This window comes from Shewanella profunda, from assembly GCF_023283765.1.
GTDB classification, from domain to species: Bacteria; Pseudomonadota; Gammaproteobacteria; order Enterobacterales; family Shewanellaceae; genus Shewanella; species Shewanella profunda.
The window spans coordinates 1-57,671 of record NZ_JAKILG010000012.1 but is presented as its reverse complement, the minus strand read 5'-3'; the positions used below and the strand labels follow the sequence as shown (position 1 = coordinate 57,671).

Sequence of the window (57,671 nt, the reverse complement as noted above, 5' to 3'; positions counted from 1 at the left end):
TCAGCCAACAGTAACAACTCTAATTTCAGGCTACGCACTTCACCGGGTGTCCCTAAGGTCTTTTGACGTGGGGCACGGTTAGTACTGCTCTTAAAACGGGTGTTACCTAAACCATGGAAACCACCTTTGGCAACCAATAGCTTTTGACCGTGGGTCGTTAAATCCCCAAGGACTTCTTCAGTATCATGATCGACCGCGCGAGTACCGACAGGAACTTTTAAGATCAGATCTTTACCGCTATGACCGGTACAATCACGGCCACGGCCATTTTCACCGCGCTCGGCCATGTGAAAACGTTCGAAGCGAAATTCAATCAAAGTGTTGAAGTTTTCATCGGCCTGCAGATACACACTGCCGCCGTCGCCACCATCACCACCATCAGGACCACCATCAGGTACATATTTTTCGCGTCTAAAACTGACACAACCGCTACCGCCGTCGCCCGCTTCGACCCTAATTACTGCCTCATCGACAAACTTCATACTTACTCCTGGCATCACTGAATGAAGCAATTATACCGTCTAACTTCATCGGTCGCCAAAAAACTCGAGATACTTTGCTCCCAATCTTACCTGCCAACGCCCTCAATTTGGTAAAAATTTACCAAACTCATCATTGATACAGCGTAAATAGAAGCATAAAAAACAGAAAGCCCCACCAAAGGCGGGGCTTTAACAGTATAAGCTAGGTTCGAAAATTAAGCTTCGATGCTAATAAACTTGCGGTTATTAGGACCTTTAACTTCGAATTTAACTTTACCATCGGTCAGAGCAAACAGAGTGTGGTCACGACCAATACCCACGTTTACACCAGCGTGGAATTTAGTACCACGTTGACGAACAATAATGTTACCAGCTAGAACTGATTCACCGCCAAAGCGCTTAACACCTAGACGTTTACTTTCTGAATCGCGGCCGTTACGAGTAGAACCGCCAGCTTTTTTATGTGCCATGAGTTAGACTCCTATTATGCGTTGATAGCAGTAATTTTAACTTCAGTGAACCACTGACGGTGGCCCATTTTCTTGTCGTGGTGCTTACGACGACGGAACTTAACGATAGTTACTTTCTCGCCACGACCATGACTAACTACTTCAGCAACGACTTTACCGCCAGCTACTAAAGGAGCACCAACGTGCACTGTTTCACCGTCAGCGATCAGTAAAACTTGATCAAACTCAACAGTAGAACCAGTAGCAACTTCTAATTTTTCTAAACGAACTGTGTGGCCTTCGGCTACACGGTGTTGTTTACCACCACTTTGAAAAACAGCGTACATAGCTATTTTACTCCGATATTCCTAACACGCTGGCTCGCACTTTGGGGAGGCAGGGCGCTACAAAAACTTTATTGACAATGGGCGCGGAGTTTACGCGAAGAATCCATTTCTGACAAGCCCTAATTAGGAAAGAATAAAAAAAGGCCGGAATAACTCGCACATTAGTAGTGCTAGTGCTGTCATATGTCAGAATTTTAGGTAAAATTCATTCTATATAACACGTGAGCCTAAAATAGAGGCCGGGTACGCAATGGCCCCACAACCAGAGTCTATTATGGATTTAAACGCTATTCGTCAACTGGCTGACACTGATATGCAAGCAGTCAATCAGCTGATATATAAACAGCTTGAGTCAGATGTCGCCCTGATCAACCAGTTAGGTTTCTACATTATCAATGGTGGTGGTAAGCGTCTTCGTCCTTTACTGTCAGTGCTTGCTGCACGTACGGTGAGCTACGAAGGTGATGCACACCTCAAACTCGCGGCTATTATTGAGTTCATCCATACCGCCTCATTACTCCATGATGATGTTGTTGATGAGTCAACACTGCGCCGTGGACGTGAGACTGCAAACGCCCTGTTTGGTAACAGTGCGAGTGTGCTTGTAGGTGACTTCCTTTACACCCGCTCATTTCAGATGATGACCGAGCTCGATAATATGAGAGTTCTGCGTGTATTAGCGGATACGACCAACGTCTTGGCTGAAGGTGAAGTATTGCAATTAATGAATTGCAACGATCCTGACACGACAGAAGAAAGCTACATGCGTGTCATATACTGTAAAACGGCTAAATTATTTGAAGCTGCAACCTTACTCGCGGCCGTGTTAGCTGGAGCAACACCTGAGCATGAAACCGCTCTTGGGAATTATGGAAAATACCTCGGAACCGCTTTCCAATTAACCGATGATTTGCTCGATTACACCGCAGATACTGAAGAGTTAGGTAAAAATATCGGTGATGATCTCGCAGAAGGTAAACCCACTTTACCTTTAATCTACGCCATCGCCCATGGCACAGAAGAAGAGCGACAGCTTATTCGTCAAGCCATTGAACAAGGTGATGGCACGCAGGCAATTGATAAAATTGTTGCGGCATTACATCACTGTGGTGCATTGGCCTATACTCAGCAAAAAGCGATTGAAGAATCGGAAAAAGCCATTGCAGCACTCGATGTATTACCAGACAGCGATTTTAAAGAGGCTCTAGTAGCACTCGCTAAAATATCAGTTGACCGTAATCACTAATTGATATGCTCAGCTTAGGAAATAAAAAAGGTCTTACACTGTAAGACCTTTTTTATTTAGTGATTAAACTTGCCATTGTATGGGGATTTCACCCCGAGCTGCGAGCAATTGATTCACCCTTGAAAAATGCCCACAACCAAAGAATCCACGGTAAGCGGATAAGGGTGATGGATGCGGCCCTGACAACACTTGATGCTGGGGCGCGGTGATGACTTTACCTTTCTTTATTGCATGGCTCCCCCACAGCACAAAAATAATCGGCCTAGGTTGGTCGTTTAACAATTTTAATGCCTCAGAGGTAAATTCCTCCCAGCCCGCATTGGCATGTGAGTGAGCTTGGCCTTGCTCAACCGTTAATACCGTATTGAGCATTAAAATCCCCTGCTCAGCCCAGAAGGTTAAATCGCCGTGGTTGGGAATGTGGAAACCAGGAATATCATTAACAAGTTCTTTATACATATTGGCCAATGATGGCGGAGGCTTAATGCCATGCCTAACCGAAAAACACAGCCCGTGCGCCTGATTTGGGCCATGGTAAGGATCTTGCCCAATCAGTACGACTCGAACATTTTCAAGGGGAGTCATCTTAAAAGCATTGAACACATCCTCCTTAGGAGGATAAATTACTTTACCCGATTGCCGTTCTTTATTCACAAATGCAATTAACTGTTGGTAATAGGGCTGAGCACGTTGATTATCAATAAAGGCCTGCCAAGTCGTAAAAGTCACAATATACTTCCTCAAATTACAATCTGACTAGCTTAAAAGTCATGCCATAGAATGACAAGCCAACGATACGTTTTATTGAACTTGTCGTGATTACCTTAGTTATGGCTATCTTAGCCGTAGCAGTATCAATTAACTTTTTGAATCTTCGATAGGATGAAAAAATTGCCAGATGAAAGCAACTGGGACGACTTTAAAGCAAATTAAATCTTGCTGATCCAACATAAGCAAAGCCAGCCATAATAATCCAAGTCAATGCAGCTATTTTTACACGAAAAACGCTAAACTATCGCTTTACTGTGACTCCAGCCTAGGGATAGTTACCATCGACCTAGATCCCAATAGTTGATGTTTAACGATTCCTTCTGACGCTAATTAGGATAGAATCGGCCATCGATTTGTTACTTTCCAGAGTGAGCACCATGACCGAAACGAGCAACACCACCATTTTTGAACTTGCCGATCAATTTATTGCTTTAGCCAATCAGCTAAGCCAGCAAGAAGGGGATGTAGGTAAAGTGGGCACAGCCCTGCGTTTTGCAGCTGCACGTTTTAATGCCTTTGAAGCTGCGATAAAGTCTGCTGATTTAGGTGCAGAAAAAGACAGCGCCCTAGAATGGTTTAGTTCTGAATATCGTGAAATGCTTAGTGATAATTTAGAAGACCATATCGCTAATCCCCCTATTACTCAGGAAGGATCTGCGCCAGCACAAGCTGATGATTCGGTACAAATCTTTAAGGGATGATAATACCTTTACCTCAAAGCCATCACAAAAACGCCATCGATTGATGGCGTTTTTGTTAATTTACGTCAAGTGAAAATTAGAGCGTATAAATCACTCGAATAGCTAACAGTATTAAGACTACACCGGACAATTTATCAATCAATCCCGCTTTTTCCCTGAGCTTAGGCAACACACTAGAGTGAGATAATAGTAAAGCAATCAAGGTATACCAGAGTCCGTCGACAATTAAAGGGGTGAGTACTATCAAGGCTTGTCCCGTAATACTGTCTGCCACCATGACAAACTGACTGAATAGCGCAAGAAAAAATAGCATGATTTTCGGGTTAAAAAGGGAAATCGCAAGACCATCTCTAGCCGCTGTTAACGTATCGGTAGGTTCACCCGCGGCAAGTTTAGCTTGCACACCACAGTTTGATCGCAATGCTTGAACTCCCATCCACGCCAGATATAAGGCACCAAGTATTGCAATTCCGTTGAATATTAAGGGAGCTTTTTTAAGTACCACGGCTAAACCAAGTAAAGTGACTAAGGCATAAATGCCAATCCCGATAGAATGTGCCCAAGCACAAACAATCCCCTTACCACGCCCGCCCCCTAACGTATGACGCACCACCATGGCTAAACTCGGCCCCGGAGACATAGCTCCCAAACAACAAATCGCCAATAAACCAAACCAAGTACTCAAACTCATGTATATGTCCTAAAAGGAATAAATAAACCCAACGGGTTTTAACATAGCGACATTCTAACATCGTCCTACTAAGGCGTTAATGTTAATACACGGCTGTGGAACATGGATCAGCTAACATAAATCTAAGTGGATTAAATTTCATAAATTCACGTAGTTTTAAGCCGCTAACTACTAAGATAAATGCCAATTTATCTTAAATACCCTCAAGCGGAAGAGTTCATGGGCACAATCACCCTGATCAGTTTTATTATTCTCAGTTTATTAATCGGTGTCATTCTGCTTCTGCTATGGCAAAGGAAAAAGGGCAAGACCATTCCATTATCGGTGATTTTTATCTTGGGATTTTTTGCCTTAGGATTGGGCAGTATTATCGGATTTGTACATAAAGGTGAAGATTATCAAGCTTACCAAAAACTCCAATGGCATACCTTAGCGCCGGAAAAAATTGCTCCTCTGGTCGCACAGGGTTATACGGTTTTTGTCGATATCACTTCAGATTGGTGCACTATTTGCCAAACCAATAAAGCCGATGTGACTCACAGAGAGCAAATTGTAAATGCGCTAATGGCCGAGAATATTATCTTAATGCAAGGCAATTGGAGTGAATCAAACAGTACGATTGAATCTTATATGCGCCATGAGGGAATACCAGGCACGCCCTACAATAAAATCTATGGGCCAAGTTCACCCAAAGGCATTGTATTACCAGCAAAATTAAGTATCAATGATGTGCTTAATGGCCTTGCCACGGCCCAAGGTCGTCCTAAATACTGATCACCTGAATACTGATCACCTGAATACTAATCACCTAAATACTAATCAAAACATCTTTAAGGCTTTTGATTAGTTCACTTTACATCGACGGCTACAAGAAAGACGACTACAGGAAAATACCTTAGCCCGCCTCCCCCTAAAGACCACATTCAATGCGATATATCGAATAACGCTGTAAAGCAAACACTAAAGTCACGATATATCGCCAAGATATAAAGTGTATAATCAAACCATCTGCTCGCTACCTAGGTAATCGGCTTATGGCTAAGCTTTCGTCCCCCAAAGAACCATTGGATAACCATTTTCTGCCAGAGAATCAGTTGCTCCTAAATGCCGTAGGTGAAGGTATTTATGGTTTTGATTTAACTGGAAATGCCGTTTTTATAAATCCAGCGGCCGAACGGATGACTGGTTGGAAAAATGCGGAGTTACTTGGCAAAAATATCCATAATTGTCATCATCACAGCCATGCGGATGGTAGCCATTATCCCCAAGAAGATTGCCCAATTTACAACACCTTAAAGGATGGCATCACCCGCGAGATCACCCACGATGTTTTTTGGCGTAAAGACGGTAGTAGCTTTCCCGTGCATTACAGCTCAACCCCCGTATATCGAGATAATCAGCTTATCGGCGTAGTCGCGATATTTCGTGATATTAGTATTCAAAAACAAACTGAGCAGTCATTACGTCAAGCCTTAATCCAAGTGCAAGCCTTATCCGAGCGTCTGGCTTCGGAAAACCATTACCTGCAAGCCGAGTTAGCAGATAAAACGGGCGATGTGGATATTTCCGGTAATAGCAATGTTATCCGCCACATGATCCAACAATTACATATGGTAGCCAACACCGACAGTACAGTGTTGATTTGTGGTGAAAATGGAACAGGCAAAGAATTAGTAGCCCGCAACTTACATCAGCTCAGTCACCGTAAAGATAAGCCCATGATCAGTGTTAACTGCGCTGCTTTCTCGGCCTCTTTATTGGAAAGTGAACTCTTTGGTCATGAGAAAGGTGCATTTACTGGCGCAACTAGCCGTCGTAAAGGCCGCTTCGAGCTTGCCCATCAGGGCACACTGTTTCTCGATGAAGTAGCAGAGCTCAGCTTAGAAGCTCAATCAAAACTGCTGCGAGTCATCCAAGAGCAATCCTTTGAACGCCTCGGCGGCAGCGAAACCATCCAAGTGGATATTCGCTTAGTCGCTGCCAGTCACCACGATTTACTCAAGCGAGTCGAACAGGGATTATTTCGAATGGATCTCTATTACCGTTTGAATGTATTCCCAATTCAGGTACCACCACTGCGAGCGAGGCTGGATGATATTCCTGAACTGGTCAACCATATACTCCATAACTTGAATCGAAAACTCGGTAAAAAAATCCGCGGAGTCAGCCAAAAGGGACTACAAAAACTGATGGCATACACTTGGCCGGGAAATGTGCGCGAGCTGCAAAACATCCTTGAGCGTGAAGCAATTCTCACCCAAGGAGATATTTTACAAATCCATGCAATGCCAACCGATAATTTAAGCACGCTGCATCTATCGTTTCAGCCTCAAACCCTAGCAGAAGCTGAAGCATGGCATATAGAACAAACGCTTAGACGCTTAAATTGGCGTATATCAGGGCCTTCTGGTGCCGCAAATATCTTAGGAGTGCCGCCCAGTACGCTAAGATCGCGGATGAAAAAGCTGGGGATCCAACGACAACCCAATGAAGCGGATTAATGATCTAATAAACCAAATACACGATATATCACCAATACGCGATATATCGTGACACAAGTAAAAGAGTGATTTAACTTTAACCATAAATATCAATAGATTAAATCAATAAAATCTTGGCCTGACGCTTGCTATAGGGGGTAAATCTTATTAAAGCAGTTAGGACCCTCTTATGCCAAAGAGCGATATAAACCAGAGTACAAGCGCAAAACGTTCCTCAGCCGAGCAATTTATCCCTATTAAAGATATTTCAACAGCCCCTAAAGTGACCACCAAGGCTATCTCATCCGCGGAAAATGTCGCAGCCTCGGGCAGAATTCATTTTCGTGAACAAAAGGGCTATTTTCAACGCTTAAGAACCATGATGAATAGCCTGTTAATTGTGCTATTTTTCGCCCTACCGTTTATATCCATTGATGGTCGCCAAGCAATACTTTTGGATGTGAGTCAGCAGCAATTTTTCTTTTTTGGATTAACCCTCTGGCCGCAGGATTTTACGCTATTAGCATGGATTTTTATCGCTGCGGCTTTTGGTTTGTTTTTTATCACCGTCTTCTGGGGTCGCGTATGGTGCGGCTATCTTTGCCCACAAACCGCGTGGACCTTTATCTATGTATGGATAGAAACCCGCATCGAAGGCAATAACAACAAACGCAAATTACTCGATAGAGCCCCTTGGACGGCGAATAAAATCCGTAAAAGAACTGCAAAACACAGCCTATGGGGACTCGCAGCCCTGCTCACTGGTTGTGGTTTTATTGGCTATTTTATTCCAGCCCGCGAACTCTATTTAGATATATTCACAGGTAATGCCAGCTTCTGGGTTACTTGCTGGGTCTGGTTCTTCGCCATTTGTACCTATCTCAATGCTGGTTGGATGCGCGAGCAAATGTGTCTGCATTGCTGCCCTTATTCGCGCTTCCAAGCGGTGATGTTCGACGCCAATACTAAGACTGTAACCTACGATGCACAACGGGGTGAATCCCGCGGCCCACGTAAGCGTAAGCAAGAAACCAATCTCGGTGACCCTACTTTAGGAGACTGCGTTGACTGTAATTTGTGTGTTGAAGTGTGCCCGACCGGAATTGATATTCGTAACGGCTTGCAATATGAGTGCATCAACTGCGGAGCCTGTGTCGATGCTTGCAATGAAACCATGTTGAAATTCGATTACAAACAAAATCTTATCGGTTATATGAGTGAAAATGATCTAAAAGGAGCAGCCCATTCCTATTGGCGCTCACCCCGTTTCTTAGGCTACGGTGCTGCGGTAATCATCATGCTGATTGTTATTGGGTTGGATTTAAATAGCCGCAGCGAAATTCAGCTTAACGTGATACGCGATCGCCAAAGTCTGTACCGTGAAACCTCGAACAATAAGATTGAAAATACCTATCAACTGAAGATCCGCAACAAGACACAGAACACTAAGCAATATCAGCTTGCCGTCGACAGTGAAATGCCTTTTAGCTTGATTGCTGATCCTATTATTACCTTGGCCGCGGGCGAACAGATTGACTATCCCGTTACCGTCCTCGCCGATAAAGATAATGTCCCTTCGGGGCGTAAAGTGATCCGATTCTCGGTCACAGATCTTAAAGAACCAAAGCAGCAAGTTAGCCAAGAAACTGGGTTTTTTAGTCCCTAAATAATTTTCCCTATGTGCAGTGCTTGGAGGTGCATCCAAGCACTGTGAATAATGTCGCCACGCAGCATACACTTCATTAATTTGCATACTTTACAATAACTTATAAATTAACATGTACATTCAACAAACCAGTATAAATGTTGATTAAAACCAATCCCTTATTCAGTAGCTTTTACACCTCCACACTACTTTTCTGACTTAAGCCCACATTTTAGCTATTGACTTAACCCACTACAATTAGAATACAATACATATACGTTTCATATATTAAATGATAGTTATGGGTATAGTAAAAATTTCAGAAGAACTTCATGAGGAACTCAGAAAAGCCAGTTCCGTTATGTCGCGTTCTATTAATTCACAAGCCGAATTCTGGATAAAGATCGGCATGTTAGCAGAGCTTCACCCACAGCTCTCATTCAACCAAATAGTCTCAGATCTGATGAAGTCGGCGGATGTTAATGTTGCAAATGCCACATTAACTAGGGCAATGGCTGATGAATAACAGCGTGAACATCAAATCTGCCGCAGAAATCGAATTGATGCGCAACGCTGGGGCGCTACTTGCACAGGTGTTTCATATGTTGGACTCGTACGTAAGGCCGGGTTTAACGACTATGGACATTAACAACAAAGTTGAAGACTTTATTGTTAATGAGCTCAATGCTCGACCCGCTAGCAAGGGGCAATATGGCTATCAATATGTGCTAAATTCATCCATCAATGAAGTCGTCTGTCATGGTGTTCCTTCTGTGAACCAACACCTTAAAAATCGAGATATTATCAATTTAGATATTACGTTAGAGAAAAATGGTTTTATTGCTGACTCTAGTAAAATGTATGTGATGCCAGAAGCAATGCCTTTAGCCACTAAGCTAGTGGAGGTTACTTACTCTGCTATGTGGGAAGGTATTAAGCAAGTTAAGCCAGGTGCCAGACTTGGGGATATTGGCTATGCCATCCAACGATATGTCGAGGATCACGGCTACAGCGTTGTAAGAGAATATTGTGGGCATGGAATTGGTCGAGAAATGCATGAAGAACCACAAATACTTCACTATGGACATAAAAATCATGGTCTTATACTGAAAGAGGGCATGATTTTTACAATAGAGCCTATGGTGAACCAAGGTTCAGAAAAAGTGAAAACAAAAAAAGATGGATGGACTGTCATTACTCGTGACAAAAAGCTATCAGCACAATCAGAGCACACGATTTTAGTAACGAGTTCCGGTTATGAAGTGCTCACTCTACGTAAAGATGAAAAACTGCCAGCCGGATCAGCATAAAAATACACATTAAATTATGCCACCCCAAAAGAAATAAGCAGGTAACTAATAACTACAAGACACCTCATTTTTCCATACTTGATGTAAACAAAATTAATTCAGTATTAACTCAAATCCTGCGACCATAAATAAAACTCAAACTAGAGGTAAGTCGTTAGCTTTTAGAGTAAAAAGATTATTTGTTACATAAAGATAGCGCTCTCAACCTAGAGATGTTTTTCTCGATAAACATTGACCTAAGAGGTAAAAAACCTCTAATCTAGACATATTTTGATTTCAAAATAATAACAACGAATAAACACATAATTGAGGCAGTTAAGTATGGCATATGATCAAGACTCCCAACTCAAACTAGGCTACTCATCACTCGTCGATCTGATCGAAAAAACCAGCCTACGCTATGGTGACAAACCCGCCTATGCCTGCTTGGGTAAAACCAGCAGTTTTAATGAGATAGAGCGCGATTCCCGTTACTTTGCCGCCTATTTGCAAAATAAGACCCAACTCAAACCTGGCGATCGTATTGCCATCCAATTACCTAATATCACTCAATTTGTTATTGCAGCCTACGGTGCTATCAGGGCTGGGCTCATTCTTGTAAACACCAATCCTCTCTATACCGAGCGTGAACTTATTCATCAGTTTAATGATTCAGGAGCCAAAGCCTTAGTCGTACTATCGGATTTACTGCCAACCTTAGCAAAAGTGGTCGCAACAACCGGGATAGAGTTAGTTATCTCAACCCACGCTTTGGATTTAATAGAGCCTCAAATTCAACCTAAGACAGGCCTCAAAAACATCACGTTCTGTCAGATTTTAAAGCAAGGAGCCGAACTGACCTTTACCCGCGTTGTACCTACACTCGATGATCTTTCTGCACTGCAATACACGGGCGGTACAACCGGATTATCTAAGGGAGCCATGTTAACCCACGGTAATATGCTCGCCAACGCAGCGCAGGTAAAATCCCGCATTGGTAGCGTGATATCTGAAGGCGAAGATATCTTCGTTGCGCCATTACCGATTTACCATATTTATGCTTTTATGGTGAACCTAGTGCTGTATTTTGAGTGCGGAGGTTGCTCAGTTCTGATCCCTAATCCGCGGGATATCAGCGGCTTGATAAAAACCTTAGCTAAATACCCTTTTACTGGCTTTGCCGGACTGAACACGCTATTTGTCGCCCTGTGCCATCAACCCGAATTTAAAGCACTCGACTTTAGCCACTTAAAAATTACTATCTCTGGCGGTACAGCACTCACCGCCGCGGCAGCCAATATTTGGCAGCAAACCACGGGCAATATGATCAGTGAAGGTTATGGCCTTTCCGAAACATCACCTGTCATCTCACTTAATTCACCAGGTTATCAAAAGCTTGGCACTATAGGTAAACCCGTGATTGGTACAGAAGTTAAGCTCTTGGATGAAAATAACAACGAAGTACCGTTAGGTATCGCAGGAGAGCTTGCCGCCCGCGGCCCGCAGGTAATGCTTGGGTATTGGAATAATCCACAGGAAACCGCCAATGCGATGACTGAAGATGGTTTTTTCAAAACAGGGGACATTGCCATCGCCACCGAGGAAGGTTTTCACCAAATTGTCGATCGCAAAAAAGATATGATCATAGTTTCTGGCTTTAACGTCTATCCCAATGAGGTAGAGAATGTATTAGCCAGTCACCCCGATATCATTGAGTGCGCCGTTGTTGGCGTAAAAGATGAGCACTCGGGGGAGGCGGTAAAAGCCTTTATCGTCCTCAAGGACAATGCTCTCGATCATGAACAGGCTAAAAGTGCGATTTTACGTTATTGCCGCGAGCAATTAACAGGCTACAAATTGCCCAAAATAATTGAATTTATGGCGCAATTGCCAAAGAGTACCGTAGGTAAAATTCTGCGTCGCGAACTCAAAGACCAAGCTTAAAAAAAATAGGCGTCCGATCTCCCCAGTGGTTAACTACAACCGTGTGTTGTAGTTAACCACTGGGGTTTATTTTAGCTTAGACAATATCACTCAAGGCGCTGGCATTGGCCTCTTCGGTTAACAATTGAAGACTGGCAAATTCGCGATATAACGCATTCGATTGCATCAACTCTTGATGGCGGCCGCTGGCGATAATCTCACCCTTATCAAAGACAAAAATCCTATCCGCATTGATAACCGTCGATAAACGATGGGCAATAATCAAGGTGGTTTTACCCACCATCAATACGTCCAGAGCTTGCTTTACTTTCTGCTCGCTGACTGCATCTAAAGCACTGGTCGCCTCATCGAGTAACAATATTGGTCTGTCTGCCAAAATCGCTCGTGCTATCGCTATGCGTTGTTTTTGCCCGCCAGAAAGTCGCACACCACGCTCGCCTAAATAGGTTTGATAACCGTCACTGAACTCGCTAATAAACTCATGGGCCCTGGCTGCAATACAAGCATCAATCACTTCCTGCTCGGTTGCATCGACTCGGCCATAACGCACGTTTTCAAGTACGCTGGTTGCAAAGATCACTGAATCCTGTGGCACTAAAGCAAACTGTGCTCGTAATTCCTGTGGTGTTAACTTCGCAATATCAATCCCTTCGAGCCGAATACTGCCAGCACTGGGGACGTAAAAGCGCTGTAATAACTGGAATAAGGTGCTTTTACCCGCGCCGCTTGGCCCCACTAAGGCGACCCGCTCACCGGCGGTAATCGTCATATTGAGTTCTTTAAGCACTAAGGTGTCCTGCTCAGGATAAGCAAAACTGAGTCCCTCAATAACTAGCTCACCACTAACATCGGCGGGTAAACTCACAGGATGAGTTGCAACGGGAATATCCACTTGCGTTTCAGCCAGTTCGATTAAACGTTCGGCGGCGCCAGACGCCCGCTGGATCTCGCCTATCACCTCACTAATGGTTGCCACTGCGCCGGCCACCATAACGGCATAAAACATAAAGGCTGATAATTCACCACCCGTCATTGTTCCCGCCATCACATCGTGGGCACCAACCCAAGTCACCATAGCAATGGCGGCGATACTTAAAAACATCACGGATGAAATAAGCAGAGCACGATAACGAATTCTACCGCTTGCCGCCGACATCACATCTTCAACGCGGGTATTAAATAAACTGCGATCTTTATCCTCATGCCCATAGGCTTGTACCGTGTGGATCTCATGGAGTGTTTCATCCACGTAGGCACCAAGATCGGCAACCCTATCTTGGCTTTCACGCGCAAGTATGCGTACTTTTCGACCGAAAAAGATCACAGGCCCCAGCACTAAAGGCACGGCCAATAGTACTAATAAGGTCATTTTTACGCTGGTAATACCCATCATGACTAAACCGCCAAGCACAGTTACGCCAGAGCGCAATGCCATAGAAAGGCTCGACCCCACCACAGTTTGTAGCAAGGTTGAGTCGGCGGTAAAACGGGAAATCACTTCACCAGTTCGCACCTTAGCGTAAAAGGCAGGAGAAAGTTTAAGCAGTTGATTATAAACAGTAAGACGAATATCAGCGCTGACACGCTCGCCAAGCCAAGTCATTAAATAAAAACGACAGAACACCGCTGCACCACTCACCGCAGTAATAACAAGCACTAACAGTATGATTTCATTTAAGCGCTGCGCATTATCCCGCACAAAGCCCTCGTCCACCATCAAGCGTACTCCTTGACCGAGTGACAACCAAGCGAGTGAACCTATCATCAAAAAGATAATCGCGGCGACCACTTTAAACTTATATGGCTTAAGAAAACCCGCAATCCAAGGTAATACCGGTCGTTGGCGTATCTTTGAGGTTGGATTTTTAGCTGCGTCAGAGACGAATGGAGATTGTGTTTGTTGCTGGCGATTAACAGACTCAGAGTCAGTTTTAGTGGATTCAGATGATTTAGCGGTAGGCTCATGCACTCTTGGCATCCTTCGGGTAGAGAACTGTCATTCAGGCATAGGAGAGATGCTGCCTATTAAAGGAGAATTCAAGGGCGAATGTGTACTATTGCCATATTAACTTAAAAACGCAAATGCCAAACTCACATGGATTGAGAATTTGGCACTGTTGAATGGGCCTAACTTAGGTAGACAAATAACCGGATAAAAACCTAAGCGACTTGCATATTTTCTGGCGTTTTAGGTGTGCCATGGTGACCATCACGTTTCCAATCCACATCTAATAGTTCTGCGCCGCTCAGGCTAAAGGCTTGGCCGAAACCTTTCACATATAAACCTTGATGGGGCGCGAGTTTATATAAATTAAAATCCGTCAACGCAGCAAGATTATCGGACATTTCACCAAAGCGGGCGGATAACGCCGCAACACCTTTGCTAAAAGCGGGAGTATCACGGGGAACCGCTTCGGCAATCGCATCGAAGGTCAAACGTTTGCGGGCAAATACAGATTTGGCTGCTGTTTCATCTTCCACCAACATCACTGACACTTTGGCTGAATGTTTTAGGTTATGACCATGTCTAGCGAGATCACTCACTAGAATATAGAATCCATCATCGGCCAGCGCAAAGGGCGCATAACTAGCATTGGGTTGACCATTAATATCAACGGTTGCTAATTGCAGGGTTTCTTTTTGCTGCTTAAAAGCTTCAATTTCGGGTAACAATTTGTCCCTTAAACGCTGTTCTTGCTCGGTCATTTCAGGCTTCATTGGCGTTGTTCCTCTCATTCAAATTAAGTTGATTCTTTAGCGCAGATCAGCTTAGATCTGTGACGATGCAAAAGTGGCAGCTAACGCTTTAAATTGGCGTACTTGCTCAGGAAATAACGCCCTTTGTTTATCACGACCTAAATACACTTTAAAAACCACCTCACCTTCATTCCCAAAAAAGTTGATCGAATGGCTCTCACTGCCCCTAAATGGGCGGCTGATTAACGCGATACCGCGCATTGCATCTAGTTTGAGGTGTCCATGTAAACCATCACCTTTACTATAAAGGTTGTAATAGCCGTGGACATATTTGCCCTGGGGGAAATCACCTTTAAATTCAAATACACTGCCAGAAAGCATCACAATAGTGGTTAAGTTTCCCCACTCTGGTAGTGCTTGCAGCAAAGTATCAAGCTGAGTTAACGGTATAAAAACCACTTGCTCCGGCGGTAATGCTGCAACTACTTCTATCTCGGCGATGCCTAATTCACTGGCAAGCTGTGCTGGCATTAAATCGGCTTGTTGCTCAAATCGTTGTCTAAGCATGATATGGCGCGCGGCGTGTTCTGTATCAGGGGCGATACTTGCCACGATATTAGTATCAAGAGTCATCTTTATCTTGCTCCTCAAACTGAAGTTTAGAACATATAGCGCGCCGATAATTTCATATTTCGACCCGGCTGATACAAGGTTTGCCATGCCTGTTGATACTGCTCATCACCGATATTTTCAATGGCAAAATCCACTCTTACACCAGACATCACCCCCATAGTAGGCTCCCATGCAACATAGATATCCCATAATTTGTAATCATCGTATTTAGCCACGCTGTAACCATCTGGCGTATTCGACTGACTCGCGACATAGGTGACTCGGGTGCCCAGTTTCATATCACCATCCATAATGCCTTGGGATAAATCGATGTTGAATTTATTGGCTGGCATACCTTCAATATATTCCCCCGTATTACGGTCTTCACCGCGGGTTTGGCCGTAGTTCATGGCTAAACGTGTCTGACCAATACGATAACGACCAGTTAATTCAAACCCCGTCAAACGGGCATCTTCTACGTTATTCCATGAGGTTGTTTGCTCAAAACCAGGAATACCCATTAACGGATCAGAAACCTGCTGCACGATAAAATCGTCCACATCGTTACGGAAGATATTTAAGGTAACCGCCAGCTCGTCATCACCCGCCAAGTCACTAAAACGTAAGTCAGCTTTAATTTCTTTATTGCGCGCTGTTTCAGACTTTAAATCCGGATTGGTCGCAAAAGTGTTGCACAATCCTTCGGGTAAAAATCCTGGAATAGACGGAATGCAGTAGTGGGTTCCACTAGAATACATTTCCTCCACCGTTGGTGCGCGGAAGGCTTGATCATAACGGGCACTTAAGGTCAACCAAGGTAGAGTCTGCCAAGTCAGTCCGAGTGAGGGTGATAACTCATTGTCATCCGATGACATATTGAGGTTATTACTGTCATTTTTAAAGCTGTCATAACGCAGCGCTGCGTCTAGGTTGAGGGTCTTAGTCAACTCAATATCTGCTCGGGTAAAAGCGCCCCAAACCGTGCTTTCACCGTCAATGTTTCCTGGGCGCTGCCCTGTTTGCCCCGTATCGTCACGAACGGTTTCTATGGTATCGCGGTAACCATCGACCCCATAGGTCAACTGGGTATTGCCTAAGCGTGAACTGTTATTCAGATTCACTCCTATGGTCCGATACTCAGTACTGTCCTTTTGACCTTTAGTCACGCGGTCTTCATCATAGTCCGTACTATTCCAATACACTTGTACCTTAGTATCCAGATAAGGGTTATCGGTAGGGTTAAGACTATAATTTAATGTGATATTTTGATCATCCGTCTTGCGGTTAACTAAGGGAACAGAACTACTTACCACCGTTGAGGGATTACTTGGTACTAATTCGTTGATCTTATTAACCCTTGCAGATAATTCTAAGCGTGACGCCTCATCGGCTTGCCAACCCAGTTTAGCCAAACCACTGCCACCATCGGATGCGCTGTTGGTTAGGGTCTCATCGTTACCGGTTTTAATATTATTTGAATCGAAGTAGGAACCATTAAGTAACCAATCAATCGTGCCTTCTTGTCCATAAACGGCACCGCTAGTTTTAACGCGATCGCCATTGGTTTCATAACCTTGCTGAAGATAACCACCAAATGTCTCATTTGGCTCTAAAAAGTCTTTTGCCGACTTGGTATTCTGTGCGACTACACCACCTAGAGCACCACTCCCCCACAAACTACTCGCAGGACCACGTATTACCTCAATCGATTTGAGTAACTCAGGATCCATAAAATATGTGCCCCTGTGACCAGAACTGGTATTTTGCCTCGCACCATCGATCGTTTGCAGTACCCTATCGCCGCTTAAACCACGGATTTCAACCCCTTGCGATGAAGCTCTTGGACCATTAGTCAGAGTAATATTCGCCTCATTTTTAAGAGCATTCGCCACGGAGGAAGCTTGAGCAATAGTAAGCTGCTCTTCGCCCACAACAGCTACACTGCGACTGGTTTCGGAGACTTTTTCGCTGATCCGCGTTGCACTCACTAACACTTCATCAAACTCGGTGGTGACGAGTTTTTTATCGGCACTTTCTTGAGTCACAGTCTTAGCAACTTCTTCGGCTGCTAATGTAAAACTTAATGTCATAAAACTTAATGCCGTACTACCCAGCGCTACCGCCATCGCGATGACTAATGGCTTTTTCTTCATCTCTTTATCCTCAAGTGATATCCAGTTATTTCCATTCAATTCCCCTGACTCAACACCCTGTAAAAAAGTGCAATATGGGTAAAATTAGTGAAACAGCTGTTTTTTTAAGCGCCCATTCGAGCAATTGCTGGCACTCTACCTGAGACAATAAAATAGATCAAATGAAAATCATTATCATTTGCGATCTTGTTTATATTGCAGTATCTTAATTAGCGAAAATGCTTAAACGTCGGAATATATCCCTTTTTAGGAGATGAGATTGCTGTGACACCGAAACGATATCTGGTCTTTGGCGCGTTAACTATCGCCATCCAAACAGGGGTTATTGCCTCACAGCCATCTGTCGTCCCACAGCAATTGAATGCGATATCGACGACATCTGCGTCCATACTCAACCGTAGCGCAAACCATGTGAGCCTCAATTTAACTATGCCGCTAAAAACCGTTCACAGTGAAGTGGCCACCATCACTAAGCCTAAAGCCACTAAACCTGAACCCACTAAGCATAACGCCACTAAGTCTAAAACCACTGAGCCTATAATCACTGAACCTAAGGCAGAGCCAACATCCACAGCAAAAATCGAAAAAAGCAGTATTCAATCAAAATCAATTGATACGCCTGCGCTCAAACCTTCTTCGACTAAAACGGCAAGCCAACCTAAAACCGTTAATCAACTAACGCAAGCTGAACCACAGTTAGCGAATTTCACGTTATCTAAATTTTCCGAAACAAAAACAACAAAAATAGAAGAAAAAGAATCTGATACTGCTATGCAGACTGAGTTAACACCCCATTATCCCCAAACCTCCAGCATTAAAACCAACATAGTGGAATTAGAAAAACCCCTCTTTACCACGCCACCACCTCAGCCCAATTATCCACGCATGGCACGTAAAAAAGGGTTAGAAGGCACCGCAATGGTAGAAGTGATGTTTAACGAATTGGGTGAGCAATTAGCACTCACCCTAGTGAAAAGTTCAGGGTTTAGCTTGTTAGATCAAGCCGCACTAGAAGCCGTTGAGACTTGGCAATTTGAGGCACCACCCCAAAAACTGGCAAGCCACTATAGGGTCAGAGTGCCGATCCGTTTTGCGCTCAATTAGCGATTTATTGCAAGCTTTAAACAAACCTATCAAATGATAATGCTACTGATTAGAGAGGCTTAATGCCCATGACTGACTTTTCAACTTTACAAACACAGCTTGGTGTACTGACTTGGCCATTGTTGTTATGCGCTTTTCTAGCGTTAATGATCTGTCTTGAACGTAGTGCACTGTTTTTACATCAAACCTTGTTATCTATCCTGCCGCAAAAGCAGGCTTGGATAAAAAACCTTCGCAGATCAACATTATCGGCAACAACTGAAAACGTTAACGCTTTGCTCGCACAAACAAGTGTGCAACAGGACTTACTCGCCCGCGGCGCCACCTTACTACTCAACCAAGTCCACCAACCTAAAGCACTCAGGGAAGAATTACTGAGTCTATGGCTCAATAAACAGCAGCGTGACCTACAAGCCGGACTAAAAGTATTACAAGTCATTGGCATTATTAGCCCTTTGCTTGGGTTACTCGGCACTGTTTTGGGATTAATTGACATGTTCTCAGAACTTGGTCAATCCCAAGGCCCAGTGACGCCAGCGCAACTCAGCGCAGGTTTAGGACTTGCCATGAACACCACTGCGGCCGGACTCATTATCGCCGTGCCAGCCATTACCGCCGCCCATCTTTTTGGGATCTGGGCTCAGGGGCAATGTCTGCGTGCCAGCCATGTGCTCAATCAACTCAATCTTTGGTTAGCAGGTATCGAAGATATCTCCATCAATACCAATGTATATCAAGCATTTGAGCGAGCCAGTAAACCAATTGAGCCGCTCAAAGCCCATATTGAGCCTCAGCCATGATCACCCCAGATAAATCCGCCTTCCCCAATGGTATATCGGCACCCGATCAACTCCCGAGTATCGATTTAACGGCACTCATCGACATTATTTTTATCGTATTGGTGTTTCTGCTGCTAACGGCAAATAGCCAATTGCTCAGCTTGCCAGTAGACGTGCCCCAGAGTCCAAGTTCGGCCATGACAGTGGTAGAAAACAAACAGGCTATTACCATCAATATCATGGCAACAGCACCTTATTGGGCAATTGATGGTGAAGAATTTAATGACTTAGCGACTTTTACCACAGCGTTTGCAGCACGTTTTCAGGCGATGCCTGACGCAACCGTGATTATTGCGGCTGACAAAGCTGCACCCGTAGAGCCATTGATGCAGCTACTGGCGCTATTGCAAGCGCAATCCATTAGCCAGACTCAAATTTTGATGGAGCACTAATCCCATACGAGAGCTCGCCATAGCGTTGAAACGGAATTAGCTCGCAGCGCTACTTTAACAAAATACTGATCCGCGAATTGCCGTTCCCGGATGATAAATGAATAAGGAGTAACTATGTTGTACCAAACCGCGAGTGCAATCAGCATGATAGCTTTAAAAGGCATAGCTAAATTGAGCTATGACCACGGATTAAATCGCCTCAATAATCGACTAAAAAGTCATGCCCAAAAATCCCTATCATGCATTGTTGCCACGGCTCTTTTTTCGTCCACTATTATTTTTTCAGCTATGGGTTTCACCCCTAATGCAGTGAGCGCAGAGCAAGATATCAGGTTAGTGAGTGCGGGGGCGGGGGTAACTGAACTGGTGCTAGCACTCGATGCGGGCGATAGTTTAGTCGCCATCGATTCCACCAGCTATATCCCTGAAAACTTAAACCATATTACTAAATTGGGCTATCACAGAATGCTCTCTGCCGAGGGAATTATTGCCCTCTCCCCTACACTGGTTATCGGCTCGGATGTTATGGGGCCAGAAACCACGCTCAAGGTGCTTAAACAGGCCAATATCCAAGTCATACAATTACCCGCAACAACCGATGAATCACAGTTAATGAGTAATGTAGATACATTAGGTCAGCTACTTAATCGCCAAGATAATGCGGCAAAATTAAAACAGGATTTACATTTGCAGCTTCAAAGCTTGCAAGCTAAAAAACAGCAAGTTCACAATGCCAGCACTCCGCCTAAAATTCTGTTTATGTTATTACAAGAAGGTCGCGGAGCAAGGGTTGGCGGAAAAGGCACTGCGGCAGATATCATTATTGAGCTATCCGGTGCAATAAACATCGCCGAATTTGACGGCTATAAGACCCTGTCTCAAGAGGGCATTTTATCTTTACAGCCCGACATTATCCTATTGTCAAGGCGTAGCGATAAACCCGATGGAAAAACCAATGAGCAAATAACCCAAGAGTTGCTGCAAGAAATGCCCCTAATAGCCCATACACCTGCAGGTAAAAACGGGCATATTCAAAACCTTGCCGCACAAGCGCTACTTGGTGGTCTCGGATTAAGTGCGATAAATGCAGCTGACACACTTGCCACGACGCTCATTACTCATAGTCAGCAGTCCGTACCGTCAGTAAATACCCCATTAAAATAGGAATAGTCGCGATGCAGCTTAGTCGCTGGCTTTGGCCCGGTCTTATCTCACTGTTAGGTTTAAGCTGCTTACTCTCGGTGAGCACGGGCCCCGTCAGTATCAGTTTAATTGATGCCCTAAGTGCGGTGGTCAATTGGGCGACCCAGCAAAATATCGGCAATATTGCGCCACATGAACAGCTTGTCATCAACAATGTGCGTTTACCGCGTACTTTGCTGGCACTGGCAGTAGGTGCAATACTCGCCCAGTGTGGCGCCGTTATGCAGGGGTTATTCCGTAACCCCTTGGCTGATCCGGGTATTATCGGGGTATCTTCCGGCGCAGCGCTTGGTGCAGCCATCTGTATCGTGCTGTTACCCAACACAAATCCGTTAATGATCCCAATAAGTGCCTTTGTTGCAGGCTTAATAACAACGCTTGTCGTCTATCGCCTTGCCAGTAGCCCGACGGGAACGTCGGTTGTACTCTTACTGCTATCTGGTGTTGCCATTGCCGCACTGGCTGGGGCGGGTATTGGTGTGCTCACCTACCTCGCGAATGATATGGCACTTAGGGATCTCACCCTCTGGCAAATGGGCTCGATTGCAGGAGCACAATGGATATATGTCAGCCTGTGTTTAGCGACCTTAGTTTTTATCAGTTGGCGATTTCATCAAGATGCGAGGGCGCTAAATGCCTTGCTACTTGGTGAAGCTGAAGCGCGTCATCTTGGGATCAATGTGGATAGGCTCAAGCTCAGGCTTATTTTACTCTGTGCGCTCGGAGTGGGTGTTAGCGTTGCGGCAACTGGCATTATCGGCTTTATCGGTTTAGTGGTACCTCACTTAGTACGTATGATACTCGGCCCAGATCATAGGCAACTCCTCCCCATCAGCGCACTTTTAGGTGCCACCTTACTGGCACTTGCCGACATTGGTGCCCGTGCCTTTTTACCACCAGCGGAATTACCCGTAGGGCTTGTCACCGCATTGCTCGGCGCACCTTTCTTTATCTTCCTATTACTGCAACAGCGCAGTAAGTTAACCTAAACGAGCCTCTATGCTGACCAGTCATCTTTCAGATACGCGTTATTCAAGCATTGCAGATGCAAAGCGCACTCAGTTGAATATTAGCCAGCTGAATGTATCCATTGGACAAAAACCAGTATTACGAGACATTAATGTACAGTTTCAATCGGGCGCAGTTACAGCATTACTCGGCCCTAATGGTGCAGGAAAATCAACCTTGCTTAAAGCACTTTGCCAAGAAATCAGCACGCCTAGACAATGCATACAGCTAGGCCATAGCCAGCTAGCGGATTGGCCTAGGAGCGATCTGGCAAAATCCTTAGCCGTACTGCCACAACACGCGAGTTTAACGTTTCCCTTTAGTGTGACAGAAGTCGTTGCTATGGGGTTATATCCCTTAACTCTCAGCAAGAAAGAGGGTGATATTCTCGTTGACCAAAAGCTAGCTGAAGTCGGTTTAACCCATCTGACTAAACGCAGCTATCCAACCCTTTCGGGCGGCGAAAAACAGCGAGTCCAACTCGCCCGAGTGTTAACTCAACTCAGTCAATCGCCCTTTCCTCCCATACTCTTATTAGATGAACCGACATCGGCATTAGATCTCGCCCAGCAGCACAGAGTGCTTGAGTTAGCTAAACACTTAGCTCACCAACAAGCCTACACTGTGATAGTGGTACTGCATGACCTAAACCAAGCCGCTCGCTATAGCGATCAATTAATCGTATTAAAACAAGGAGAAATAGTAAGCCAAGGTGCACCAACTGAAGCGCTATCGGTAGATATCATTCGAGAAGTATGGGACTACGAGCCTGTATATATCCCCGCCCCACAGGGTGGACATCCACTGATTTTTTAATGAAATCAGGATAATCATCTTACATTTTTGCAGTCCAATGTGGGTATAATCGCTACGTTTACACTTTTAGCGATAACTTTTTCGCCACAGCCGCGTTAACTTAGGCAGACCCCAGATGAAACCCATTATCTCGACAGAAACCCAGCAAGAAGCCCTCATCGCAGCTAAAGCCACCCAAAAACCGGGGCAAACCAAAGAGCAAACAAAACTCATCGCCCAAGGGATTGAAAAAGGCATCGCCGAGTATAAAAAGCTTCAAAAAGCCAAAGCTCGTGAACGGGATAAAGCACGTAAACAACAATTGAGAGCAAAATCTCGCACAGTTAATGACATTGATGATCTAGAGGATTCAGACGATACCTTAGAATCTCAAAGTCAATTCACCACCGCAACTTGGATTGCCATAACGCTCTTACTATTAAGTTGGGCAGGGTTTGCCGCGTATTTTTTCAGGGCTTAATGACGAGTCAATTAAGCCTCATTATCTTAGACTGATTAGATTTAAGCTAAGTCACTCAACCAAACATAAACTCACTTTGGGACATTCCAAGTTAGATTTTTAGCTCGAATTAGTGAGTTTCGAATTAAAATTTCTATGGGTAACGCCGCATTAAGGTGTGAGCAACACTACCATCAAAACTAAACCATACCACTGTAAACACAAAACCCAACGATGGAATGAGAAATGCCAAGCGTTGGGAATCACTCTTAAATGCTTTGTTATGTGCGTGCTCGACTCAAGCGCTCTGATACATGTTGTGGATAATTTCCAGTGAAATACTCGACGATCAACGGATTTCCAGTTAAGAAATGTCCCGTTAACTCCAACCAAACATCTTTGCTGATTTTCCCATCAAGTTTGAATACTTTTTGAGACTTTGCTTTAACCAGATTTGTATTTTTGTTGGCAAAATTAAAGTCCAAATCCCTTCTTGAAAAATACTCGTCATGCGTATAAAAATGAACCGCACCATCAAAATGACGAAATGAGTTTGATTCAAGGTCAAATTCTGCATGGATATACTTTGCTGGGTAATAAGTACTATTTTGAAATTCAACTAACACATTTTCATTACTAAACTCCAGCGCCTGAAATGTTTTAATCTGCCCTTTCGTGTCCCACTTTATATCAAGACTGTATTTGTCATTAAAGATAAAAGTTATAAGCCTTTGTTCAATATCCATCGGTGGTCTTAGCTTTGATATACCGTCCTTGATACTTGAAATATCATCTTCAAAAGGAGCGCCAAACCAAGTATCGAGCTCAGCATAGCCATAATCACTTACATCAAGTTTTGCACGGTCATAATCCAACGCCACTGAGACTTCAATCCCCTCTAAGTCTAGCTCCCATATTTTTGCTACAAATAATGGAGCCCAATTATTAACTGGATGCATACCTCTTCTGAGTAAAGGCGTCAGCATGAGCATATAATTATTTGTATATAAATAACCTTCTCTCGATTTTTTTTCGTAGCTCTGGAATAGTTGCTTTAATTTTACTAAGTTATCTTTGTCACGATTAAGCTCAGGAGCCAATATAGACACCAAGTTTTTAAAACAAACTGTCAAGCCAACAGGATCTGAGTATTCAAAATTCTCCTTAGAAAGAGAATACCCACATTTCTCTAGACTATCCGATATTGACTTAGCATTAGCAGAGTGTTTATCAAGGAGGAACATCTTCATTTCCTCTCTTTGACGATAGTACTGCTCCATCATTTCATCTTCAGTCACAACCTTTTCCTTCAAAGCACATAACGTCTTAGTATTTATGCGCTGCGCTGTTTGCAGGGCATAAATCGCTTGTTGGACTTGGCCGCTGCCACATCCGTGTAAATGGGTATAAATGATGCTATAGGAATTTGCTTTTTTGCGGTAGCGGTTTTTTATACAGTTTAGAGGGTAATCACTTGATATCGTTTTAGCTTTCTCATTCTTTCAAGCTCACTTTTGACTGGCTAAGGCGCGTGGTCCACTACATTCCAGCCCAGACTCAGGCCAACTCTCGCACCACATCCCCTCATCGGCTTGCGCCCATAAGGCTGGCTGCTTTTCGCTGTCGATCATTACGCTACGTCTTTATGGCGTGGTTATCCTGACATGCGTACTGGCTGACCTTGGTTGTTTATCATCACTACCGACTGCGGCCTTATCAGCCCAATAAACTGTAAATGACCTAGCTGGCATTGCGGACATGGCCACGAACGGTCCTCCTTAACCAAAGGACTCGCCAATACCACCTGCGGTTTACTTAATTGCGGTTGGATAAAACTGATAAGGCCAGAGCTCTGTAGCATTACTAAAATTGGGTCAACATACTGATGTTGAAGTGAGCTAGATGCCACTTTGCTAACGAGGAATGGGGCAAAAAGCTTTTAGGCAAATGAACAGTTCAATGGTCGCTAAGATTGCCACTGTTGCAACAGTGACCGTTGGCGACATGGATGTCGCCGTCGAGCCTATAGGGATACTTATTTTGAAAGAAATAGACGGCGAGTCACTGGGGAAACAGTGACAATTTATGTAGCACAACTGACGATAAAGTCATCTTGCTTTGGGGCAATAGCTTTTTAGCTAAACGAACAACAATAGGGTTAGTTAAGATTGGCATTGTTGCACCAGTGACCGTTGGTGGCATGGATGCCGCCGTCGAGCCTATTGGGATACTTTTTTAAATGAAAGGACAATGGATCACTGGTAAATAGTAACAATTAATCCAGCACAACAAACGACAGGCAAAAAAAAAGCCTGCTCAATGAGCAGGCAAAGACATATTTCAAGCGTCCCTTTCGGGGAAGTACATTACCGCGCTAGCGGAAAAACCTGGCATACCCATGCAAAAACACCGATATGCTACTTGAGTCTAAACACGCCAAAAAAGGCGATACAAGGGTTGATGGATGATGGAAACGCAAACTTTAAGGAGGGTTAGGCCTTAAAGCTCATGGCGAATAAACCGCCACGCAAAACATCAGTGTTAAACCAAGTGTTCTGCCAATAAAAAGGGTTGTTGCCTGTATAAGACATAGTCAATGCTCCTAAATTAGTTGTGATTAAGTACTCTAGTGAAGCTTGGCTCGGTTCCTTGGAACTAGAGATTCTCAAATCCGTTGAGACGACTTGTCACTCGGGTCCTTGGAGAAAAATATCCATCCTGGATAGACTAGAGAGGAAAGGCGTAGTGCCTAATCCACGAAAGCAATTATATGGATTTGTAGTTTTATTACAACCTTTATTTGTATTTTTTTTGATTAACGCTTTTTAATGTAATTAAATTACACAATTTTAGTGTGGATAATGGTGATTAGCTTCACATAAAAACAGAAATAATCATGTAAACACTTAATAAGTAAGATATTACAGAATTATTTCTATTTGTTACCACAAATCGTTAGCGATTGATCAGATATTGATACAAGCCCACCAGCGGACTAGCCGTAGGTTTGCCATAGAGCGGATCGCCTTCGGTCGCGCTGCCAGCAATATCTAAGTGTGTATAAGCCAAGGGAATTGGTGCATTTACGCCATGATCAAATAGCCCAGAGGCTTTCAGTAAAAACGCCGCGGGATATTGATGTCCGCGAGCGGTAATCGATGATGGTGCATTATTGGAAGATAATATTTCAGCAGCGCCAGACACATCGCGGATCTTGGCAAAATCCTCTGGGCGCAAGGTCGACACTTCAAAGGGTTCGCCCCACTGACTCGCCTGCTGTTGTAAAGTGACAGCGCATTGCTGCAGACTTGCCACCGAGTTTTCTACCGCCGCGGGATAACTGCCATAACAACGCACAACGTGACCCGTGAGTGTTGCTACCGAAAACAGCTCAGGCTGCACCGCCGACACGGCTTTAATCCGTAAATGGCTCAGTAAATCCGCCAGCACTAAGCGCCCTTCGGCATCCGTATTACCAATACGCACTCGCACACCCGCATGGCTGGTAATGATCTCATCGGTGACGAAGGCTTCGCTGCCAATGCTGTTGCGCACTAATCCTAACTCGGCAATCACCCGAATACCCTTAGGTTTAAGCATTGACAGGGTTTTGAATAAACCCGCCACAGCAGAGGCGCCGCCTTTATCGCGGCTCATGCCTGCCATAGCGCCACCGACTTTCAGATCTGCGCCGCCAGTGTCGTAAATTACGCCCTTACCCGCAAACAGGAAAGTGCGAGTCACTTGCCCCTCAGGCAGATACTCTAGTTTTACCACGCGTGGCTGATGACGACCAACGGCAAAAGAAGAACGCGCTACCGCACTTAGCAGCGGATAGTCACGCTCTAAAATATCTCTGTCTTCCACCACCGCGGTTTTGATCACGCTGTCCGCGAATGATTGCAGACAATAACCGGCAAAGGCTTTAGCCGACATACGCTCTGGCTCAGTACCACATAAATCCCGCGCTAATACGCGTCCCGCCTCTAAGGCATTGAGTAAATTGCTGTTATGGGTTGACGAAGATAATAACCCTATGGCCTCAAATGCAGGCATTAAGCCTGTCGCTTCACGTAGCTCTAAGGTTTGCCATAACTCTTGGCCGCAAGCTAATGCCGCCACCTCTGAAGCAAAACCAAAACGCACATCCTTAGATGGCACCACATATAACAACGGACGTTTTGCACCTGCGTCTTTTGCAATGGCAATCGCCGCCCTTGCAGCATCAGCATACACACGTACATCGATATACTCATCGCCCACTTGGGTGACGGGCGCAATGATCAAACGACCTCCCGCAAGCCCTGGGGCAAACAGTAATGTCGGGCTCTTACCTACGCGCTTATCCACGTGGGCACCGTGCTGAGCCAATAACCCTATCTCATCAAAACCGATGGAGTCCAGATCTGGCGTCACCACCACAACCGCATCCCAGCCTTCACCATCAAAAATGGCATTTTCTGCTTTTACATCAACGAAGTTAACTTGAAACATGACCCATCCTTTTTCATTATTGTGTCTGCATTATTCCCGCTCTATCGCCTAATTACCAATCTAAAAGCGGTATCAACACTTCCAGAAAAAACCGAACTGGAAACTTTGGCTGCCAGCTCAACAAAAGCCTGTGACATCAAGATTATTAGGCTGCACAGAATGTGGTAGAATGGCCGCAAATTTGCCCTATACCCACAAGACCTTATGAGGGACACTCAAGTGACAGCCTTAAGTCAGTTATACCCGCAGCCATTATGGCAATGGTTTGAACAAATCTGCGCGATTCCCCACCCTTCTAAACACGAGCAAGCCTTAAGCCAGCACATCCAAGCGTGGGCGAAAAGCAAACAACTTGCCGTAGTTGAAGATGCCGTTGGCAACTTGATCATCCGTAAACCCGCAACACCGGGGATGGAAGATCGTAAAATAGTGGTTATTCAAGCCCATATCGATATGGTGCCACAAAAAAATGCCGATAAAGTGCATGATTTTACTAAAGATCCTATCGAAGCCTATGTGGATGGCGATTGGGTTAAAGCCAAGGGCACAACCTTAGGTTCAGATAACGGTATCGGCATGGCATCGGCTTTAGCCATTTTAGGCTCTGATGATATCAAGCACGGCCCATTAGAAGTGCTGCTGACGATAGATGAAGAAGCGGGCATGACAGGCGCTTTTGGTTTACAGGCGGGCATGTTAGACGCTGACATTCTGATCAATACCGACTCAGAGCAAGAAGGTGAGATTTACATGGGCTGCGCCGGTGGTGTCGATGCTCAAATCACCCTGCCTATGGTGTGGCAAGCCTCTGAGCAAAGTTACTCGGCCTTTAGCCTGCACTTATCTGGCTTAAAGGGGGGTCACTCTGGGGTAAATATTCACTTAGGTCGTGGCAATGCCAACAAGCTATTGGCGCGTTTCCTCTTTGAAAACGCAGATGATTTAGCGTTGGAGTTGACCCAATTTAGCGGCGGTTCCCTGCGTAATGCGATCCCACGGGAAGCCAATATCAGCTTTATGTTGCCAGAAGAAAACGTCAGCGCCTTAAACGACAAAGTCGCTGAGTTTGAAGCGCTTATCCGTACCGAATTAGCCATTGCCGACCCAGATATGCGTTTAGTGTTAAACACTATCCCAACGCCCAAACGCGTCATGAGCGAAAACAGCCAAAATACCCTGATCGATTTGCTGCATGTTTGCCCGAACGGCGTGATCCGCATGAGCGATGAAGTCGAAGGTGTCACAGAAACCTCACTCAATGTTGGGGTTATCAGCACTAACGATGAAGAAGTCACTATCCTGTGCCTTATTCGCTCACTGATCGATTCTGGTCGTACCCAAGTCGAAGGTATGTTAACTGCGCTGACCAACTTAGCCGGAGCCGATATCGATTTAAGCGGTGCCTACCCAGGTTGGAAGCCAGATAACAGCTCGCCTGTAATGGCGATAGTGCGTGAAACCTATCAAGATATTTACCACAAAGAGCCTGTGATCATGGTGATCCATGCGGGCCTCGAGTGCGGTCTATTCAAGAAACCCTATCCAGAAATGGACATGGTCTCGATTGGGCCTACTATTCGCTATCCACACGGTCCAGACGAAATGGTAAACATCACCACTGTCGGCCAATATTGGACATTGTTACTGGCAGTGTTAGAGCGAATCCCAGTTAAAGCTTAGTAAACTCACACTAAAGCCGCGCTTTATACGATAAAGCGCGGCTTTTTATTTTCTTCTTTCCAGTTGATATACATTGCTGGATCAAGTTTACCGATTAACTAGATAGCTGCTACAAACATTGACTCACCTAAGCCGACCTCAAAGCAAATTAACAGCGCTTAACCACTAACCCCCTTGCCGAGCGTAAATTGACCAACATAGGTAACATCAGCGCGAGGATCACTATCGCCATGCCCACCAATTGAATTTCCGTCACCGCCTGCCCCATGGCTAAAGCGGTTAATGCAGCAAAGACAGGCACTAGATTGAAAAAGACCGATGCCTTAGCAGGGCCAAGCGCCTTAACTCCATTAATCCAGAACAGATAACCGAGCACAGTGGCAAATAGACCGATGTAGAGCACGCTGGAAAAGGCTATCGTCGACAGTCCCATCAGCTCCTGCCAAGGGTGAAATTCACCTCGACCTAGCCCAACCAAGGACATAGACACACTCGCAGCAATCATACTCAACAAGGTAAATGGTAGCACTGGCAACCAATGGCCGATCCGTTGCGAGCAAATGGTATACCCACTCCAAGCGAACATTCCCGCAGCAACCATCAAGTCACCTTGGTTAAAACTAAAATTGAGCAATTGCTGCAAACTGCCGTTAGTGATAACCAGCAGCACGCCAGCCAAGCCGACCACTAAACTAAACACTTGTTGCCGACTAAGCCATTCACGCTGCAATAGCCCATTGACTATCGAAGTGACGATCGGGCTGAGTGCCATAATCAAGGCGCCATTGGCCGCAGAGGTGTGTTGTAGACCATTAAATAAGGCGAGGTTTAAACCACCAACACCAATCACGCCCACCAACGCGATGACTGTGTATTGCCCCAAGCTCAATTTGGGCCAAGCTTGACGCGTAAAAGCGATATATAACGCCAGCGTGACTGCAGCTATGGTAAACCGCCAGAAAACGAGGGATTCTCCCGACATCTCCTCCAGCACTCGCTTAGCAATGGGAAACACACTGCCCCAGCTAAAAACACAAATCAGTAGACAAACGAATGTCAGGTAAGGGGTATGGGATTTCATATCTGCCTCTTGGGAGGGAATTGGGATTGAGCTTAGTTTATAAGTTTCATATATTATTAAAACCAGCAAGATTGAGAGCTTAAATTCCAAATATGAAACTTAATTATTCCCTAGACGATATGCGTTTATTTTGGGTTGTGGCACAGCAGGGCAGTTTTAAGCTCGCGGCTGAGCATTTAGGTATTCCACCGTCTACCTTAAGTCGTCGAATCAATCTATTAGAACAGTCTTTAGGGTTGCGCTTACTGCACCGAGACGCCCATAGGGTAAATCTTACCGCCACAGGTCAGCGTTATCTCGAACGCTGCGGCCCGCTGTTTATCGAGTTAAACCAAGTGTCTGGTGAGCTGCATGCGGATAAACATCAAGCGGTTGGAAAACTGCGGATCTCGGCACCTATCAACACCACCTACCGCTACCGTTGGCTGGGGGAATCACTCAACGCCTTTCAATTACGCTATCCTAATATTGATATCGATTTAAGCCTGTCGAATATGAATATCGATGTCAGTGAAAACGCTATCGATATCGCCTTTCGGGTTGGCGAACCTAAAGATCCCGACTGGATTGCGAGGCCACTCACCACCATTAGCTTTGTGCTTTGCGCCAGTAGTTCGGCAACTCAATGGCATTGTCTGCAATCCATCGATGAACTCGAACTGCATCCATTGATCATCGCAAAACCGGTAAAAATATGGCGCTTACAGCACAATGTGAGTGCACAACTATGTGAATATGAGCCGAGGGGCAATATCAAATTAGCCGTCGATGATATGGCTATCGCCAGTCAAGCAGTAGTGGCAGGGCTCGGTATCGGACTATTGCCGATCAGCATGGCGAGTGAACAAATAGCAAGTGGCAAGTTAGTCCAAATCCTTCCCGAGTGGCAAGGTATTCCGCGCACCGCCTATTTGATGTATCGCGATCGGGATAACCTCCCCTTACGGGTTAGGCTCTTGATTGATTTTATGCTGGCAAACCCACCTTCGGCTTATTAAGCCGATTCAGCTTTCGCGTTAAGACTTATCGACTCAATAAATGGCTAGAGCGCTAAATCAAGCTGAGTCTGGGTATTTAATTTTGATGCGACATCAAGTGTTGAATCGGCTAATCCTACAGAAATACCCACGAGTCGGATCCCTCGAGCATCCTGCCTGACTAATGCCTGAGTGAGGAGATCATAAAACATGTTCACGGAAACCTCCTCACTGCGATGCTCTATGGTGGTTTGTTTAAAATCGCTAAACTTAAGTTTGACGACTTGCTTATGGATCTTTCTATCCTTAGCGCTGCGGCTTAAACGTAAGGCCAACTCTTGGATTAATCCCGGCATCACCTGCTGGCACTGTTCTAAGGTATAAATATCCTTGGCGAGAGTGGTCTCAACGCCAACGGATTTACGCTCTCGATCGATGGAAATACCCCGTCCATCAATACCATGGGCGCGCTCAATTAGCACTGCACCAAATTTACCAAAACGGGAGAGTAACTCTTGTTTTGAATAAAGCTGCACATCACCACAAGTGTTTAACCCAAGGGATGCCAACTTTTCAGCGGTGACTTTACCCACACCAGGAATTTTACGTAGCGATAAGGTCTTAACAAACTCAGGGACCGTCTCTGGAGTGATCACATATTGCCCATTAGGCTTATTCAGATCCGAGGCAACCTTTGCCAAAAACTTCACTGGTGCGATACCTGCGGAAGCCGTTAAACCCGTTTCGGCCAAGATATCGCGGCGAATAGCCTCGGCAATTAAGGTTGCAGAACCCTTATATTGTTGGCACTCACTGACATCCAAATAGGCTTCATCCAAGGAAAGTGGTTCTATCAAGTGGGTGTAGCGGGAGAAAATTTCACGAATTTGCAGTGATACTTCTTTATACACTTGCATTCGTCCCGGGACTAAAATCAGCTCAGGACAAAGCTTAAACGCGTAGGCCGTTGCCATGGCCGACCGCACTCCAAATTTACGCGCCTCATAACTGCAAGTGCTAATAACACCGCGACGCTCGCTACTGCCGCCCACGGCTAAAGGCTTGCCACGGTACTCGGGAAAGTCGCGCATTTCCACTGCCGCAAAATAGCAGTCCATATCGATGTGAATAATTTTTCGCACGTTGAATTCCTCCAACGCCAAAATACTGTATATAAAAACAGTAATCAAGTATTCTGTACAACTAACCATCCAATAGACTTACCCGCAGATAAAACAAAAGGAGCCTAGGCTCCTTTTATTGATGACGAGTCGTCTGAGATCAGATTTTGAATTGCCCAATATTTAAGGTGAGTTTACGGGTAACATGTTCAAAACCCTGTAGACTTTGCGATAGATCTTGGCTCGATAGCAAAGATTGATCCGATAAACCACGGACATTCTCGACATTTTGCGCCACTTCCTCGGCCACCACGGCTTGTTGACCAATTGCCACGGTAATTTCTACCGTTTGCTGTTGAATAGACACAATGGCATTTGCGATATCATTTAATGCTTGCTCCACTTGGGTTGTCAGATCCTGACCCGCTTTAGCCTGCTCGACGCCAGATTCCATGACTTGCTCTGCCTGTAAGGCACTTTGCTGTAACGTCTGAATAATAGTTTGAATATTGGCGGTGGAATCTTGAGTTCGCGATGCCAATGTCCGAACTTCGTCAGCCACTACCGCAAAACCACGACCTTGCTCTCCCGCACGCGCCGCTTCAATAGCCGCATTGAGCGCCAGTAAATTAGTTTGCTCGGCAATATTACGGATAACACTTAGCACCTCACCGATTTGCTCTGAGCTATTACGTAAGTGTTTAATCACTTTTGCAGCCTCAATGACTTGTAGCGACAGAGCTTTCATCCCTTCAGTAGCACGGGAAACTATTTGCGTACTATCCTGAGCTTGCGTTTGCGCCTTCTGTGCAAAATCATTTGCCCTTTGTGCACTGACCGCCATCTCTTGGCTAGTTTGCGCCATTTGCGTTGCCGCTGTTGCCACTGAATCAATTTGCTGTTTCTGCGATGACACTGAAGATACGGCTAATTCACAAACCTGTCGTGCATCCTCCACCCCTGTGCCCACTTCCTGAGTTAGGGTGCGGGTATGCAATAACATATGTTGGACTTTTTCAGCGAAGCGATTAAAGGCATCACCGAGTTTACCCAGCTCATCTTCTCGATCCATTAAAATGCGTTGAGAAAGATCGCTATCACCTTGAGCAATATCCTCCATCGCATCCAATAGCTTAGATAACTGACGTCTAAAGGGGAGCAACATTAACCAAACCGTTATTCCGACTAACAGCATAATACCTACGGCAACCAAACACGCATTCCAAAAGGCCGCAGTCACAGGTGCTTCTATCACCTCATGGGGCAACATAAAGGCTAAGTGCCACTTTTGCTTAGGATACTCTCCACCGACAGACACAAAGGTTACCCGCTGGGGCACCCCATTAAAGGTCACTTCAGCAAAGCCTTGATGTTCCCGTTGCATCTGTTGACTTAGCACGGAAAATCCCGAGGTATCTTTAAACTGGCTGTCCACTTGACTGGCTAAAGAGCCCGGTGGAAAACGCTCAGAAAATCCAGGGAAATAAACCAGCTTACCTTCATCTGTCATCAAAAAAGCTTGACCAAAATTGCGGTATTTGATCGGTGCTAACAATGATTTGCCAATGGTATCGATCAAAATATCCATGCCACCGATACCAATCAACTCACCATTTACACCATAGACTGGAGTTTTAACCGTAGCAGAAATAGAGCCATCGTTAGCATCGACTGCAGGATCACCAACAAAGAGTCCACGTTGATCAATGGCTTCCTGCCACCAAGGTCGTTTATTGGTGTAGTAATTGGGATCGCCATCAAAACGACCATTCAGATCAAAATATTCAAACGTATTGGCCGAACCAAAAAACACGGATTTAATATCGGGATCGCGCTCAGAAAACGATTTGAAATAACGAATAATATTTTGATATTGGCTATCTGCGGTAAGATCGCTGGCACGGGCACGATACTGGCTAAACCAATTCACTAAACCTGGCTCGGCAAATACTGAGTGGATCACCTGACCCTTAGCAATAAAATAACCACTGATCTCATTGGCTTTTAAGGCAACAAGTGCCGAAATATCCTCATCTACTTGCTTGCGAGTATTATTACTTTCTTTCGTTACCAGCAAAACGGCAACTAAGGTGAGGAGTACAGCCAAGGCACTGACAATAGTGACAACCAACTGCAAACTTAGAGAACGTTTAATATATCCCATCAATTTCCCCGTCTGACTGACAATATTTAACAACATAAGGCGCAAAAACAGTTTTACACGGTAACAATTTTTACGGGTCAACAACAGGTGAAATTATCAGAAAAAACGTAAACAAGTATTTGTAAAGAAAAGATATTAACTATATAACAGAACTAGCTAAACTTAATGGGGATCACAGAGGATGAATTGGTGAGATTGAACTTTTACAGTCAATTAGACTATATACACAGTGTGAAAAATAAACTCTATTACAAAAGTGAGATCAGTGAGAACAACTCACTGATCTGGATAGCGCTATTACATCTTAGTCTGCAGATAGTTTTGTAGCCCAACACGGTCAATAAGTCCGAGTTGTTTTTCGAGCCAATACATATGGTCAGACTCAGTATCGTCAAGTAACACTTCAAGGATTTCTCGGGTTTGATAATCCTGCTTCTGCTCACACAGGGCGATCACTTTACGTAAATCATCCGCGACCTTATATTCGTAGGCGAGATCATTACGCAGCATCTCTTCAACATCTTTACCTATGTTCAATGCCTCACGGGCAGCAACATTGGGCGTACCTTCGAGAAATAAAATACGCTGTACTAATTTGGCTGCATGGGCTTTTTCATCATCAGACTCGTGGGCAATTCGTTCATAGAGTTCATTTAAACCCCAATCTTCGTACATATGGGCATGGACAAAATACTGATCCATCGCCGACAATTCTCCCGTAAGGAGTCGATTTAACGCATCGATGACGTCTTTATCACCTTTCATATTCCGCTCCTATTGGTCGCTAATTTGCGATTGCAGATAATTTTGAATACCCGTTAACGAGATCAGCTCCTGTTGAGATTCGAGCCAATCTAAATGTTCTTCTTCGTCTTCAAGAATATCTTCTAATAAATCGCGGCTCACATAGTCCTGCTCGGCTTCACACAGGGCAATGGCCTCGCGCAGCAGAGTTAGCTGCCCTTGCACCATGGCATAGTCACAATTGAGCATTTCTTGACTGTGTTCACCAATGCGTAGCTTTTCAAGCTGCTGTAGATTCGGTAACCCTTCCAAAAACAACACCCGTTCGATAAGTTTATCGGCGTGCTTCATGTCTTGAATGGATTTCTTATATTCGACGTGGTTTAGCTTCTCAAAGCCCCAATGTTTAAACATACGGGCATGGAGAAAATATTGATTGATGGCCGTCAACTCACAGGTAAGCACCCGATTCAGTTGCCCAACCACTTTTGGATGACCTTTCATAAGTTACGATCCTTGATAAGCGTGAAAAGATTGATCTAGATCAAGCTTCTAGCCTAGTATAATTTGACCACAAATTCAAATTATCTTTATATTTCATCTATTTAATGATAACAACCATTCTCATTTTCGCTTAGATTAGCCCGCTATCTTACTCATATTGCTGTAGTTAAATTCTTCTAGGCTTAGCATTAGGCAAAAAAATAGCCCCCTAGGTAGGAGGCTATTGTCTAATGAAGACTCTTTAGATAATACGGTCTTTAGTTAACTTCTCTCGGCGCGCTTCTTCAGCAGCCATTCGACGTTTACGTTTGTCGCAGGGATCATCACAATCACACGCTTTTTCAATCCCTAGGACACCTAAACCGCCACAACTTCCCTCAACGGCTTTGCGCTTGATAAGATAACCTATCGACATCAGCAAAAAAAACAGTAATAAAATCACAAATGCCGCGATAAAAGTGCTCATGTTTACTCCAACTACTTAAGGAAAGGCTTGAAGGCGTCACTGTAATAGACTTTAAATCCTTCGCCTTGCTTTTCTATTAGCATTATCGCCAAGTGTTCCTTCTTGGCAAGCTCCAATGATGCTTCTGTGCCCAAAACCATCATCGCCGTCGCAAAACCATCCGCGGTCATACAGTCTTTATGCAGAACAGTGACAGAGGCTAGCTTATGATTAACGGGTAAACCAGTACGTGGATCGATAATATGGGTAAAACGTTGGCCGTCTTCCTCGTAGTAATTACGATAGTCACCAGAGGTCGCCATTGCCATAGTTCCCGGCTCAATGACCTGTTGTACCGCCACGCCGCCATCGGTAGGTTGCTCTATAGCAACGCGCCAAGAACTACCATCCCCCTTTGTGCCTTTAATATTAAGCTCACCGCCAATTTCGACTAAATAACCAGCCGCATGATATTTCTCTAAAATAGATGCCACTTTATCGACGCCAAAGCCCTTGGCTATCGAGGAGAGATCCACATATAAATGGGCGTTGTGTTTACTTAGACGGTTACCTTCAATAGAAAGTTCACTAATACCCGTTTTGGCCTTAGCCGCATCGATATCGGCCTGCGTCGGCACTTTAGTCGGACGTTTATCCGGCCCAAACCCCCATAAATTAACCAATGGCCCAAGGGTAATATCCAATGCTTTATCGGTGACCTCGTATAAACGCATACCTTCTTTTACCACTTTAATGGTATCGGCAGACACCTCAACACTCTGCTCTAATGGCAACTGGTTGAAACGGGAAAGTTCTGAGTTAGGTCGATAGGTCGACATTTGGTCATTAATCAACTCAAGAGCGAGATCTATTTCCGCTTGTAATAACTGCACGCTTGGCATTTGTTCATTGGTCACCACTTTAATGTGGTATGTGGTTCCCATGGTATTACCCGCTAGGGAAATGACCTCGTCCTGTTTGGCACAACCCGAAATAAAAAAGGCCAGCCCTAGGAGGACTAGCCAGTTAAATGAATACTTTAACACTGAAGTTTTTAACGCTAAGGTCTTCGACATAGTGACCTCCTACTCTTATTTGGGCCCTTAAATGCAAAAGTTGCAGATGAGAGGTTATCCTCAACATCTGCAACTTTTCTATCTAGGACTAATGAACATTAGCCGCCGAAGTCATCCAACAGAATGTTTTCGTCTTCGACACCAAGATTTTTCAACATACCAATTACGGCAGCGTTCATCATTGGAGGTCCACACATGTAGAACTCACAATCTTCTGGTGCCTCATGGTTTTTCAGATAGTTTTCATACAGAACATTATGAATAAAACCTGTGTAACCATCCCAGTTATCCTCGGGTTGAGGATCTGAAAGCGCCACGTGCCATACGAAGTTGTCATTCTCAGCCGCGAGGCCGTCAAAGTCTTCTACATAGAACATTTCACGCTTAGAACGTGCACCGTACCAGAAGCTCATCTTACGCTTCGACTGAAGACGCTTCAATTGGTCGAAAATGTGTGAACGCATTGGTGCCATACCCGCACCACCACCGATAAACACCATTTCTGCATCGGTATCCTTCGCGAAGAACTCACCGAATGGACCAGAAATAGTCACTTTATCACCCGCTTTTAAGCTCCAAATGTAAGATGACATCTTACCGCAAGGCAGTGTCAGATTACGGGGTGGAGGCGTAGCAATACGCACGTTCAGCATGATAATACCGAACTCTTCTGGGTAGTTAGCCATTGAGTATGCACGGATAGTTTCTTCATCAACCTTAGATTCAAGATTGAAGAAACCAAAGTGTTCCCAGTCGCCACGGTATTGTGCAGGTACGTCGAAATCTGCATATTTAATGTGATGTGCCGGTGCTTCGATTTGGATATAACCACCCGCACGGAACGGTACTGATTCACCATCAGGAATTTGCAGCTTCAGTTCTTTAATGAAAGTGGCTTTGTTATCGTTAGAGATAACAGTACATTCCCATTTCTTGATACCGAAGATTTCTTCGTCAAGCTCGATTTCCATATCGTTTTTGACGTTAACCTGACAAGAAAGACGACAACCTTTACGGGCATCACCTTTACTGATGTGATCAAGTTCTGTTGGCAGAATATCACCGCCACCAGACTTAATGACCACGCGGCACTGACCACAAGAACCACCACCACCACATGCACTCGATACGAAGATACCGCTGTCAGCGAGAACACCTAACAACTTACCGCCCGCACCGGTTTTAATCGCTTTTTCAGGATCGTCATTAATGCCGATCGTGATGTCACCGCTAGCCACTAACTTAGATTTAGCGAATAAAATCACTAATACCAAGATGAGGACGATAGCAGTAAACATACTCACACCGAGATAAACCTCGAGCGGAGTAGATTTAAAAATACCAAGAATATCCATTAACTTATCCTTAGAAGGTCCAATTCAAGAAGCCGTTGAGTGTCTCTTACAGAGACACACCAGAAAACGACATGAAACCTAAGGCCATTAAACCTGCGGTGATAAAGGTAATCCCTAAACCACGTAGGCCGTTAGGCACGTCGGCATACTTCAGCTTCTCACGGATACCGGCCATCAATACGATAGCTAATGCCCAACCCACTCCTGAGCCGAAACCAAATACCACACTTTCGCCCAGTTTGTAGTCACGCTCAACCATGAATGATACCGCACCGAAAATCGCACAGTTCACAGTGATCAAAGGTAAGAAAATACCTAAGGCGTTGTACAAAGGAGGAAAATATTTATCCAGTGCCATTTCTAATATTTGAACTAAAGCTGCAATCACACCGATAAAGGTAATGAATTTCAAGAAGCTTAAGTCAGCTTCAGGTGCGCCAGCCCAAGCAAGTGCACCAGGAGCTAACAGCCCTTGATAGATAACTTGGTTAGCAGGAACAGAGATAGTTAACACTACAACTACCGCAATCCCTAGGCCCATAGCAGTTGTGACCTTCTTAGATACTGCCAAGAAAGTACACATACCAAGGAAGAAGGCCAGTGCCATGTTTTCAATGAAAACAGAGCGAATTAACAGGCTAATATAATGTTCCATCGCACTTACCCTTTTGCTTCAACTTGCTCTGGCTTATAGGTACGAATAATCCAAATCAGAATACCAATTAGGAAGAACGCACTCGGAGGCAGTAATAGCATACCGTTAGGTTGATACCAGCCACCCTCAGAGATCTTGTGCAGGATTTCAACACCGAATAGAGAACCGTTACCAAACAGTTCACGTACGAAGCCAACAGCCAACAGAATCACACCGTAACCTAAACCGTTACCGATACCATCCATAAAGCTCATCATTGGCGGTGTTTTCATCGCATAGGCTTCAGCGCGGCCCATTACGATACAGTTGGTAATGATCAAACCAACAAATACCGATAACTGCTTAGAAATCTGGTAAGCATAAGCCTGCAGCAATTGGTCAACCACTATTACCAAAGAGGCAATAATGGTCATCTGTACGATGATACGCACACTGCTTGGAATATGATTACGGATTAACGAGATAAACAGGTTCGAAAACGCAGTTACCGCAGTTAATGCCAACGCCATTACCAGTGCAGTTTCGAGCTTACTCGTCACCGCCAGAGCACTACATACACCAAGGATTTGTAGCGCAATCGGGTTATTGTTGATTATAGGTCCAGTCAGAACCTGTTTCAGTTCTTTAGCGTCAGACATTAGCTGAGACCTCCATTGCGTGCTTTTTCAATGAAACTCGCAAAACCTTCTTTACCTAACCAGAATGTCAGTGAATGTTGCACACCGTTACTGGTTAATGTCGCGCCAGATAATGCGTCTACACCATACTCAGAGCTAGCCACTGCTGGGTTTTTGGTTATGCTGATAGCGAGTTTACCTTGCTCATCGAATAACTTCTTACCGTGCCATTTCGCTTTCCACTGTGCATTTTGCACTTCGCCACCTAAGCCTGGGGTTTCACCATGCTCATAGTAGACTAAGCTTTGCACTGTATTTAAATCGGCATCCATAGCGAGGAAGGCATACATAGTAGACCATAAGCCATAACCATGGATTGGTAGGATCACGCTGGTTAATTTACCTTGATCATCACGAACCAGATAAACCACAGCATTCTCAGCAACACGTTTGATTGAGGCAATATCATGCTCAGGTACAAATGAGGTCTTCACATCACGTGACGCTTTGCGTTGATCAAATGTATCAGCGTCAACACCTTCTACCCAATCACCCGTTTTTAAGTTAACGAGTTTGGCTTCGATGTGTTTGCCATAAGTTTCCAAAATTTGCGCTTTGGTTACTTTGCCCGCTTTAGTATCGATAAGACCTGCGGCCTCCAGAATGTACTTTTGCTTATCGAGCAGTTTGTTTTCCGCTTGAGTTGGGCGCAGTAACACAGCTGCAGTAGACACAAATATCGCACAAATTAGACATAAGCCAACGACGATAAATAACGTTCTGCCGAACGAATCTTTATTACTAGCCACGGGCAATCCTCCGCTTGATATTTGCCTGAACCACGAAGTGGTCGAACAATGGCGCGAACAAGTTAGCAAACAAAATTGCCAACATCATGCCTTCTGGGAATGCAGGGTTAACCACGCGGATAAACACCGCCATTGCACCAATCAAGATACCGTATGCCCATTTAGCTTGGTTAGTAAATGACGCTGACACAGGATCTGTCGCCATAAACATCATGCCAAATGCAAAACCACCTAACACTAAGTGCCAGTACCAAGGCATTGCAAACATTTGATTAGTATCACTACCAATCAGGTTCAACAGGGTTGAAATTGCAATCATACCCACCATCACGCCACCAACGATGCGCCATGACGCGATACGGGTATAGATGATGACTAAACCACCTAATAGAATCGCTAAGGTTGAAACTTCACCCACGGAACCTGGAATGAAACCAAAGAAGGCATCCCACCAGTCTTGGTTGAAGGCATAGTCTAAACTGCCCGCCGCCGCTTGGCTCAGTGCAGTTGCACCTGAGTAACCATCAGCCACAACCCATGTAGTATCACCCGACATGTTCAGCGGATAAGCGAAGAACAGGAAGGCACGACCCGCAAGCGCAGGGTTTAAGAAGTTACGCCCCGTGCCACCGAATACTTCTTTCGCCACGACCACACCGAAGGTGATACCCATTGCCACCATCCATAATGGGATAGTTGCAGGTAGCGTTAAAGCAAACAGGATAGAGGTCACGAAGAAACCTTCGTTAACTTCATGGCCGCGGATAGAAGCGAACAGAACTTCCCAAATGCCACCGACGGCAAAGGTCACCGCATAGATAGGTAGGAAGAAACAGGCGCCATACCACATCAATGCTGGCCAGCCAGAGTTTGCGGTCAGTTCAGTACCGAACAGGCCGAACAAGCTCACTTGCCATACATCGGGTGTCGCAAAACCGGCGATTAACGCTAATTGTGCTTGTAAACCTACGTTATACATACCCACGAACATCGCAGGGAATGCACAAGCCCAAACCGTAATCATCATACGTTTTAGGTCGAGGTTATCGCGAACATGGGTTTTACCTTTGTTCACTTTACCTGGCGTATAAAAAATGGTGTATGCCGCTTCAAATAGGGCATAAAACTTTTCGTATTTACCGCCTTTTTCAAAGTCGGGTTCAATACGTTCGAAAAAATCTTTCAAGCTCATTAGCCTTCCCTCTCGATCGTATCTAGACAGTCTCGCAGATATGAACCGTAGTCATATTTGCCTGGACATACGAACGTACACAGTGCGAGATCTTCTTCATCCAACTCTAACGCGCCTAAAGTAGCAGCACCGTCAAAATCACCTGAAACTAAGTCACGCAGCAACATAGTAGGAAGAATATCCAATGGCATCACACGCTCGTAGTTGCCAATCGGCACCATAGCGCGATCTGAACCGCCCGTGCTCGTTGTCATACTGAACAAACGAGAAGGTGTCATATGCCCAAGGAATGCACGAGTAATAGAGAATTTGTTTGAGCCTGGTAATACCCAACCTAAAAACTCTTTCTCAGTGCCTTCTTCTAGCAAACTCACTTGAACGTGGTAACGGCCTAAGTATCCTTGAGGACCCACGGCAGTACGGCCATTCAACACAGAGCCAGAAATCAGACGCACATTACCCGCTAAGGTTTCACCTGCGGTTAATTCCGCCATGCTCGCACCCAAAACTGTACGTACCAGTCTTGGTTTAGCCGCTTTAGGACCGGCAATAGCAACAACACGTTCAGTATTGAGTTCACCCGTAGTAAATAGCTGACCGACGGCTATTACATCTTGGTAACCAATATGCCAAACAGTACGTTTTGCAGAAGCTGGTAATAAGAAATGGATATGAGTACCCACTAAACCCGCAGGATGAACACCAGCAAATTCTTCAACTTGGGCGTTTGCAACAGGAATATCGGCGCCAGGTGCTTTACAAAGGTAAACCTTACCTTCGGTGAGTCGTGCTAAGACCTTAAGACCATTAGCAAAATCTTCTTTATGCTCACGGATCACCACAACAGGATCGGCAGCATGGGGTTGAGTATCAATTGCGGTTACAAAAATACCAGCGGCAGATGAATCTACAGCAGGAACTTTGCTGAAAGGACGTGTACGCAAAGCAGTCCATAAACCTGATTCAATCAGATTGTTACGGACCAATTGCGAGTCGAGCGTATCGAGAGCAGTGGCGTCATACTTAGCAAAGGAAACGCTGTCGTTTCCTTCCACTTGAATAACAACAGACTGCAACACACGCTGGGCGCCCCGGTTAATGTCTAATATAGTACCACTGGCTAAAGCCGTATATTTAACGCCTAAATTCTTCTTATCTTCAAAAAGAACCTGACCTTTTTGTACTTTATCGCCCACTTTGATCTTCATTGTAGGACGTAAGCCAATATACTCTTCACCCAAAGTAGCTACATGTTTAATGGCTGGGCCATTATGGATAACTTGCTCTGGTCCGCCTGCTATAGGCAGTTCCAATCCTTTCTTAATTGTAATCATATCCACAAGCACTACGTTTTGAAGGAAAGACAATGCGCCGCGTTCCTGCTAAATACTGAGGTTTTAAATAAAACCTACTGCATTGAGCTAGCGCAGATTTATCACGGAAATGCGATCGCAATCACGCTGGTCGCGCGCATTTTACCCCAATTGACTTGGCATCGCCACGAAAATTATAGGTGTTTTCAAACCTAAAATAAGGATTTAAAAGAATCATGCGCTACGGCGTTCACCTTCTAACCTAGTGAGTGGTCAGAAAGGGACAATATTCCGGTCGGGAAGTACTATAACATTAATTTTTAAAGAGTTAATTTAGCAAAAGGTCGATGTTAGTCAAAAAACTCACTCTGGTGAGTGTTATCTACATCACATAGAATTATCACCACACAAGATATCCTGCAGCTTAGAAACGCCATTGATAACCTAAATAGCTGATCCGTCCATTTTCAACTCGAATTCCGCTATTTGATGCTGTTGTAACCAAAGACTCATCTAACAGGTTTTCGACTCTAAAATAAAACTGATGATGGCGATCAAATTGATAACTTGCCGCTAAATCCACCCGTAACTGTCCTGAAATCGGTTGTAACTCAGCGCCAAACTGACTCAACTCCCTTTCAGATTGGTAAAAAGCGTTTGCATTGATTTCATACTCAGCGTATTTCATTCCTGCGCTCAGTTGCAGTTGCTGTTCGGGTAACCACGCCAGTTTATCGCCAGCGAGAACACAACCTTGGATCTCTGTGCAAGTATTTGTTTGATATTCTGAACTTATATACTGGTAATTGAGTGATAGGGGAAACGTCAGATTTCCAACATCCCACAGATAGCCCAGACTCATTTCAACACCATAGGTCTGAACATCGGGAATATTCTCCTGTGTTAATAAACGAGCATCAGCACACAAAGAGTAAGCGTTACAGTCCACATGCAGATTATCAAACTCCTGCATATAAGCTTTGATACTGGCATTAAAACCCTCGCGGGCATATTGAGCACTCACCTGATAATGGACTGAAACCTGCGCTTCCTGCTCAAGATTGCCCGCACTTGCGGCAGTCCAGGCCCTTCGAATATCCGTACTGAAACGCCAATTTCCTGCATCGTATAAAACGCCCATTTGCGGCATCCAATCACTGTCAGAAAAATCCACTGTATCAAGTCCTGCGTTGGCTAAATGAACCTCACGATTGACACCAACATCCTCATAGGTGAGTGCCAGCTTAAGTTGTAAACCTTGCCATTTAAACAATGAATCGACTGCCGAAGTAAATACCGTTGCATCATCTGTATAGGCTAATATCGAAGAGGCTGTTGCCTTGACAATACTCCTGTCCGGCTGCCACATCGATTGCTGCTCTGCAAAACGCATTTCTGCTTTATCCGTATGATAACGAGCGCTGTAGATAATCTGATGTTCGCCATACTGATTTACCGACTGGGTCTGGGCACCAAAAGAACTGTAATCATTATCCTGTTGCAGGGCGACGAGTTCGGCAGCACTATCCCAAGGTTGGCGATCGAAGGCTGCAATCGCAGCAAGGCTTTGAGCATCGATCACCTGCCCGTTAAATTGATTAAGCTGGCTTAACTGTTGGGCGTAGGAGTGGTAATAAAAATCCGTGATAAATCGACTGCTGCCTAAATTAACTTGATGGGAGAGTTGATACTTATGGTGTCGTCCAAGATATTGATCTTCCGCGCTAGCAGAATACAACATCATAGGGTTTTGCAACCAGTCGGATTCGGTCAAGCCCAATAGTGAGCGATAACTATCATCATCGAGAAACTGATAGGAAAACTCGGTCATCTGGGGGTTTCTGGCACCTAATAGACTCGATGCGTTAATCTTAAAAAGAATATCAGTGGTTCTTCTATCAGTATCGCTACCATTGAGAAAATCACCATCACCTTTATTCTTGTCATAATTAGCCGCTAAGATCATGCCATATTCTTTCTGCTTAACCCCCCAATTCATTCCTGCACTCACATCTGAATCAGTAGTACCTTCAACCGTGATTTTGGTCTCTTGTGCTCGCTCTAAAACCTCAAGGCTCTGGTAACTGACTACACCAAAAGCCCCTTGCCCACCGACAGTCATCTCCGCTAATGGCGTTACTGTTACACTTTGCTGTTGCAGTAGATTAGGCAATAACTGTAATTGTGGCGCTGAATAAGGTGCTGGTGAGAAGTAAACTCTATCCTGCAACACGGCCACACCTTGGCTAACTGAACGCATACTGATATTCGCAGGATTGCCACTGTGATCTGCAGGCAATAAGGTCAAGGTACTCAAGCGGCTCAGCGCTATCACATCGTCGCTGCTGTGATAAACATCATTCACTTCATTAAGATTGATGGTTTGAGAATAGAGAGGACTAGCAAAGAGATTATTTGAACAGTTAAGAGAAACCGCAACAGCAGAAAGCGATATGATAAGGTAGCGACTAGACATGCCAAGCTCCCAAAAAATGTTTGTTAGCGCACGGTTTTTTGTTATTAAGTTGTAAAATAGCTGAATTTGTTTGAAAAAAAAAGCGACTAAAGTCGCTTTCTTCAAATCACAATAGGAAACTGCAATCGCTAAGCCCACTATAATGGCTTAACCCAGTAAATGATGTGCTTATAGCTTACCTAATATCTCATCGCTTAATTTCAGATCATCATTACGGTTAACACTCACACCAGCCGCAATAATATTGCGGGCAATCTCTTGTGCCTGCTCTAATGAATGCATTTCATAGGTGCCACACTGGTACTCATTGAGCTCAGGAATTTCTGATTGCTCAACGACTTTTAATACGTCTTCCATAGCGGCTAACCAAGCATCGGCCACTTGGCGCTCAGTCGGCGCACCAATCAAGCTCATATAAAAGCCGGTACGGCATCCCATTGGAGAAATATCGATAATTTCAACATTACTGCTATTTAAGTGATCGCGCATAAAGCCCGCAAATAAATGTTCCAGCGTATGGATGCCACGTTCGCTAAGGATTTCTTTATTAGGCGTACAAAAACGTAGATCAAATACGGTAATGGCATCGCCATTTGGTGTGCTCATATGTTTTGCAACACGTACCGCAGGAGCATTCATCCGAGTATGGTCAACGGTAAAGCTATCAAGTAATGGCATAGTGCTCTCCTAATTCTCAGGGCGAAATCAACGCCACTGCAACAGTCTATTTATAGACGGCAAGCATAACACTAAATAAATAGGTCGATAAAAGTTAATTAAAGATGAAGTCATCTCATATAAAATACTAGCGCTGACGATGCTGACTATAGGCATCTTCTGATATTTTGTGGAACTGACGAACACCTCTCTCATAGGTACGGTAGGCATCGTGAACCGTTCTCATCAAAGGATCTTTATTCGCTTGTTCTTCAATTACTTGACTTGAAATCCTCTCAAGTTCTGACAACACAACGGGTGGAAATGCTTTCAACACTACCCCTTCATCTCTAATCAATATCTCAAGCGCTAACACATTGCGAGAGGTGTATTCATCAAGCATATCTTGATTAATGGCTCTGGCAGCCACTTTGACTATGGCTTTAAGATCGGCAGGTAAACTCTCAAATGCCGCTTTATTAATCAAAAACTCCATATTTGAACCCGGTTCATGCCAACCAGGGTAATAGTAGAACTTAGCCACTTTATGCAAGCCAAAAGCAAGGTCATTCACTGGCCCAACCCATTCAGCCGCATCAATTGACCCTGTTTGCAGCGCATTATAGATCTCGCGTCCCGCCATATTCACAGGTACGGCACCGACACGTTTTAAGACTTCGCCACCCAATCCCGGCATACGGATCTTCAATCCTTTAAAATCGCCAATGGTGTTAATGGGCTTATTAAACCAGCCGCCCATCTGCATACCCGTATTGCCACCCGCCAGGGGGATAATACCAAAGGGGCGATAAACCTCTTCCCACAGTGCCATACCGCCGCCATAGTGCAGCCAACCATTCATTTCTTGCGCTGTCATACCAAAGGGAATCGACGAAAAAAACTGCGCCGCTGGCGCTTTACCTTTCCAGTAGAAGGAAGCTGCATGGGCCATTTGGACTTTACCTTGACTCACACCATCGAATACCGCAAAGGCGGGCATCAGCTCACCCGCCCCATAGACGGTGATTTTTAAACGGCCATTGGACATCTCATCGACTAAATTGGCAAAGCGTTCGGGGGCCATGCCTAAGCCTGTAAAATTTTTAGGCCAAGAGGTCGCGAGTCGCCATTCAATGGTCTGCGAATCGGCTGTAAGTGCAACGTTTGGTGATTCTGATGCATTTTGTGTATTGCTGGCTGGCGGCTCACAACCACCTAACCCCAAAAGCAATACTGCTAAAAGCAGGCTACCAAACTTATGCATCTAGTCTCTCCCACACACCCAGCCCTATCAAACACTCATATCTACCTTATGTTAGGTAGCCAAGTGCTTTTAAAGCCTTTAAAAATAAAACATATTGTTAACACAGAAAATTCGACAGGGAAACTAAAGAATGCCCTTCATTTGACCTAAAACAAAAAGCCACTCTCAATGGAGTGGCTTAGGATACGCGGGAGATTAGCGACTTAACCACGACAATTGGGTGTCTTTGGTACCTCGACGTTAGCGTCCCATTCGCTCTGGGTGAACGTATGCATAGATAAAGCATGCACTCCCGTTGCCAGTTCATGGGCTAAACAGCTATTCACTAAACGATGGCGGGCCAACAAACGCAGCCCGTCAAACAGCTCACTGACTAAAACTACTTTAAAGTGGGTTTCTGAATTGGGTGGCACATGGTGGCGATGACTTTCGTTAAGGACTTCTAAGTGGGTCGGCGAGAAGCTTTCAGTTAACTTCTGGCTGATAGTGTTAGCCACTGTGCCCTGCTCATGGTTATTGGACATATTCGAGTCTCAGAATGGGAAAATCCAGTGGACGCAGAGTACTGCTTCAGTTGGAAAAGATCAAATTCACTCTTTCAATTTGTTGATGCCCTACCACTTTATATCCGGCCATATTTCGCAGTTCTCCACCATAGGCAATTAACCATGAAAATTAACGATGAGTTGTCTAAAGGTGTAATTCCAACGGGGTTCTTTCACTTTCAAACGCTTAGGTAAACTATGCAACCAATTATGCTGCATCGGCCAATGCATAATCAGTAAGTCACCACTTTGTAAGCTAATAGTGTACTTGGTTTGGCTGTGCTTATGCTTAAGCACAAAATCCCGCGTGGCGCCTAAGGTAATAGAAGCAATATGGCTACCTTGGACAATTTCAGGTTCATCATCACTGTGGGCGCCCATACAATCTTTACCATCGGCGTAGCGATTCACTAATGCGCCATTGCTGGCCAAGCCAAAATCCCGCGCTAACTTATCCCTCAACTTGTGGGCATATTTAGGCCAAGGTAAGGCGCGGATAAAAAGTCCTGAATATAAATAGTCGCAGCCAAAATCACCAAACCACACCTGCTGGCGGGGAATCCCATGGAACTTACCGAATACTTGGATTTCAGGGCGACTCAAGGGGTAATTCTGCGCTTCTTTGATCAATACAGCTTGTTGCTCGGCGTTGAGATAACCACGCACTAAGGTGATGGGCGGTTTAGTTTGAGCCTCCCCCTGCTCAGCGTTATTTTGAACGACTGTGATATTTGCAAAGATATCCTCTTGAACATCAATATTCTCGAATGATGTCTGCTGTTCATCTTCTGTATCAAACCCTAACTTACCTTGCTGCATTGACGTCCTCCATGCGAGCCGTCGCACTGCGCCATGAAATCTGCGATAATCTGCGCCTTAAATTTATTGGCGCAGTGTGGCACATGACAACACAATTTTCAGTAGCGGGTGTTGAACTCGAACTTTTACGGTATCCGGCTCAGCAGGAATCTAATCTTCAAGCTTGGGATGCCGCCGATGAACACTTACTCAAAAGCCTTGTTGAGTCAGAACAAGCCGCAGTGCCAACCGCCATTATCAACGACAGTTTCGGCGCTTTAAGCTGTGGTTTATCTAAATTGAATCCAAGTTGGCCACTATTTGTTGAAACCGATGCTAGAACCAGCTTTTTAGGCACAGAGCAAAATCATGGCCGCAATCAGTTGCCTATGGATAATCTGCAGTGGTTCACTAGCCGCGATACGTTACCGAATCACTTAGCTTTAGTATTGATGAAGTTACCCAAAAACTTAAGCTACTTTGCCCACCAGCTCACGCGCCTGTCGCAAGTGTTACCCACTGGCACTCGTGTATTAGTGGCCGCCAAAGCCAAATCGATCAATAGCGCCTTACTCGACATATTTGCTAAGCATTTAGGCCCAGCAAGCGCCAGTTTAGCGTGGAAAAACACTCGAGTGATCACCTGTGTCAGCGATGGCAAGCCAAGACCATTAGCCAAAGAAGTCACTTGGGCCGTACCCGAATATCAACTTGAGATCAGCAATTTAAGTAATGTGTTTGCCGCCAACAAACTCGATATTGGCGCACGTATTATGCTCGACAATCTGCCTAAAGGGGATTTTAAGTCGATTGTCGATCTCGGCTGTGGTAATGGCGTGCTGGGGTTACGCACCGCCCAGTTATTCCCAGAGGCTGATATCCACTTTATCGATGATTCTGAAATGGCGGTCGCATCAGCCAAGGCAAACTGGGCACGCAATCAATTGCCCGCAGACAAAGGCCACTTCTATTGGGACGACTGCATGACGCATCTGCCAGAAGAAGTGCAACCGGATCTGGTGCTGTGTAATCCGCCATTTCACCAAGGTGAAGCCATTACCGATCATATCGCCTGGCAGATGTTTTTAGATGCCCGTCGCCGCTTAAAAGACGGGGGGATTCTGCATATCGTCGGCAATCGCCATCTGGCATACCATGTGAAATTGCAGCGCTTATTTAAGAACTGCACCACAATTGCCTCCAACGGTAAATTTGTGATCCTACAAGCGCAGAAGAAATAACCTCATCGGAATTTACACTTTAATGAGAGCCGGCAATGTCTGACTCTTTTTATGCAGGGCTCTTTTTATGCAGGGCTCTTTTTATGTAGAGCAATGACAATTGGAAAAGCGGCGGCAGTCTGAAATGTCCTAAAAATCAGCAAATTGCCGCGGAATACACACCTGAAACCAGCTTGACTATGGTGGCGAGTACGTTGGCGGCGGGTACGTCATCCATTGCGACTGTGATGCCTTTCACCGAAGACACGCCCCAATTAACCGCAGCGGCACAAATCCTTAAACCAGCTTCCGTAGAGCCAGCTACAGTAGAGCCCAGCCCATGGCAGCAAAACTCTTGGCCCATTATTGGTATCACCGCCACTATAAAGACGCCTTATTTGCCAAAACCGCTTATGCCATGCAAATCTTCTGCTATTTGAGCGATAAAAACTCGATTAAAGCAAACGAGGCATTCTCGCGATTAAGTCCGAGTGCTAACTTAAAATGCAACAGGATGGGCAGTATGGCTAAGCCTAAGGTTAGGCCATAGGCGAGGTGATAGCTTTCCTTTGTTGCGGCTTGGATTTCGGCTGCTATGGTTAATTTTACGCTATGTGAGGTTTTATGATAGCTCACTTTGCTTGCGCTTAAAGATCTTTGAATAAGCAATGCAAAATAACCACTTAAGGCTAATGCAGTCATGGACAGAACGACGAGTTCTGAATCATTAAAGCCACAACATGCCGATATGATCCACCTCGCAGCGGGGCTGTTTATCTTAGATATGGCTTCCTTTGAGCTGGTACAAAAGGTCATTGCCTTTATGCTGATCGGGGTCATTTTGCTGACAGTTTCTTACTTCTATCAGAAGGCGAGAAATCGACTGCAGCAAGATTAACATCGTTTTTAAAGCAATAAAAAAGCCGCCATCGAATTGAATCGATGGCGGCTTTTTGGTTATTCACTATTCGATATAAGCGAGAGATAGGGCTATTCGATACGAGCTATTTGCTAGCCAGTGCCTTATCGAGCGCCTGCGCCACATCGTTAATAATGTCGTCGATATGCTCAATCCCAACCGAGATACGGATAAGATCCTCAGACACGCCCGCCCTTGCCAGTTCATCGGCATCGAGCTGTCTGTGCGTAGTACTCGCAGGGTGGCAGGCCAAGGATTTCGCATCCCCAATGTTCACTAAACGCAGGATCATCTGCAGTGCATCGATAAAACGTCCGCCAGCACGCTTACCTTCTTCTGCTGTGGCCGCTTTAATCCCAAAGCTGATGATCCCTGAAGCTTTTCCGCCGGTGATCTTGTGGCAATTATCCTGATAAGGGCTGCTCGGCAAGGCGCCGTAGTTCACCCAGCTTACCGCCGGATGCAGCACCAGATATTCGGCTAATGCCAAGGCATTCGAGCAATGGCGCTCCATTCTAAGGCTCAAGGTTTCAAGGCCTTGTAACAGTAAAAATGCACTGTGCGGTGACAGTGCGGCGCCGGTATTACGCAGCGGCACAACACGGCAGCGACCAATAAATGCTGCAGGACCAAAGGCTTCTGTGTAAACCACTCCATGGTAAGAAGGATCGGCTTGGTTGAGTAAGGCAAATCTTTCCTTATTAGCGACCCAATCGAACTTGCCAGAATCGATAATCACCCCGCCAATCGTCGTACCATGGCCACCAATATATTTAGTTAAAGAGTGAATAACGATATCGGCGCCATGCTCAAAGGGGCGACATAACACTGGAGTCGCGACCGTATTATCGACAATTAAAGGCACGCCATGTTTATGGGCAATCTCGGCTAAACGCTGTAAATCAACAATATTGCCGGCTGGATTACCAATCGATTCGCAGAACAAGGCTTTAGTTTTGTCATCGATCAGCTCATCGAGGCCTTCAAAATCATCGAAAGCCGCCATACGCACTTCAACGCCTTGGCGCGGCAGCGTATGGGCAAACAGATTATAGGTGCCGCCATAGAGCTGACTGGTGCTGACAATGTTATCGCCAACTTGAGTCAGGGCTTGGATCGCATAGGTAATCGCCGCCATACCCGATGCCACGGCCAGCGCACCTATGCCACCTTCAATGGCCGCCAGACGTTGCTCTAGCACGCTAGTAGTAGGATTCATTATCCGAGTATAAATATTGCCAGCGACTTTTAAGTCAAATAAATCAGCACCATGCTGGGTATCATCGAAGGTATAAGAGGTGGTTTGATAGATAGGTACAGCGGCCGCCTTCGTGGTCGCTTCTGACTCATAACCGTGGTGTAATGCCAGTGACTCTAATTTCATTTTCCCTTCCTTATCCGTAGCAGCACAGTATTCAATCGACATTAAGAATTGCACAAGATTTGTGCATGCTCAACAAGCTAACAGATAGACATCTGGAAGTCTAAAATATTTAACTCTAGATTTTAAACCCTAGATTTTAGCTGCAGATTTCCAGCCAAAGTTAACGCCACAAACTAACGCGAATAGTTGCGGATAAGTTCGGCCAACACCACGACCGCTGAGATGATCTCTGGCGAGCACTCGTATGAGGCATTCAAACGCATAAAATGGCGGAATTCGACCTGATTACTAAACAGGTTTCCCGGTGCAATACTGATCCCACGCTCAATCGCCTGATAATAAATTTGTGTAGCATCCATATGTGATGGCAGCGCTAACCAGAGAAAATAGCCGCCCTGGGCGAAATTGACCCCCACAGATTCGGGCAGATGCGCGCACAATAATTGATACATGGCCAATTTACGGCTGGCTAACTTTTTACGTAACTGTTTCAAATGCCGTTCATATTGCGCAGACTGAATAAAATCGGCGATGGCGAGCTGCATCGGCGCACTGGTCGATAACGTCGACATGACTTGTAAGCGTTGTAACTGCGGTGCATGGCATCCCGCCGCCACCCAGCCGACACGATAACCAGCAATCAAAGACTTAGAAAATGAGCCGCAATGCAACACCCGTCCTTCGGTATCGAAGGCTTTTACTGGCCTTGGCGCGCTGGAGTCGACATAGAGTTCTTGATAAACATCATCCTCAATCAGACTGACCTTATGCTCGCTTAGTAACTGATAAAGCGCCTGTTTTTTAGTATCCGATAAGCTGCAACCTAAGGGATTTTGATGTTGGCTCATCAACCAGCAGGCTTTCACTGGGTAGGTTTTTAACACTTCCGCTAGCGCCTCGAGATCAATCCCCTGTTGTGGATCGGTCGCGACCGCAATGGCCTTAAGCTTAAGCCGCTCAATGGCTTGCATCGCACCATAAAAGGTCGGTGATTCAATGACAACCCAATCACCCGCTTGGGTCAGGGTCGCTAAACTCAAGTTGAGCGCCTCCATGGCACCCGAGGTAATGATGATTTCGTCGGGCGAAATGCTCATGCCCAATTTGGCATAACGTTGGGAAATCGCCTTACGCAGTCCCGCATTTCCTGGCGGTAAATTATCGGCGGCAAAAGAAGGTGACATGTGCCGAGTCACCTTAACTAAAGATCGCGCCAGTGCTTGTTGCGGGAATAAACTAGGATCGGGAAATCCTGAGCCAAAGGGTACTATGTCCGCCTGCTTTGAAGCCTGCAGAACATTGAATACAAACTCATTAATATCCACGCTATCGGAAAGATAAATCGGCTTTTGTCGCTCGGGATAACGAAAGGCTTCTCCCTGCCGCGCGATTAATTCCGGCTTTGGCGTCACTAAATAGCCCGATTTTGCCTGCGCCGAGATCACGCCTTGGCTTTCCAATAGCTGATAGGCATTGAGCACAGTCATGAGACTCAAGCCCGAATCGGCCACAGTTTGACGTAGCGACGGCAACTTGTCCCCCGCCTGCCAAACGCCTTGGGCTATTCGGGTCTTTAATTCCTGCGCTAACTGCTCGTACTTCGCCATCTGTTATAGCCAAATCAAGATATTCTGTGTCTGTTATAGCCAGCTTATCCCATGGTCTAATAGCACACAAGCTTTCACCGCTGAGCCAATATAGGGTTCAGTGAATGCTACTTGATCAATGCCTTTGTAACGAGAAATGCCTATCGCTCGAGGAAATTATGTTCGATTTTGATGCCACTGTACTCGCTAGGATCCAATTTGCTTTTACCATCTCTTTTCACATTATTTTCCCTGCCATCACTATCGGCCTCGCCACTTATCTGGCGGTATTAGAAGGTTTATGGCTGAAAACAGCGAATGAGGTTTACCAACAACTCTATCAATTTTGGTCGAAGATTTTTGCCATAAACTTTGGCATGGGCGTAGTCTCAGGCATAGTGATGGCCTATCAATTTGGTACCCATTGGAGTGCTTTTTCGGCCTTCGCGGGCAGCGTGACTGGGCCGCTACTCACCTATGAAGTGCTTACCGCCTTCTTCCTCGAAGCAGGTTTTCTGGGAGTCATGCTATTTGGTCAGCAGAAGGTAGGCAAAAACCTACACTTCTTCGCCACTTGTATGGTCGCCACAGGTACGATTATTTCGACCTTCTGGATCCTAGCTTCAAACAGTTGGATGCAGACGCCCCAAGGTTTTGAAATCGTGAACAATCGCGTCATTCCTGTGGATTGGTTTCAGATAGTGTTTAACCCTTCATTTCCCTATCGTTTAGCCCATATGACAGTGGCGGCCTTTATTTCTTCGGCTTTCTTTGTGGGCGCATCGGCGGCTTGGCATTTACTCAAAGGTAACGATACGCCCGCGATCCGCAAGATGTTGTCTATGGCGATGTGGATGGCGTTAATTGTCGCGCCATTACAAGCTGTGATTGGCGATTTTCACGGCTTAAATACCCTTGAATATCAACCTGTAAAAGTCGCAGCAATGGAAGGCCATTGGCGTAATGAGGGCGATAAACCCACACCGCTTATCTTGTTTGCGATTCCCGATATGGACGCAGAGAAAAACCACTTCAGTCTCGAAATTCCTGGGCTGGCGAGCCTGATCTTAAAGCATGATTTAAGCAAACAAGTGCCAGCCTTGACTGAGTATTCCGCCGAGGACAGACCCAATGTGTTGTTAGTGTTCTGGAGTTTTAGGCTCATGGTCGGCTTAGGCTTATTGATGATTTTTGCTGGACTGTGGAGTGCTTATCTCAGGCGCAAAGGCAGCCTCTACAGCAACAAACACTTTCTGCGATTTGTACTGGTGCTCGGCCCCGCAGGATTGCTCGCCACACTAGCGGGTTGGTTTACCACCGAGCTTGGCCGTCAACCTTGGGTCATCCAAGGATTAATGCGCACTCAGGATGCCGTGTCTTCCCACAGCGTTACCCACCTGAGTATCAGCCTAGGGATTTTCATCGTCAGTTATTGTGGCATCTTCGGCGTTGGTTATCGCTATATGATGCGACTCATACGCAAAGGGCCTGGTATAGAGGTGGTTACAAGTCATTAGCCTTAACGCACATAAATCTAGGTTTACTTGTTCAATCTTAAACATATTTAAGGGCTCACCATGGAATTCGATCTACCCTTGATTTGGTTCGGGATCATCATTTTTGCCACCTTAATGTATATCGTGATGGATGGCTTCGATCTCGGCATAGGCATACTGTTTCCCTTCATTCACGATGAGGACGACAGGGATATTATGGTTAATACTGTCGCCCCCGTTTGGGATGGTAACGAAACCTGGTTAGTGCTCGGCGGCGCCAGCCTGCTCGGTGCCTTTCCCCTCGCCTATGCCATAGTACTCGAAGCGCTAACCATACCGCTGCTTATCATGCTGCTGGCACTGATTTTTCGCGGCGTGGCATTCGAGTTTAGATTTAAGTCAGGCGCAGAAGCTAAACCATTCTGGGATAAAGCGTTTATGTTTGGCTCTATCACGGCCACCTTTTCACAGGGCGTAGTGCTCGGGGCATTTATCTCCGGCATTTCGGTGAGCGACCAACAATTTAGCGGCAGTAGTTTCGATTGGTTAACGCCCTTCTCACTCTTCTGCGGTTTTGGCCTTATGCTGGCCTATGCCCTGCTTGGCGCGACTTGGTTGGTGAAAAAGTGCCAAGGCGAGCTTAAAACAACTATGCAGCAACTGGCTAAAGTGCTGACCTTATGCCTATTGTTGACCATTGGCTTAGTCAGTCTATGGACGCCATTCGTGCAACCCAATATTGCCCTGCGCTGGTTTAGCTTGCCGAATCTATATTACTTCGCCCCTGTGCCAGTGCTGGTGTTGGCCTGCGGTTGGGCCTTGATAAAATCCCTAAATCGTGATGATAACTATCAGCCATTTTTACTCACTCTAGGGCTGATTTTCTTAGGCTTTAGTGGCTTAGGGATCAGCATCTGGCCGCACATTATTCCACCCAACATCAGCCTTTGGCAGGCGGCAGCACCCGATAGCAGCCTAAGCTTTATGCTCGTCGGCGCGCTGATGATCATCCCGCTGATTTTGGTTTACACCTTTTGGAGCTACTACGTGTTCCGCGGCAAAGTGACCAAGGATGCTGGCTATCACTAAATAGCTGCTCGGAATAGTCGCTCACCTAAGCCGACCTCAAACGCTGCCGAAGCTAACTCGGCTTAGGCAGCTGATTCAATTTAAGTAGTTTAAACACTCAGGAGATAAATATGGCGACCCCAACTAAATCCCTCCGCTATAGACTCGGCTGGTTAGTCCTCATTTGGTGTACGAGCGTGAGCTGCCTGTTCCTTGTTTCTATGTGTATTAAGATTTTATTAACAGGAGCGGGACTGACAACTTAAATGGTATAAATCGACATCTACACACTTTTGTATTAACTCACCTCAGTGACAGATGCTTAGTCAATAATTTAGATAATAATTGAAAAAATAGTTAACCAAATAAGTTAGCAAGTAGGCTTGATTTATTATTCTACTTATCCTATGGTAGAGGAAATTATTTATTAGGCATTCGTCAACTCCGTGTGGTGATGCTTTTTACATATAAAGATTATTGATTTAGCACTTCGACTTAACTAATGACTGGAGATGTAAAACCTATGTTTAGCGCTGCATTTTCATCACAAAATCTTTCTACACTCGTTCCTCATAACGACTTTACTACATTAGTGCGCCCAGCCCTTAAATGCCCAGGGCGGGATTAAGCTTTGTTAAATCTCTTAACCAAAGAAAATCTCGCTCCTAAAATCACCATTCCATGCTGCCTTTCTTATTTTGGTTGGTTTACTGGCTTTTAGCG

At 45.1% G+C, this 57,671-nt stretch carries 55 protein-coding genes and 2 pseudogenes (1 of these 57 running past the window's edge); 23 read left to right on the top strand and 34 right to left on the bottom strand.

The features are described 5' to 3' along the window. From cgtA to rplU, 3 genes are all read right to left on the bottom strand, one after another. A protein-coding gene (cgtA, locus tag L2744_RS08335; protein ID WP_248991470.1) for an Obg family GTPase CgtA crosses the window boundary here: on the bottom strand, positions 1 to 482 show its 5' end (the start). It extends 688 nt beyond the left edge of the window; the window shows 482 of its 1,170 coding nt (coding positions 1-482); the start codon lies at positions 480 to 482; the stop codon falls past the left edge of the window. 215 nt (positions 483 to 697) lie between these two features. After that, positions 698 to 952 carry a 50S ribosomal protein L27 gene (gene rpmA / locus L2744_RS08330; RefSeq protein WP_007650346.1) on the bottom strand — a complete coding sequence of 85 codons (255 nt, stop codon included), beginning with the start codon at positions 950 to 952 and terminating at the stop codon, positions 698 to 700. 14 nt (positions 953 to 966) lie between these two features. Beyond that, positions 967 to 1,278: a 50S ribosomal protein L21 gene (gene rplU / locus L2744_RS08325; RefSeq protein ID WP_011790452.1), complete on the bottom strand. Its 312-nt coding sequence runs from the start codon at positions 1,276 to 1,278 to the stop codon at positions 967 to 969. Positions 1,279 to 1,552: 274 nt separating this feature from the next. Between rplU and ispB the strand changes: the two genes are divergently transcribed. Continuing rightward, positions 1,553 to 2,524 (top strand): octaprenyl diphosphate synthase, encoded by a 972-nt coding sequence (ispB, locus tag L2744_RS08320; RefSeq protein WP_041412311.1) that lies wholly within the window; start codon positions 1,553 to 1,555, stop codon positions 2,522 to 2,524. Between the two features lie 63 nt (positions 2,525 to 2,587). On the opposite strand, the gene ung is transcribed toward ispB, so the two are convergent. Next, complete coding sequence (gene ung, locus L2744_RS08315) at positions 2,588 to 3,253, bottom strand: uracil-DNA glycosylase (protein WP_014610028.1); 666 nt, start codon at positions 3,251 to 3,253, stop codon at positions 2,588 to 2,590. A 419-nt stretch (positions 3,254 to 3,672) separates the two neighbouring features. On the opposite strand from ung, the gene L2744_RS08310 reads away from it, so the two are divergent. Further along, entirely contained in the window at positions 3,673 to 3,996 is a 324-nt protein-coding gene (locus L2744_RS08310) for a DUF3144 domain-containing protein (protein ID WP_014610026.1), read from the top strand. Positions 3,997 to 4,072: 76 nt separating this feature from the next. On the opposite strand, the gene L2744_RS08305 is transcribed toward L2744_RS08310, so the two are convergent. Further along, a complete protein-coding gene (locus L2744_RS08305; RefSeq protein WP_248991469.1) occupies positions 4,073 to 4,687 on the bottom strand; it encodes a LysE family translocator in 615 nt (204 codons plus the stop codon). A 219-nt stretch (positions 4,688 to 4,906) separates the two neighbouring features. Between L2744_RS08305 and L2744_RS08300 the strand changes: the two genes are divergently transcribed. The 6 genes from L2744_RS08300 (at position 4,907) to L2744_RS08275 (ending at position 12,045) form a co-directional block, all read left to right on the top strand. Continuing rightward, positions 4,907 to 5,461, top strand: a complete 555-nt coding sequence (locus tag L2744_RS08300; RefSeq protein WP_248991468.1) for a thioredoxin family protein — start codon at positions 4,907 to 4,909, stop codon at positions 5,459 to 5,461. Positions 5,462 to 5,721: 260 nt separating this feature from the next. After that, positions 5,722 to 7,188, top strand: a complete 1,467-nt coding sequence (locus tag L2744_RS08295; RefSeq protein WP_248991467.1) for a sigma-54 interaction domain-containing protein — start codon at positions 5,722 to 5,724, stop codon at positions 7,186 to 7,188. A 169-nt stretch (positions 7,189 to 7,357) separates the two neighbouring features. Beyond that, positions 7,358 to 8,833: a cytochrome c oxidase accessory protein CcoG gene (gene ccoG / locus L2744_RS08290; protein ID WP_248991466.1), complete on the top strand. Its 1,476-nt coding sequence runs from the start codon at positions 7,358 to 7,360 to the stop codon at positions 8,831 to 8,833. 280 nt (positions 8,834 to 9,113) lie between these two features. Continuing rightward, positions 9,114 to 9,338: a ParD-like family protein gene (locus L2744_RS08285; protein WP_248991465.1), complete on the top strand. Its 225-nt coding sequence runs from the start codon at positions 9,114 to 9,116 to the stop codon at positions 9,336 to 9,338. After that, positions 9,331 to 10,122, top strand: a complete 792-nt coding sequence (map, locus tag L2744_RS08280) for a type I methionyl aminopeptidase (RefSeq protein ID WP_248991464.1) — start codon at positions 9,331 to 9,333, stop codon at positions 10,120 to 10,122. The genes L2744_RS08285 and map overlap by 8 nt, the downstream gene beginning before the upstream one ends. Before the next feature lie 321 nt (positions 10,123 to 10,443). Continuing rightward, positions 10,444 to 12,045, top strand: coding sequence for an AMP-binding protein (locus tag L2744_RS08275; protein ID WP_248991463.1), 1,602 nt, complete (start codon positions 10,444 to 10,446; stop codon positions 12,043 to 12,045). 76 nt (positions 12,046 to 12,121) lie between these two features. On the opposite strand, the gene L2744_RS08270 is transcribed toward L2744_RS08275, so the two are convergent. From L2744_RS08270 to L2744_RS08255, 4 genes are all read right to left on the bottom strand, one after another. After that, positions 12,122 to 14,014 carry an ABC transporter transmembrane domain-containing protein gene (locus tag L2744_RS08270; RefSeq protein ID WP_376711938.1) on the bottom strand — a complete coding sequence of 631 codons (1,893 nt, stop codon included), beginning with the start codon at positions 14,012 to 14,014 and terminating at the stop codon, positions 12,122 to 12,124. 191 nt (positions 14,015 to 14,205) lie between these two features. Beyond that, positions 14,206 to 14,763, bottom strand: coding sequence for a heme utilization protein HutZ (gene hutZ / locus L2744_RS08265; protein WP_248991462.1), 558 nt, complete (start codon positions 14,761 to 14,763; stop codon positions 14,206 to 14,208). 51 nt (positions 14,764 to 14,814) lie between these two features. After that, positions 14,815 to 15,375: a heme utilization cystosolic carrier protein HutX gene (gene hutX / locus L2744_RS08260; protein ID WP_248991461.1), complete on the bottom strand. Its 561-nt coding sequence runs from the start codon at positions 15,373 to 15,375 to the stop codon at positions 14,815 to 14,817. A 26-nt stretch (positions 15,376 to 15,401) separates the two neighbouring features. After that, positions 15,402 to 17,507 (bottom strand): TonB-dependent hemoglobin/transferrin/lactoferrin family receptor, encoded by a 2,106-nt coding sequence (locus L2744_RS08255; protein WP_248991460.1) that lies wholly within the window; start codon positions 17,505 to 17,507, stop codon positions 15,402 to 15,404. Between the two features lie 264 nt (positions 17,508 to 17,771). Here L2744_RS08255 and L2744_RS08250 point away from each other — a divergent pair, with 264 nt between their 5' ends. The 7 genes from L2744_RS08250 (at position 17,772) to L2744_RS08220 (ending at position 23,329) form a co-directional block, all read left to right on the top strand. Next, positions 17,772 to 18,611, top strand: coding sequence for an energy transducer TonB (locus L2744_RS08250; RefSeq protein WP_248991459.1), 840 nt, complete (start codon positions 17,772 to 17,774; stop codon positions 18,609 to 18,611). Between the two features lie 62 nt (positions 18,612 to 18,673). Continuing rightward, on the top strand, positions 18,674 to 19,411 hold the full coding sequence (locus L2744_RS08245) for a MotA/TolQ/ExbB proton channel family protein (protein ID WP_248991458.1): 738 nt from the start codon (positions 18,674 to 18,676) through the stop codon (positions 19,409 to 19,411). After that, positions 19,408 to 19,842 carry an ExbD/TolR family protein gene (locus L2744_RS08240; protein ID WP_248991457.1) on the top strand — a complete coding sequence of 145 codons (435 nt, stop codon included), beginning with the start codon at positions 19,408 to 19,410 and terminating at the stop codon, positions 19,840 to 19,842. Before L2744_RS08245 ends, L2744_RS08240 begins: the two co-directional genes overlap by 4 nt. Before the next feature lie 114 nt (positions 19,843 to 19,956). Then, positions 19,957 to 21,006, top strand: coding sequence for a hemin ABC transporter substrate-binding protein (locus tag L2744_RS08235; RefSeq protein ID WP_248991456.1), 1,050 nt, complete (start codon positions 19,957 to 19,959; stop codon positions 21,004 to 21,006). 11 nt (positions 21,007 to 21,017) lie between these two features. Further along, the gene (locus L2744_RS08230) at positions 21,018 to 22,034 is read left to right on the top strand and encodes a FecCD family ABC transporter permease (RefSeq protein WP_248991455.1); all 1,017 of its coding nucleotides are present in this window, start codon (positions 21,018 to 21,020) and stop codon (positions 22,032 to 22,034) included. 10 nt (positions 22,035 to 22,044) lie between these two features. Then, positions 22,045 to 22,869 (top strand): heme ABC transporter ATP-binding protein, encoded by an 825-nt coding sequence (locus L2744_RS08225; RefSeq protein WP_248991454.1) that lies wholly within the window; start codon positions 22,045 to 22,047, stop codon positions 22,867 to 22,869. Positions 22,870 to 22,984: 115 nt separating this feature from the next. Continuing rightward, a complete protein-coding gene (locus tag L2744_RS08220; protein ID WP_248991453.1) occupies positions 22,985 to 23,329 on the top strand; it encodes a DUF2956 domain-containing protein in 345 nt (114 codons plus the stop codon). A 260-nt stretch (positions 23,330 to 23,589) separates the two neighbouring features. On the opposite strand, the gene L2744_RS08215 is transcribed toward L2744_RS08220, so the two are convergent. Together L2744_RS08215 and L2744_RS08210 are read right to left on the bottom strand one after the other, a co-directional pair. Further along, positions 23,590 to 24,606: a hypothetical protein gene (locus tag L2744_RS08215; RefSeq protein ID WP_248991452.1), complete on the bottom strand. Its 1,017-nt coding sequence runs from the start codon at positions 24,604 to 24,606 to the stop codon at positions 23,590 to 23,592. Between the two features lie 356 nt (positions 24,607 to 24,962). Next, positions 24,963 to 25,139, bottom strand: a pseudogene (locus L2744_RS08210) (IS91 family transposase); the annotation flags it as partial. A 116-nt stretch (positions 25,140 to 25,255) separates the two neighbouring features. On the opposite strand from L2744_RS08210, the gene L2744_RS21555 reads away from it, so the two are divergent. After that, on the top strand, positions 25,256 to 25,387 hold the full coding sequence (locus L2744_RS21555; protein ID WP_283103925.1) for a hypothetical protein: 132 nt from the start codon (positions 25,256 to 25,258) through the stop codon (positions 25,385 to 25,387). 876 nt (positions 25,388 to 26,263) lie between these two features. Here the strand turns inward: L2744_RS21555 and L2744_RS08205 are convergent. Next, the gene (locus L2744_RS08205) at positions 26,264 to 27,802 is read right to left on the bottom strand and encodes a M17 family metallopeptidase (RefSeq protein WP_248991451.1); all 1,539 of its coding nucleotides are present in this window, start codon (positions 27,800 to 27,802) and stop codon (positions 26,264 to 26,266) included. 219 nt (positions 27,803 to 28,021) lie between these two features. On the opposite strand from L2744_RS08205, the gene L2744_RS08200 reads away from it, so the two are divergent. Then, positions 28,022 to 29,482: an aminoacyl-histidine dipeptidase gene (locus L2744_RS08200; protein WP_248991450.1), complete on the top strand. Its 1,461-nt coding sequence runs from the start codon at positions 28,022 to 28,024 to the stop codon at positions 29,480 to 29,482. A gap of 148 nt (positions 29,483 to 29,630) precedes the next feature. Here L2744_RS08200 and L2744_RS08195 read toward each other — a convergent pair whose 3' ends face one another. Beyond that, positions 29,631 to 30,563, bottom strand: a complete 933-nt coding sequence (locus tag L2744_RS08195; protein WP_248991449.1) for a DMT family transporter — start codon at positions 30,561 to 30,563, stop codon at positions 29,631 to 29,633. A 92-nt stretch (positions 30,564 to 30,655) separates the two neighbouring features. Between L2744_RS08195 and L2744_RS08190 the strand changes: the two genes are divergently transcribed. Then, positions 30,656 to 31,561: a LysR family transcriptional regulator gene (locus tag L2744_RS08190; RefSeq protein WP_248991448.1), complete on the top strand. Its 906-nt coding sequence runs from the start codon at positions 30,656 to 30,658 to the stop codon at positions 31,559 to 31,561. Between the two features lie 44 nt (positions 31,562 to 31,605). Here L2744_RS08190 and dinB read toward each other — a convergent pair whose 3' ends face one another. From dinB to L2744_RS08105, 17 genes are all read right to left on the bottom strand, one after another. Beyond that, on the bottom strand, positions 31,606 to 32,682 hold the full coding sequence (dinB, locus tag L2744_RS08185) for a DNA polymerase IV (RefSeq protein WP_248991447.1): 1,077 nt from the start codon (positions 32,680 to 32,682) through the stop codon (positions 31,606 to 31,608). Between the two features lie 139 nt (positions 32,683 to 32,821). Then, complete coding sequence (locus L2744_RS08180) at positions 32,822 to 34,825, bottom strand: methyl-accepting chemotaxis protein (RefSeq protein ID WP_248991446.1); 2,004 nt, start codon at positions 34,823 to 34,825, stop codon at positions 32,822 to 32,824. 297 nt (positions 34,826 to 35,122) lie between these two features. Then, positions 35,123 to 35,590 carry a bacterioferritin gene (gene bfr, locus L2744_RS08175; protein ID WP_011918791.1) on the bottom strand — a complete coding sequence of 156 codons (468 nt, stop codon included), beginning with the start codon at positions 35,588 to 35,590 and terminating at the stop codon, positions 35,123 to 35,125. 9 nt (positions 35,591 to 35,599) lie between these two features. Further along, positions 35,600 to 36,073 carry a bacterioferritin gene (bfr, locus tag L2744_RS08170; RefSeq protein WP_248991445.1) on the bottom strand — a complete coding sequence of 158 codons (474 nt, stop codon included), beginning with the start codon at positions 36,071 to 36,073 and terminating at the stop codon, positions 35,600 to 35,602. 241 nt (positions 36,074 to 36,314) lie between these two features. Further along, positions 36,315 to 36,539 (bottom strand): (Na+)-NQR maturation NqrM, encoded by a 225-nt coding sequence (gene nqrM / locus L2744_RS08165; RefSeq protein WP_007645837.1) that lies wholly within the window; start codon positions 36,537 to 36,539, stop codon positions 36,315 to 36,317. 11 nt (positions 36,540 to 36,550) lie between these two features. Further along, positions 36,551 to 37,594, bottom strand: a complete 1,044-nt coding sequence (locus L2744_RS08160; RefSeq protein ID WP_248991444.1) for an FAD:protein FMN transferase — start codon at positions 37,592 to 37,594, stop codon at positions 36,551 to 36,553. 98 nt (positions 37,595 to 37,692) lie between these two features. Beyond that, a complete protein-coding gene (gene nqrF / locus L2744_RS08155) occupies positions 37,693 to 38,949 on the bottom strand; it encodes an NADH:ubiquinone reductase (Na(+)-transporting) subunit F (RefSeq protein WP_248991443.1) in 1,257 nt (418 codons plus the stop codon). 46 nt (positions 38,950 to 38,995) lie between these two features. Continuing rightward, positions 38,996 to 39,604, bottom strand: a complete 609-nt coding sequence (gene nqrE / locus L2744_RS08150) for an NADH:ubiquinone reductase (Na(+)-transporting) subunit E (RefSeq protein ID WP_006080469.1) — start codon at positions 39,602 to 39,604, stop codon at positions 38,996 to 38,998. A 5-nt stretch (positions 39,605 to 39,609) separates the two neighbouring features. After that, positions 39,610 to 40,242 carry an NADH:ubiquinone reductase (Na(+)-transporting) subunit D gene (locus L2744_RS08145; RefSeq protein WP_248991442.1) on the bottom strand — a complete coding sequence of 211 codons (633 nt, stop codon included), beginning with the start codon at positions 40,240 to 40,242 and terminating at the stop codon, positions 39,610 to 39,612. Continuing rightward, positions 40,242 to 41,030, bottom strand: coding sequence for a Na(+)-translocating NADH-quinone reductase subunit C (locus tag L2744_RS08140; RefSeq protein WP_248991441.1), 789 nt, complete (start codon positions 41,028 to 41,030; stop codon positions 40,242 to 40,244). The genes L2744_RS08145 and L2744_RS08140 overlap by 1 nt, the downstream gene beginning before the upstream one ends. Beyond that, positions 41,023 to 42,222 (bottom strand): NADH:ubiquinone reductase (Na(+)-transporting) subunit B, encoded by a 1,200-nt coding sequence (locus L2744_RS08135; protein WP_248991440.1) that lies wholly within the window; start codon positions 42,220 to 42,222, stop codon positions 41,023 to 41,025. The genes L2744_RS08140 and L2744_RS08135 overlap by 8 nt, the downstream gene beginning before the upstream one ends. Continuing rightward, positions 42,222 to 43,556: a Na(+)-translocating NADH-quinone reductase subunit A gene (locus L2744_RS08130; RefSeq protein WP_248991439.1), complete on the bottom strand. Its 1,335-nt coding sequence runs from the start codon at positions 43,554 to 43,556 to the stop codon at positions 42,222 to 42,224. Before L2744_RS08130 ends, L2744_RS08135 begins: the two co-directional genes overlap by 1 nt. 403 nt (positions 43,557 to 43,959) lie before the next feature. Then, a complete protein-coding gene (locus tag L2744_RS08125; protein WP_248991438.1) occupies positions 43,960 to 46,011 on the bottom strand; it encodes a TonB-dependent receptor domain-containing protein in 2,052 nt (683 codons plus the stop codon). A gap of 168 nt (positions 46,012 to 46,179) precedes the next feature. Next, on the bottom strand, positions 46,180 to 46,689 hold the full coding sequence (gene luxS / locus L2744_RS08120) for an S-ribosylhomocysteine lyase (protein ID WP_248991437.1): 510 nt from the start codon (positions 46,687 to 46,689) through the stop codon (positions 46,180 to 46,182). Positions 46,690 to 46,816: 127 nt separating this feature from the next. Further along, on the bottom strand, positions 46,817 to 47,932 hold the full coding sequence (locus tag L2744_RS08115; RefSeq protein WP_248991436.1) for a TRAP transporter substrate-binding protein: 1,116 nt from the start codon (positions 47,930 to 47,932) through the stop codon (positions 46,817 to 46,819). 203 nt (positions 47,933 to 48,135) lie between these two features. Next, complete coding sequence (locus L2744_RS08110; RefSeq protein ID WP_248991435.1) at positions 48,136 to 48,456, bottom strand: BolA family protein; 321 nt, start codon at positions 48,454 to 48,456, stop codon at positions 48,136 to 48,138. Positions 48,457 to 48,594: 138 nt separating this feature from the next. After that, complete coding sequence (locus L2744_RS08105; protein ID WP_248991434.1) at positions 48,595 to 49,296, bottom strand: alpha-ketoglutarate-dependent dioxygenase AlkB family protein; 702 nt, start codon at positions 49,294 to 49,296, stop codon at positions 48,595 to 48,597. 83 nt (positions 49,297 to 49,379) lie between these two features. Between L2744_RS08105 and L2744_RS08100 the strand changes: the two genes are divergently transcribed. Then, positions 49,380 to 50,516 (top strand): methyltransferase, encoded by a 1,137-nt coding sequence (locus L2744_RS08100; RefSeq protein WP_248991512.1) that lies wholly within the window; start codon positions 49,380 to 49,382, stop codon positions 50,514 to 50,516. A gap of 136 nt (positions 50,517 to 50,652) precedes the next feature. Here L2744_RS08100 and L2744_RS08095 read toward each other — a convergent pair whose 3' ends face one another. Continuing rightward, entirely contained in the window at positions 50,653 to 50,877 is a 225-nt protein-coding gene (locus L2744_RS08095) for a hypothetical protein (protein WP_248991433.1), read from the bottom strand. Positions 50,878 to 50,933: 56 nt separating this feature from the next. Next, a pseudogene (locus L2744_RS08090) lies at positions 50,934 to 51,230 on the bottom strand (hypothetical protein); the annotation flags it as partial. On the opposite strand from L2744_RS08090, the gene L2744_RS08085 reads away from it, so the two are divergent. Next, on the top strand, positions 51,196 to 51,393 hold the full coding sequence (locus tag L2744_RS08085; protein WP_248991516.1) for a hypothetical protein: 198 nt from the start codon (positions 51,196 to 51,198) through the stop codon (positions 51,391 to 51,393). The pseudogene L2744_RS08090 and the gene L2744_RS08085 sit on opposite strands and share 35 nt — an antisense overlap. Positions 51,394 to 51,499: 106 nt before the next feature. On the opposite strand, the gene L2744_RS08080 is transcribed toward L2744_RS08085, so the two are convergent. Together L2744_RS08080 and L2744_RS08075 are read right to left on the bottom strand one after the other, a co-directional pair. Next, positions 51,500 to 52,798, bottom strand: coding sequence for an O-acetylhomoserine aminocarboxypropyltransferase/cysteine synthase family protein (locus L2744_RS08080; protein ID WP_198572965.1), 1,299 nt, complete (start codon positions 52,796 to 52,798; stop codon positions 51,500 to 51,502). A gap of 173 nt (positions 52,799 to 52,971) precedes the next feature. After that, complete coding sequence (locus tag L2744_RS08075) at positions 52,972 to 54,405, bottom strand: aminotransferase-like domain-containing protein (protein WP_248991431.1); 1,434 nt, start codon at positions 54,403 to 54,405, stop codon at positions 52,972 to 52,974. Between the two features lie 158 nt (positions 54,406 to 54,563). Here L2744_RS08075 and L2744_RS08070 point away from each other — a divergent pair, with 158 nt between their 5' ends. The 3 genes from L2744_RS08070 to L2744_RS21550 all read left to right on the top strand — a co-directional run bounded on the left by L2744_RS08070 (position 54,564) and on the right by L2744_RS21550 (position 57,214). Further along, positions 54,564 to 55,901, top strand: a complete 1,338-nt coding sequence (locus tag L2744_RS08070; RefSeq protein ID WP_248991430.1) for a cytochrome ubiquinol oxidase subunit I — start codon at positions 54,564 to 54,566, stop codon at positions 55,899 to 55,901. A 60-nt stretch (positions 55,902 to 55,961) separates the two neighbouring features. Beyond that, complete coding sequence (gene cydB, locus L2744_RS08065) at positions 55,962 to 56,969, top strand: cytochrome d ubiquinol oxidase subunit II (protein ID WP_248991429.1); 1,008 nt, start codon at positions 55,962 to 55,964, stop codon at positions 56,967 to 56,969. Positions 56,970 to 57,079: 110 nt separating this feature from the next. Further along, positions 57,080 to 57,214 carry a DUF2474 domain-containing protein gene (locus L2744_RS21550; protein ID WP_283103922.1) on the top strand — a complete coding sequence of 45 codons (135 nt, stop codon included), beginning with the start codon at positions 57,080 to 57,082 and terminating at the stop codon, positions 57,212 to 57,214. The last annotated feature ends 457 nt before the right edge of the window (positions 57,215 to 57,671 follow it).

What these genes read in the sequence shown, in the direction of transcription:
- L2744_RS08310 (WP_014610026.1), top strand. Translation starts at nt 3,673, where the DNA reads ATGACCGAAACGAGCAACACCACCATTTTTGAACTTGCCGATCAATTT.
- L2744_RS08220 (WP_248991453.1), top strand. Translation starts at nt 22,985, where the DNA reads ATGAAACCCATTATCTCGACAGAAACCCAGCAAGAAGCCCTCATCGCA.
- hutZ (WP_248991462.1), bottom strand. Translation starts at nt 14,763, where the DNA reads ATGAAGCCTGAAATGACCGAGCAAGAACAGCGTTTAAGGGACAAATTG.
- L2744_RS08295 (WP_248991467.1), top strand. Translation starts at nt 5,722, where the DNA reads ATGGCTAAGCTTTCGTCCCCCAAAGAACCATTGGATAACCATTTTCTG.
- L2744_RS21555 (WP_283103925.1), top strand. Translation starts at nt 25,256, where the DNA reads ATGAACAGTTCAATGGTCGCTAAGATTGCCACTGTTGCAACAGTGACC.
- L2744_RS08070 (WP_248991430.1), top strand. Translation starts at nt 54,564, where the DNA reads ATGTTCGATTTTGATGCCACTGTACTCGCTAGGATCCAATTTGCTTTT.
- L2744_RS08225 (WP_248991454.1), top strand. Translation starts at nt 22,045, where the DNA reads ATGCTGACCAGTCATCTTTCAGATACGCGTTATTCAAGCATTGCAGAT.
- L2744_RS08240 (WP_248991457.1), top strand. Translation starts at nt 19,408, where the DNA reads ATGATCACCCCAGATAAATCCGCCTTCCCCAATGGTATATCGGCACCC.
- L2744_RS08135 (WP_248991440.1), bottom strand. Translation starts at nt 42,222, where the DNA reads ATGAGCTTGAAAGATTTTTTCGAACGTATTGAACCCGACTTTGAAAAA.
- L2744_RS08190 (WP_248991448.1), top strand. Translation starts at nt 30,656, where the DNA reads ATGAAACTTAATTATTCCCTAGACGATATGCGTTTATTTTGGGTTGTG.
- L2744_RS08145 (WP_248991442.1), bottom strand. Translation starts at nt 40,242, where the DNA reads ATGTCTGACGCTAAAGAACTGAAACAGGTTCTGACTGGACCTATAATC.
- nqrM (WP_007645837.1), bottom strand. Translation starts at nt 36,539, where the DNA reads ATGAGCACTTTTATCGCGGCATTTGTGATTTTATTACTGTTTTTTTTG.
- nqrF (WP_248991443.1), bottom strand. Translation starts at nt 38,949, where the DNA reads ATGGATATTCTTGGTATTTTTAAATCTACTCCGCTCGAGGTTTATCTC.
- L2744_RS08305 (WP_248991469.1), bottom strand. Translation starts at nt 4,687, where the DNA reads ATGAGTTTGAGTACTTGGTTTGGTTTATTGGCGATTTGTTGTTTGGGA.
- L2744_RS08160 (WP_248991444.1), bottom strand. Translation starts at nt 37,594, where the DNA reads ATGTCGAAGACCTTAGCGTTAAAAACTTCAGTGTTAAAGTATTCATTT.
- L2744_RS08180 (WP_248991446.1), bottom strand. Translation starts at nt 34,825, where the DNA reads ATGGGATATATTAAACGTTCTCTAAGTTTGCAGTTGGTTGTCACTATT.
- cydB (WP_248991429.1), top strand. Translation starts at nt 55,962, where the DNA reads ATGGAATTCGATCTACCCTTGATTTGGTTCGGGATCATCATTTTTGCC.
- L2744_RS08235 (WP_248991456.1), top strand. Translation starts at nt 19,957, where the DNA reads ATGTTGTACCAAACCGCGAGTGCAATCAGCATGATAGCTTTAAAAGGC.
- nqrE (WP_006080469.1), bottom strand. Translation starts at nt 39,604, where the DNA reads ATGGAACATTATATTAGCCTGTTAATTCGCTCTGTTTTCATTGAAAAC.
- L2744_RS08205 (WP_248991451.1), bottom strand. Translation starts at nt 27,802, where the DNA reads ATGTTTCAAGTTAACTTCGTTGATGTAAAAGCAGAAAATGCCATTTTT.
- L2744_RS08080 (WP_198572965.1), bottom strand. Translation starts at nt 52,798, where the DNA reads ATGAAATTAGAGTCACTGGCATTACACCACGGTTATGAGTCAGAAGCG.
- L2744_RS08275 (WP_248991463.1), top strand. Translation starts at nt 10,444, where the DNA reads ATGGCATATGATCAAGACTCCCAACTCAAACTAGGCTACTCATCACTC.
- L2744_RS08100 (WP_248991512.1), top strand. Translation starts at nt 49,380, where the DNA reads ATGACAACACAATTTTCAGTAGCGGGTGTTGAACTCGAACTTTTACGG.
- luxS (WP_248991437.1), bottom strand. Translation starts at nt 46,689, where the DNA reads ATGCCATTACTTGATAGCTTTACCGTTGACCATACTCGGATGAATGCT.
- L2744_RS08285 (WP_248991465.1), top strand. Translation starts at nt 9,114, where the DNA reads ATGGGTATAGTAAAAATTTCAGAAGAACTTCATGAGGAACTCAGAAAA.
- ispB (WP_041412311.1), top strand. Translation starts at nt 1,553, where the DNA reads ATGGATTTAAACGCTATTCGTCAACTGGCTGACACTGATATGCAAGCA.
- L2744_RS08195 (WP_248991449.1), bottom strand. Translation starts at nt 30,563, where the DNA reads ATGAAATCCCATACCCCTTACCTGACATTCGTTTGTCTACTGATTTGT.
- L2744_RS08125 (WP_248991438.1), bottom strand. Translation starts at nt 46,011, where the DNA reads ATGTCTAGTCGCTACCTTATCATATCGCTTTCTGCTGTTGCGGTTTCT.
- L2744_RS08105 (WP_248991434.1), bottom strand. Translation starts at nt 49,296, where the DNA reads ATGCAGCAAGGTAAGTTAGGGTTTGATACAGAAGATGAACAGCAGACA.
- hutX (WP_248991461.1), bottom strand. Translation starts at nt 15,375, where the DNA reads ATGACTCTTGATACTAATATCGTGGCAAGTATCGCCCCTGATACAGAA.
- L2744_RS08085 (WP_248991516.1), top strand. Translation starts at nt 51,196, where the DNA reads ATGGACAGAACGACGAGTTCTGAATCATTAAAGCCACAACATGCCGAT.
- L2744_RS08230 (WP_248991455.1), top strand. Translation starts at nt 21,018, where the DNA reads ATGCAGCTTAGTCGCTGGCTTTGGCCCGGTCTTATCTCACTGTTAGGT.
- bfr (WP_011918791.1), bottom strand. Translation starts at nt 35,590, where the DNA reads ATGAAAGGTGATAAAGACGTCATCGATGCGTTAAATCGACTCCTTACG.
- bfr (WP_248991445.1), bottom strand. Translation starts at nt 36,073, where the DNA reads ATGAAAGGTCATCCAAAAGTGGTTGGGCAACTGAATCGGGTGCTTACC.
- L2744_RS08245 (WP_248991458.1), top strand. Translation starts at nt 18,674, where the DNA reads ATGCCCATGACTGACTTTTCAACTTTACAAACACAGCTTGGTGTACTG.
- rplU (WP_011790452.1), bottom strand. Translation starts at nt 1,278, where the DNA reads ATGTACGCTGTTTTTCAAAGTGGTGGTAAACAACACCGTGTAGCCGAA.
- map (WP_248991464.1), top strand. Translation starts at nt 9,331, where the DNA reads ATGAATAACAGCGTGAACATCAAATCTGCCGCAGAAATCGAATTGATG.
- L2744_RS08255 (WP_248991460.1), bottom strand. Translation starts at nt 17,507, where the DNA reads ATGAAGAAAAAGCCATTAGTCATCGCGATGGCGGTAGCGCTGGGTAGT.
- rpmA (WP_007650346.1), bottom strand. Translation starts at nt 952, where the DNA reads ATGGCACATAAAAAAGCTGGCGGTTCTACTCGTAACGGCCGCGATTCA.
- L2744_RS08130 (WP_248991439.1), bottom strand. Translation starts at nt 43,556, where the DNA reads ATGATTACAATTAAGAAAGGATTGGAACTGCCTATAGCAGGCGGACCA.
- ccoG (WP_248991466.1), top strand. Translation starts at nt 7,358, where the DNA reads ATGCCAAAGAGCGATATAAACCAGAGTACAAGCGCAAAACGTTCCTCA.
- L2744_RS08110 (WP_248991435.1), bottom strand. Translation starts at nt 48,456, where the DNA reads ATGTCCAATAACCATGAGCAGGGCACAGTGGCTAACACTATCAGCCAG.
- L2744_RS08115 (WP_248991436.1), bottom strand. Translation starts at nt 47,932, where the DNA reads ATGCATAAGTTTGGTAGCCTGCTTTTAGCAGTATTGCTTTTGGGGTTA.
- L2744_RS21550 (WP_283103922.1), top strand. Translation starts at nt 57,080, where the DNA reads ATGGCGACCCCAACTAAATCCCTCCGCTATAGACTCGGCTGGTTAGTC.
- L2744_RS08300 (WP_248991468.1), top strand. Translation starts at nt 4,907, where the DNA reads ATGGGCACAATCACCCTGATCAGTTTTATTATTCTCAGTTTATTAATC.
- L2744_RS08075 (WP_248991431.1), bottom strand. Translation starts at nt 54,405, where the DNA reads ATGGCGAAGTACGAGCAGTTAGCGCAGGAATTAAAGACCCGAATAGCC.